We start from the raw sequence: 54,891 nt of genomic DNA on the forward strand, positions 1-54,891 counted from the left end.
GCGGATACGGTGATCCACTACGATCCCTGGTGGAATCCCGCTGCGGAGAACCAGGCGACCGACCGCGCCTATCGCATCGGCCAGGACAAGCCGGTCTTCGTCTATCGTCTTATTAGCCGCGGCACCGTCGAGGAGCGCATCCGCGAGTTGCAGGCGCGCAAGGCCGAACTCGCGGCCGGTGTACTCGAAGGTGCAGTCGACGGCAGCTTGCAGCTTGGCGAACGCGACATCGACGCCCTGCTCGCACCGCTACCCTGACGCTATAGCGGCATGCAAACTTGTGACACCGGCGAGTGCAGCAGTTTGCGCTTTGCCAGATCATCGCCACCTCGCTTACGTTTCCGTCCCGAGGCGCCCCGCCGCCTCCACGATCACTGGCATCGGTTACAAAAGGAACCGCACCATGAGTCTCTACGAGATCGCCTTTTCCGGCCAACTGCTCCCGGGCGCCAAGCTCGAGCAGGTCGAGGCCAACCTGACCAAGCTGTTCCAGGCCGACGCCCAGCGTATCGCGCTGCTGTTCTCCGGCCGGCGCATCGTGATCAAGCAGAATCTGGACTTCGCCGCGGCCGAAAAATATCGCCAGGCGATGGAGCGTGCCGGCGCGCAGGTAGAACTCAAACCGCTGCCCGTCGATGTGGAGGAAATCGAACTGGCGCCGCCTCCGGCATCGACGGCGACCAGCGCGGCCAGCACCGAGAGCAGCGCAGGAAAAACGAGCGACGCCCCGGCCACACTCAAGGTGACGCCGCGTGACGAATACATGGCAGCCTTCGCCGACGTCGAGGCACCGGACTTCGGCATTGCGCCGATCGGCGTCGACCTGCAGGACGCCCGGCCCGAGCCAGAGGCGCCGCGCGTGGACCTTTCTCAGTTCAGCCTTGCCCCGGTGGGCAGCGACATGGGCGAAAAGCCTCGCGACACCACCGCCGTGGTGCCGGATATCTCGCATCTGAAGCTGCAGGACTGACGGGCACACGTTCGGCAGTGAGCGCCGCAGAGACTCCTCAGGCGCTCAGCTTCAGACCAACCAGCCCAGCCAGCAACAGCAGCACGCTCACCAGCCGCGCGGGCGAGGCGCTTTCGCCGAAGATGAGAATGCCCAGCAGCACGGTACCCAATGCGCCGATACCGACCCAGATGCCGTAGGCGGTACCCACCGGCAGAACCTGCATGGCACGCGCGAGCAGGAAAAAGCTGCCAGCCATGGCCGCTATGGTGAGCACGCTGGGTAGCGGGCGGGTGAAGCCTTCGGAAGCCTTGAGGCCAATGGCCCAACCCACTTCCAGAAGGCCGGCTACGATCAGCATGATCCAGGCCGAATGCATGACGATGACTCCATCAACTGCAGGGCCGTCCCCGCACGATTCGACATGCCAGCGGGTCGTCCCGCGGCGGACGCGACCCTAGCACAGCAGCGCACTGTTTTGGACCACGCACAGCAGCAGCTGATCGCCGCCGCGAAAGCGCGGGCACGATCAAGCGTGGAACGTTGGTGTGTCGAATGGGAAGTGCCTAGCGTGGTCCCATCGCGAATGCCAAGCGGTGGATGGGTGAAGCGTCATCCACCCTACAAACCTCGCGTAGGGTGGAAAACTGCGAAGCATCTTCCACATTGGATGGCGGACAGATGAGCCCCTGCCTACGCCACCTCATGCCCGCGGGCCGCTTCGCTCAGGTAGAACCAGGCGGGACGGTCCAGCTCTAATTCAGCGCCCAGCATTGCCTCCTCGATCCGTACCCAGCGCAGGCTGCCGAGGATCGGCAACGGGCGGCCGGGCAATTCCCGAAGCCAGGCCAGCGCCACCTGATTGGCCGTTGCGCCCAGATCGGCGGCGACCTCACTGAGTGCGCTGCACAAGCGCTCACCAAAGCGTCCTCCGCCCATGGGCGACCAGGCCAGCACTTGCAGACCCGCGGCCTGCAAGGCATGCAAACCGCCGTCCCATACCCCTTGCTGGGCCTGCAGCGAAAGTTCGATCTGGTTGCAGCGCAGCGGCACGCGCTGCGCCAATGCCTGGCAATGCAACACCCCGGCGTTGGAGAGCCCGACCCAGCCGACCTTGCCGCTGGCGATCAGCTCGTTCAGCGTGTCGGCCACCTCGTCGACCTGCAGCAGCGGGTCCGGACGATGCAGCAGAAAGCCGTCGAGCCGCTCGACACCCAGCCGCGTCAGGCTGCCGTCCACCGCCTTGCGCAGATAGCGAGCACTGGTGTCGTAGTGCTTGACCCGCCAGCGCGAACAATCCTGCCCGGCCGGTACGATGTCGGCCTTGCCGATGATCTGCAGGCGCTGGCGCAGCCCCGGTGCCTGACGCAGGGCCGCGCCGAAGTGCGCCTCGCAGCGCCCGCCAGCATAGATATCGGCATGGTCGAAACCGTTCAGCCCGCGCTCGACGCAGCGTTCGATGAACGCCAGCAGTGCCTGGGGTTCACCCAGCTCGGGGTATTCCAGCAGGCGCATCATGCCCAGCAACAGCGGCTGGGCGAGCACGGGCGAGGCCATGGCAAGGCTCCGTCAGAAGATGTAATCGGTGGTCAGGAAGCCCGAGCGACGCTCCCGGATGATGCTGTCAACCAGCTGCTTGTTGGCCTCGTTGAAACGGGTCGCCACCAGGGTGCGGATGGAGAACACCCGCAGCGCATCGTGTACCGACAGCGTTCCCTCGGCCGAATTCTTGCGGCCGTTGAACGGATAGCTATCCGGCCCGCGCTGGCACTGGGCATTGATGTTGATGCGACCGACCTGGTTGACGAAGGCATCGACCAGCTCGCCGACCTGCGCCGGATCGTTGCCGAAGATCGACAGCTGCTGGCCGTAGTCGGAGGCGGTCACATAGTCGATCACTTCCTGCAGATCGCGGTACGGCACTACCGGCACCAGCGGGCCGAACTGCTCTTCGTGATAGACACGCATGGACGAATCAACCGGGCTCAGCACCGCCGGATGAAAGAAGGTCTGGTGCGACTCGCCGCCGCCGGCATTGACCACTCGCGCGCCCTTGGCCACGGCGTCTTCGAGCACGGCATGCAGATAATCGGTCTTGCCCGGCTCGGGCAGCGGCGTCAGCGCCACGCCCGGCTCCCAGGGCATGCCCGGCTTGAGCGCGTTGACGCGAGCGGCGAAGCGTTCGAGAAAGCCATCGAGCACCGCCTCATGCACGAAGAGGATCTTCAATGCCGTGCAACGCTGGCCGTTGAACGACAGCGCGCCGGTCACGGCCTCTTCCACCGCGTTGTCCAGATCGACCTCCGGCAGGACGATGCCCGGATTCTTCGCGTCCAGCCCCAGCGCGGCGCGCAGGCGGTGCGGGCGCGGGTGCAGTTTCTTCAGATCGGCGGCGCCCTTGTGCGTGCCGATAAAGGCGAACACGTCGATCTTGCCGCTGGCCATCAGTGCACTGACGGTCTCACGACCACGGCCGTAGATGACGTTGATGACGCCGGCCGGGAAGCTGTCGCGGAAGGCTTCGAGCAGCGGATGTACCAGCAGCACACCGAACTTGGCCGGTTTGAACACCACCGTGTTACCCATGATCAGCGCCGGGATCAGCGTGGTGAAGGTTTCGTTCAGCGGGTAGTTGTACGGCCCCATGCACAGCGCCACACCCATCGGCACGCGGCGGATCTGGCCGAGCGTGCCCTGCTCCAGCTCGAAGCGGCTGGAGCTGCGGTCCAGCTCCTTCAGCGCATGAATGGTGTCGACGATGTAGTCGCAGGTGCGGTCGAATTCCTTTTCGGAATCCTTGAGGTTCTTGCCGATCTCCCACATCAGCAGCTTGACCACAGCCTCGCGCTGTTCCCGCATGCGCGCCAGAAAGCTCTCGACGTGGGCGATGCGCTCAGCCACACGCATGGTTGGCCAGGCGCCGCGGCCGTTATCGTAAGCGGCGACGGCGGCGTCCAATGCGCGTAGCGCGGCGTCGGCATCCAGCAGCGGCGTACTGCCAAGGACTACCTGGCGCTCGCAGCCGTCCGCCTCGCGCAGGAACACCGGGCTGCGTACCTCGGCCATAGGACCGTCCCAGTGCATCAGCTCGCCATCGACCAGATAATCGCGCTGCGTAACCGGTGCATCCGGACGATAGGCCTCGGGAATCTCATCCAGACGGGGGAAAAGCTCGGAAAGCGGGCGCGCGTTGCTCATGCAACCTCCAGGTAGCGATAAGATGGGGAAGATGCGGCGGACCTTCGCCCGCCGCGAGGGGATGGGACGATTACAGCTCGCGCTGTTCGGCACGCTCGGCGCGCAGGTCGAAGTCGCGCGGCAGTTCGGCCGCCGGCGCGCTGTCCAGCGCCTGCAGGGCCTGGCGCGTGGCGCTTTCGATGGCGGCCCAATCGCCGGCACGCACGGCCTTGGCGTCGACCATCCAGGTACCGCCGACACACATCACATTGGCCAGACTCAGGTAATCCCGCGCATTGCGCGCATTGACGCCACCGGTCGGGCAGAAGCGGATGTCACCGAACGGCCCGCCCAGCGCCTTGAGTGCTGCCACGCCGCCGCAGATCTCGGCGGGGAACAGCTTGAAGCGGCGATAGCCCATGGCGTAGCCGAGCATGATTTCCGAGGCGCTGGCGACGCCCGGCAGCAGCGGCAGCGGCCCTTGCAACGCGGCCTCGAGCAGCGCCGGCGTGCTGCCGGGCGAGACGATGAACTGTGCACCGGCGGCCTCGGCCTGCTCCAGCATGTTGGCGTCGAGCACGGTGCCGGCGCCGACGATCAGCTCCGGGCGCTGCTCGCGCAGCAGGCGAATGGCGCCCAGGCCCAGCGCCGAACGCAGGGTGATCTCGAGCACGCGCAGGCCACCGGCGGCCAGAGCATCGGCCAGCGGCAGGATGTCCGCCTCACGCTCGATGGTGATCACCGGCAGGATGCGCGCAGCGCTGCACCACTTGTCGATCAGGGCGATCTTGTCGTTCATGGCGTCAACGCTGGTTTGGATAGATGTCATGGAAGATTCCTTGCGGCCTCAGGGGCACCAGTAGATTTCGAGGGGACGGGCGAGGAAGGCGCGAATCGGCATCGCTTCGTAGGGCTCGCCAGCCAGCGCCTGATTGAGCGTGGCCAGCTTGCCGCGACCATGCAGTGCGAGCAGCGTCAGCCGCGCGCTGGCCAGCAACGCCAGGGTCATGCTCAGGCGCTGGCGCGGCACGGTCGGCGCCTGCATCGGCAGGCAACGCCGCGTGCCACGCGGGTCGAGCGCCTGCTGCAGATTCGGGCTGTCGGGGAACAGCGAGGCGGTGTGGCCGTCTTCACCCATGCCCAGCACCAGCACGTCGATTGGCGGCAGTTCAGCCAATACGGCATCGGCACGATCAGCGGCCTGCTCGAGGCTTGTCGCGCTCTGGTAGAGGCCGACCAGGCGCGCCGCGGCGGCCGGCCCCTGCAGCAGGTGGCGACGCAGCAGGCCTTCATTGCTGTCGGGATGGCTGACCGGCACCCAGCGCTCGTCGGCGAGGCTGACGGTGACCTTGGCCCAATCCAGTTCCTGCTGCGCGAGGCGCTCGAAGAAGGCGATCGGGCTGCGGCCGCCGGAAACCACCAGCGTCGCCGCGCCACGCTCGGCAATCGCGCCGCGCAGAGCGTTGCTCACGGTCAGCGCCAGTTCGCCGGCCAGCTGCTCGGCGTCACCAAGGCTGAAACCCAGGGTCTGCACCGGCAGATCGAGATTAGAGATCGTCATACCAACTCCTGCCATCACGGCTGATCAGGGCAATCGAAGCAGCCGGTCCCCAGCTGCCTGCTGCGTAAGGTTTGGGTGGGGCGCCGACGCGCTGCCAGCCGTCGATCAGCTGGTCGCACCACTTCCAGGCGTATTCGATTTCGTCCTTGCGCACGAAGAGGTTCTGGTTGCCCTTCATCACTTCGAGCAACAGTCGCTCGTAGGCATCGGGGATGCGCGGGCTCTTGTAGGTTTCCGAGAAATTCAGCTGCAACGGGCCGCTGCGCAGCTGCATGCCCTTGTCCAGGCCCTGGTCCTTGGTCATCACCAGCAGCGAGATGCCCTCCTGCGGCTGCAGGCGGATGATCAGCTTGTTGCCGATAAGCTGGCGCTGTTCCGGGGCAAAGATGTAGTGCGGCGGCGCCTTGAAGTGGATAACGATCTGCGACAGCTTCTGCGGCATGCGCTTACCGGTACGCAGGTAGAACGGCACGCCGGCCCAGCGCCAATTGCAGATTTCCGCCCGCAGCGCGACGAAGGTTTCGGTGTCGCTCTGGGTGTTGGAGTTTTCTTCCTCCAGATAGCCCGGCACGTGGCGGCCAAGGATGCTGCCGGCGACGTACTGGCCGCGCACCAGCTGCTGGCCAAGATGTTCTGGCGCAATCGGCGCCAGCGCCTTGAGCACCTTGACCTTCTCGTCGCGGATGCTGTCGGCCGAGAGGTCGCTGGGCGGGTCCATGGCGATCAGGCAGAGCAGCTGCAGCAGGTGGTTCTGGATCATGTCGCGCAGCTGGCCGGCCTGGTCGAAGTAGCCCCAGCGGCCTTCGATGCCGACGGTTTCGGCAACGGTGATCTCCACGTGGGAGATGTGATTCTGGTTCCACTGGGTTTCGAACAGGCTGTTGGCGAAACGCAGGGCGATCAGGTTCTGCACCGTGTCCTTGCCCAGGTAATGGTCGATGCGGTAGGTGCGGTCTTCCGGGAAGAAGCGCGCCACCGCGTCGTTCACTTCGCGGGAGGATTCCAGGTCATGACCGATGGGCTTTTCCAGCACCACGCGGGTGCGCTCGGCCAGGCCCGCCTCGGCCAGCCCGGCGCAGATCGCGCCGTAGACGGAAGCCGGGGTGGCGAAGAAGGCGACGATGCTTTCCGCGTTGCCGGCCTTGTCCGCCAGCGCAGCGAAATCCTCGGCGCGGCGGAAATCCATGCTCAGGTAGTCCAGGCGCGCCATGAAGCGCTGCAGCACGGCTTCATCGAGGTCGCGTTCGCCGACGTGGCGGCGCAGATGCTCTTCGATCATCGCCAGATGGCTTGCCGGCTCGCCGCTCTCACGCGCCAGCGCGAGCAGGCGCGTTTCGGTTGGCAGCAGACCGGCGCGATCGAGCTGATAGAGCGCGGGAAACAGCTTGCGCAGGGCCAGATCACCGAGGGCGCCGAACAGCGCCAGGGTGCAGGGTTCGACAGATAGTGGCGTCATGATGTTTGTTCTTCTACTAAAACTGCACTATGAATACACGGCGATGCCCTGTTATTCAAGCTCAATGTAGTAATAAAAACAACATTTACTGCAAAACAAGATTCCTATGGTCGCTCCGCATCTCGCTCAGTAGCATAGGCCACCCCTTTGGCAAGCCGCATCAGGACCGACATGGACCGCGTACACAACCTGCTTGAGCAGATCCAGCGCCGCATCGACGACCTCAACAAGGCCGAGCGCAAGGTCGCCGAGGTGATCCTGCGCAACCCGCAGCAGGCCACCCGCTTCAGCATCGCCACCCTGGCGCAGACCGCGCAGGTCAGCGAGCCGACAGTGAATCGCTTCTGTCGCTCGTTCGGCGTCAGCGGCTACCCGGAACTGAAGATGCAACTGGCGCAGAGCCTGGCTAGCGGCGCCGCCTATGTCAGCCAGGCGGTGGAGCCCGACGACGGCCCGGCGGAATACACGCGCAAGATTTTCGGCTCGGCCATCGCCTCGCTGGATAGCGCCTGCCAGAGCCTCGATCCGCAGCTGGTCAGCCGAGCCGTGGACTTGATGATCCAGGCCCGGCAGATCCACTTTTTCGGCCTCGGCGCCTCGGCCTCGGTGGCGCTGGATGCGCAGCACAAGTTCTTCCGCTTCAACCTGGCAGTAACCGCGCATTCGGACGTGCTGATGCAGCGCATGCTGGCCTCGGTGGCGCATACCGGCGAGCTGTTCGTGATCATTTCCTACACCGGGCGCACCCGCGAACTGGTGGAGGTGGCACGTATCGCGCGGCAGAACGGCGCCTCGGTACTCGGCCTGACCGCCGCCGGCTCGCCACTGGCGCAGGCCAGCACGCTGAGCCTGAACATTCCGCTGCCCGAGGACACCGACATCTACATGCCGATGACCTCACGCATCATCCAGCTCACCGTACTCGACGTGCTCGCCACCGGCATGACCCTGCGCCGCGGCGTGGATTTCCAGCCGCACCTGCGCAAGGTAAAGGAAAGCCTCAATGCCAGCCGCTACCCGGCGGATGAAGAGCCGAGCTAAGGCAACCGCGCCGGCGCGAGACGCCGGATGTTGCTATAACAACATCCGGCCGCCACATATCCGAAAAATCGCCCAATCATCATGCCAGCGCCTGCTCCAACGCTACCCCAGCGCCCTCCAGCCCCGGATAGTCAGCGGTGACCAGCCACACCGGCACATCGCCGAGATAGCCGCTCATGGAACCCTTGCTGGCGAAGCCGCGGGCGAAACCACTAGCCGCGAAGAAATCGGCGAAACGCGGCACCACACCACCGACGATATACACCCCACCGCGCGCACCGAGCGTGAGCACGTTGTTGCCGGCGACCCGCCCGAGCCACACGCAGAACTGCTCCAGGGTCGCCACCGCGACATGATCACCAGCGAGCGCAGCCGCCGTGACCTCAGCCGGCGACGCCAGTCGCGGCATCAAACCGGCCAGGGCACAGACCGCACGATAGAGCAGCAACAGGCCACCGCCACTGAGCACGTCTTCCGCGCGCACATGGCCAAGCTGGGCGAACAGCATCTGCCACAGCGCCGCCTCGTGCGCATCCGCCACGGGCAGATCGACGTGTCCGCCCTCCCCCGGCAGCGCGCGCCAGCTGCCACCACCCAAGGGCAGCAACGCGGCGACGCCAAGCCCGGTGCCCGGCCCGATAACCAACGCCGGCGCATCCAGCTCGGCCTCGCCAGCACAGATCATGCGCCGCCCCGTCTCGCTTACCCGCGTCATGCCCAGCGCCATCGCGGCGAAGTCATTGATCAGCAGCAGCTCGTCCAGCTGCAGGGCACCGCAGAAGTCGCGCCGCGTCAGCCGCCAGTGATTGTTGGTGAACGTGAACTGCTCACCCTTGACCGGCCCGGCACAGGCCAGGCACATGGCGCGAATGCTGCCCGGCGCCAGGCCGAGCGTTGACAGGTAATGTTCGACTGCCTGCTCCGGGGTTTCGAAGTCCGCCGCAGCCAGCACTTGCACCGCCTCCAACTGCGAGTCGCGCCACAGCGCGAAACGCGCATTGGTGCCGCCTATATCTCCGACCAGCGCCAGCCTCATCGCAGCGTCTCCAGCCCCGCAGTGAACACGCTGGCGCCCTGCTCGGCGGAGCTGAACGCCGAGCGCATAAAGCCGAACAGCTCGCGCCCGCAGCCCTGCACACCCACAGGCGGCGCAGCAGCCGGCGATCGATCAGCCAGCTCGGCAGCATCTACCAGCACCTCGAGCACGCCGGTCTGCCCATCCACGCGCAGCAGATCGCCGTCACGCACGCGCGCCAGCGGGCCGCCATCGATTGCCTCGGGACATACATGGATCGCGGCCGGCACCTTGCCCGACGCACCGGACATGCGCCCGTCGGTGACCAGCGCGACCTTGAAGCCGCGGTCCTGCAGCAGACCGAGATAGGGCGTCAGTTTGTGCAACTCGGGCATACCGTTGGCACGCGGCCCCTGGAAGCGCACTACTGCAACGACGTCGCGCTCCAGCTCGCCCGCCTTGAACGCCTCGACCAGCTCCAGCTGATCGGCAAAGACCCGCGCCGGCGCTTCCACGACACGATGCTCGGGCGCCACGGCGGACACCTTCATCACGCCACGACCGAGATTGCCGCTCATCACCCGCAGCCCACCTTCAGCCGAGAACGGCCGCGCGACCGGCCGCAGGATGCTTTCGTCCAGGCTCGCCGCAGCGCCTTCACGCCAAGTCAGCCGACCGTCTTCGAGGAAGGGCTCCTGGGTGTAGCGATTGAGGCCGCGACCCATCACGGTATGCACATCCTCGTGCAGCAGGCCGGCCGCGAGCAGCTCGCGCACCAGCAGCGCGACGCCGCCCGCGGCATGGAAGTGATTGATGTCGGCTGAACCATTGGGATAGACCCGCGCCAGCGTCGGCACCACTGCGGAAAGGTCAGCCATGTCCTGCCAGGTCAGCTGGATGCCCGCCGCCTGGGCGATGGCCGGCATGTGCAGGGTGTGATTGGTCGAGCCGCCGGTGGCATGCAGCGCGACGACGGCGTTGACCAATACGCGCTCGTCGACGAGCTCACCGAGCGGCGTGAAGCTGCCGCCCTGTGGCGTCAGTCGAGTGACCTGCCGCGCGGCCTCGGCGGTCAGCGCATCGCGCAATGGCGTGCCTGGGTTGACGAAGGAAGAGCCCGGCAAGTGCAGGCCCATGACCTCCATCAGCATCTGGTTGGTGTTGGCGGTGCCGTAGAAGGTACAGGTACCGGGACTGTGATAGGCCTGCATTTCCGCCGCCAGCAGCTCGTCGCGACCTGCCTTGCCTTCGGCGTAGCGCTGGCGCACCGCGGCCTTGTCCTTGTTGGCCAGGCCGGACGGCATCGGACCGGCCGGCACGAACACAGCGGGCAGATGCCCGAAGCGCAGCGAACCGATCAGCAATCCGGGAACGATCTTGTCGCAGATGCCGAGCAGCAGCGCCCCATCGAACAGGTTGTGCGACAGCGCCACCGCGGTGCTCATGGCGATCACCTCGCGACTGGCGATGGCCAGCTCCATGCCCGGCTCGCCCTGGGTGACACCGTCACACATCGCCGGCACACCGCCCGCCACCTGCCCCACCGAGCCGATATCGCGCAGCGCGTGGCGCAGGCGCTCGGGGTAGTCCTCATAGGGCTGATGCGCCGAGAGCATGTCGTTGTAGGCCGTGACGATGGCGATGTTGGCCGCATCCGGCAGCCGCAGGCGCTGCTTGTCCTGCGCGCCGCAACCGGCAACGCCATGGGCGAAGTTCGCGCATTGCGCGCCGTTGCGGGCAGGCCCAGCACTGGCAGCGCCGCGAACCATGGCGAGATAGGCTTCGCGCGTAGGCCGGCTACGCTCGATCAGGCGCTGGGTGACTTCGACCACTACGGGATGCATGAAAACCTCCTGATTTGTAGTTTTTATAAAAAATCAGGCGGCATCATAACGACGAGCGGGACGATTTCGAAGAAATATGTTTGTTTAAAAAACAAAATCACCACCCTCAACGACGTAGCAGTTCTAGCTGACGACGTAGCTGGGCGGCTTGCGCCTTTTCCGCCCGCAGCCCGGAAGTCAACTCAGCCTTGTCCTGCTCCAGGCGCACGATCACCTGACCAAGGCCATCCAGCAGTTCGCGCAGCACTTCCAGTTCTCGGCATTGGCTCTGCCGGCCCATCCATAGCAGCCAGAGCAGTACCAGTAGCACCATCACGCCGCACAGCGAGGTGCCGATCAGCAGCCAGGCGAGGCTCATTGCACTCATCGTTTCGCTCCTTTGCTTGCGGCGCAATGCCGCTTCCAGAGGCTCAACGATATGTAGCCTATGACGACAGGTCGATAATGTTTACTTGAACAGGTAAACAATTGCAGCGGGTCTTTGCGCTGAGCCGATGGCCATAGCCGCCACATCCCGCTGAGCTCGTTGGGCGCTGCGCCAGCCCGACGCAGCGCTCAAGCAACCACATGTCGTGAAACATTACAGATAGGCGTCGGCACTATTCGCCGACATCCACCGGTCGCCGCACATCGTCGTCATGGCCAGGGTCGCGATGTTCCAGCTGCAGGAACAATGCGGCAGCGAGCATCGCCATACCGCCGACGCAGAGAAACGTCAGCTGAAATGCCCGAAGCACCTCACTGCCCTGCGCGCCGTCCACGGTGAAGCCTCCCAGCAGCGCACCGGCGGTGGCGACGCCAAGGCTCATTGATAGCTGCACCACCACCGACAGCAGGCTGTTGCCGCTACTGGCGTCGGCATGGCTAAGGCCGACCAGGGTGACGGTGTTCATCGCGGTGAACTGCATCGAGTTGACCATGCCGATCAGGCCCAGATGCACCAGCAGCAGCCACGTCGGCGTTTGTCCATCGATGGTCGCCAGGATGGCGATCAGGCAGCCGAGCAGCAGCGTGTTGCCGATCAGCAGACGGCGATAACCGAGACGATCGATGATCGGCTTGGCCAGGGATTTGACCGCCATCGCACCCAAGGCCAGCGGAATCATGCTCATCCCGGCCTGCGCCGGCGAATAGCCAAGCGCCACCTGCAGCAGCAATGGCAACAGGAATGGCAGCGCGCCACCACCCAGCCGGGCAAACAGGTTGCCGAAGATGCCCACCGCAAAGCTGCGCGTATGGAACAGCTTGGGGCTGAACAGCGGCGCATCGATGCGCCCGGCGCGCAGCCAGTAGGCCGCCATGCACGCTGCGCCGCCGAACAGCAGCAGCATCACGCGGGCATGCGACATGTGCATCTGGCCGAGCCCCTCCAGCGCGATGGTGACCAGCACCATCGCTGCGCCGAACAGCAGGAAGCCGAGCGTATCGAAGCGCACCCGCTTGGGCCCTTTGAGATCGGGCATGAAGCGCAGCGCGGCGATGCAGCCAATCACGCCCACCGGCAGATTGATCAGGAAGATCCAGTGCCAGGAGGCGTACTCCACCAGCCAGCCACCCAGGGTTGGCCCGAGCAACGGGCCGACCAGTCCTGGCAGTGCGATAAAGGCCATGATCCGCACGAAGTCGCTGCGCGGAAATGCCCGCAGCACCACCAGCCGCCCCACCGGCAGCATCAGCGCTCCGCCCAGCGCCTGCAGCACGCGGGAAGCCACCAGCTGGTTGAAGCTGGTCGACAACGCGCACAACAGCGAGCCCACGGAAAACAGCACGATGGCGGTCACGAAGATGCGCCGGCTACCGAAGCGGTCAGCAATCCAGCCGGATGCCGGAATCAGCAGCGCCACCGTGAGCATGTAGGCGATCACCACACCCTGCATGCGCAGGGGGTTTTCCGCCAGATCACGCGCCATGGCCGGCAGCGCGGTATTGAGAATGGTGCCGTCCAGCGTCTGCATGAAGAAGGCGATGGCCACCAGCCACGGAAGAATCCGTGCGGTGCGGGCGTCGAGTGAGACGGGCGGTTGCATGAAGTCCCCGGATACGAAAGGTGCACCATCTTAGAGGATTCGTTCGGCGCCGGTTCGGGTCGCTGCACCCTGCACACCCACACCAAGTGCCACTGTGACGACCTGTCGCAGTTAGCCTGCAGCGCCCGCAAACAGCCGTCTGCAGCGGCATACAGCTTTGCATTCAGACACCGGTAACAAAATATTTCTTGGGAAATTGACGCGAATCATTATCATTCGGAAGCGCAAGTGCAATCTTCGCTCCGTCCTTTTCTGTTTCCGGAGAATTCCCAATGCGCATCCCCGTCACACTGGCCATCACAACCCTGCTGCTCACCCCGCTCGCCCAGGCGAAGGAATACCCCATCGGCGAACCACAGCAGTGCGGCGGCATGGAGGTCGGCGCGGTGTATCTGCAGCCGGTCGAAATGGACCCACCGGGCATGATGCGTGCCGCGGCCGAGTCCGACGTGCATCTCGAGGCCGATATCAGCGCCACCGAAGACAACCGCAACGGCTGGCAGGAAGGCAGCTTCGTCCCTTACCTGAGCATCCACTACACGCTGCGCAAGAAGGGTTCCGACGAAGTCGTTGAAGGCGATTTCCATCCGATGGTGGCAAACGACGGCCCGCACTACGGTGACAACGTCAAGCTGCTCGGCCCAGGCAAGTACCAGTTGACCTACAAGATCCTGCCGCCGGGCTCGGGGCACAACATGTTCGGTCGCCACACCGACAAGGAAACCGGCGTCGCCCCCTGGTTCGAAGGCTGCGAGCTGACGTACGAGTTCACCTACGCCGGCATCGGCAAGAAAGGGGGCTACTGATGCGTCGCGCCGGGCAATCGCTGCTCGGCGTGCTGCCGCTACTGGTCGGGCTCGCGAGCCCGGCGCAGGCCGCGCTGCCGACGTACGAGCTGACCATACGTGACGGCCACTTCGAGCCAGCGACCATCGAAGTCCCTGCCCGCCAGCGCTTCAAGATCATCGTGCACAACGCCGGCAGCGGGCCGACCGAGTTCGAGAGCACCCCGCTACGCGTCGAGAAGGTGCTGTCACCCGGGGTGACCTCCTTCGTCGTGATCCACCCGCTGAAGCCGGGCCGCTATCCATTCTTCGACGAATTCCATATGGATCTTCCCGAAGGCGAGATCGTCGCCAAGTAGTTGCTTTTCTGAGGAGAGTCCCATGGGCCAATCCATGTTCATCGTCTGGCGCGAAAGCGTCGAGGCCCTGCTGGTCATCGGCATCCTGCATGCCTGGCTGCGCCAGCAACCAGGCGCGGCCAATGCGCTGCGCATGCTCTGGGCCGGTGTCGCCGCCGGTCTCGGTCTGGCCGCTGCGCTGGGCTGGGGCGTATTGCAGGCCGGCGACTGGCTGGCGGGCAGCGGTGGCGAATGGTTCCAGTGCGCGATGCTGCTGGTAGCCAGCCTGCTGATCCTGCACATGGTCGGCTGGATGCATCAGCATGGCCGCACGCTGAAGACCAGCCTGCAGAACAGCGCCGCGGAAAAGCTCAGCCAGGGCAGCGGCATCGGCCTGTTGCTGCTGGCCATGCTCGCTGTGGGCCGTGAAGGCAGCGAGACAGTGGTGTTCCTCTACGGCATCGGTAACCAGCAGGCGGGCATGGACCTCACCCGCTTCGTCATCGGCGGTGTACTCGGTTTCGTCCTCGCAGTGCTCAGTTATGCAGCCCTGCAGGCCGGCAGCCGCTACTTCAGCTGGCGGCGTTTCTTCCAGGTCAGCGAAGTGATGTTGCTGCTGCTCGGCGGCGCATTGCTGATGGCGGCGCTGGATCGCTTCAGCGGCCAGCTGATGGGTATGGACGTACCGGAAGTGCTGTACACGGTGTTCGGCGATCCGCTCTGGGATACCTCGGCCCTGCTGGATGATGGCGGCGCGCTCGGCGGCACCCTGGCCGGCCTCACCGGCTATCGCGCCATGCCTTCGCTGGCCGCCGCGGTAGTTCTGGGCCTTTACTGGCTCCCCCCCCGGGGGGGGCGCCGCGTGGGCATGGCTCAAACCGCGGGCACAGGTGCAGCTCGCTGCGAGGCCAGCATGATCACCCAGGCGCCGTGGCTGGCGCGACTCGGTGACCTGCTGCGCCAGCATGCGAAAGCCATTCGCGCGCTGCAGTGGCTGGTGGTGGGGTTCTACCTGACGCTGCTGGTGATCCCCGCCTTTCTTGATCTGCCGCCGGCCCAGGCCGGCATGCTCGATAACCTGACGGTACTGGCGCAGTTCATCTTCTGGGGCCTGTGGTGGCCCTTCGTGCTGCTGTCGATGATCTTCTTCGGTCGCCTGTGGTGCGGCGTGCTCTGCCCCGAAGGCTCGCTCAGCGAATGGATCAGCTGGCGCGGGCTGAACAAACGCACCCCGCGCTGGGTGCGCTGGAGCGGCTGGCCGACCATCGCCTTCATCCTCACAACCGTCTACGGCCAGCTGATCAGCGTCTATGACTATGCCCAGGCGGCACTGCTGATCCTCGGCGGCTCCACCGTCGCGGCGATGCTGGTGGGCTTTCTCTACGGCCGCGGCAAGCGGGTCTGGTGCCGCCATCTGTGCCCGGTCAGCGGCGTGTTCGCCCTGCTCGCCCGCTTGGCGCCGGTGCACTACAAGGTCGACGAACAGCGCTGGCTGGAAAATCGCGAACCGCACCTGCCGACACCCAACTGCGCCCCGCTGATCGACATCCGTCGCATGCAGGGCAATGCCGATTGCCATGCCTGCGGCCGCTGCAGCAGCCAGCGCGGTGCAGTGCAGCTGAGCGCCCGTTCGCCCAATTCTGAAATCCTCATCGTCGGCGGTCAGCAGCAAAGCGATCACTGGGACAGCACCCTGTTGCTGTTCGGCATGATCGGCCTGGCTATGGGCGCCTTCCAGTGGACGGTCAGTCCCTGGTTCATCACCCTCAAGCAGGCCGCGGCGGAATGGCTGGTGGATCGCGACATCTTCTGGCCGCTGGAAGCCAACGCGCCCTGGTGGCTGCTGACCCATTATCCGCAGGCCAACGATGCCTTCACCTGGCTCGATGGCGCCGTGATCCTCACCTACATCTTCGGTGCCTCGTTGCTCGTTGGCGGCGCGCTGTGGCTGCTGCTGCGTGCGGCCGTGCGGGTGATGCGCCGTGGCGATAATGTGTTCCAGCACCTCGCATTGGCACTGGTGCCGCTGGGTGGCGCCGGGCTGTTTCTCGGCCTGTCCGCCACCACGGTCAAGCTGCTGCGCTACGAGGGCTTCCTGCTGGCCTGGGCGCAACCGGCTCGCGCCGCGCTGCTGATCGGCGCCGTGGTGTGGAGTCTGTACCTGGCCTGGAACGTGATCAGCCGTCACGGCGGCAACGGCATGCGCCGGCTGCTGGCGTTCGCCTGCGTCAATGCCGGTTGCGCGCTGGTGGGCTATGGCTGGTGGCTGCAGTTCTGGGGCTGGAGCTGAGGTCGATGAGGCATTGAGTGGGCCGCCCGCTGCGGCCCACATACACCTAACCTCGCAAAACGAACGAAGGGAACAGCTGGTCCAGCCGTTCCCACAGGCGCTGCTGATCGTAGGGTGCGCGGCTATCGGCGAGGCTGTCGTCGAGCATCCGCGCGGTGCGCACGCACTGCACGGCGAAGCGTTCGACACCCAGTCGGCGCAGGCGCTGGGCCATGTCCCACAGCGCATCGGCGTCGAACAGCTGCCAGTGCACGGTGGTCCGGCATTCGTGCTCGACGCCACTTTGCAGCAGGTGTTCGAGACTCTTCCAGTTGGCCTTGCCGCTGCCATCCACGCCGGTGATTGCCGTGCTGTGCTCGGGCAGTGCCTTGATGTCGAAACCGACCCAATCCACCAGCGGCAGGATGTTGGCGAACAGCTTCGGCTTGATGCCGGCGCTGTGCAGGCCGACCTTGTAGCCCAGCGCCCGCACCTGGGCGATGGCCTCGGGCAGCGCGGTCTGCAGGGTCGGCTCGCCACCGCTGAACACCACCGCCTCGAGCAGGCCGACGCGCTGTTCGAGAAAGGCGAGAATCTCCGGCCAGGGCTTTTCCTCACTGCCGCAGGCGGGGATCAGCTGCGGGTTGTGGCAGTAGCGGCAGCGCCAGCCGCAACCCTGGCAGAACAGCACGCAGGCCAGATGGTCTGGGAAGTCCAGCGTGGTCAGGGGGACCAACCCCCCGACGCGAAGTGCTGCGGTCACCGCGCCGCTGCTTCAGTGAAATGCAGGCGCTCGCGATGCTCGGACTGCTTGCCCGGATTGAATGCGGTAACCGGGCGGTGATAGCCCATCACGCGGGTCCAGACTTCGCAACGTTGGCGCTGGTCCTGGGGCAGTTGGCTGGCTGAGTTCATGGTGACGCTCCTTTTGCTTAGGGTTGATTATGCGGCGCCGCACCTATTGGAGCGGCGTGACACGGGATCGCAGATCAGACCGCCAGGGCCGTTTCGGCTTGCTGCTTGTGCAGCAGCGCCTCATCGCACTTCGGGCAGAACTCGTGCTCGCCAGCGAGATAACCGTGCACCGGGCAGATCGAGAAGGTCGGCGTTACCGTCAGGTACGGCAGGCGGTAGCGCGACAGCGCATTGCGTACCAGCTTCTTGCAGGCCTCGGCCGAGGAAATCTGCTCGGCCATGTACAGGTGCAGCACGGTGCCGCCGGTGTACTTGCACTGCAGCTCGTCCTGCAGCTCCAGGGCCTCGAAGGGGTCGTCGGTGAAGCCGACCGGCAGTTGCGAGGAGTTGGTGTAGTACGGCGCCTCGGCCGAACCCGCCTGGAGGATGTCGGGGAAGCGCTTGCGGTCTTCCTTGGCGAAACGATAGGTGGTGCCTTCGGCCGGCGTCGCCTCAAGGTTGTAGAGGTGCCCGGTGTCTTCCTGGAACTGCACCAGCCGCGCACGCACGTGGTCGAGCACCTCGATCGCCAGCGCGCGACCGGCAGCGGTCTGCAGCCCCTCGGTATCGTCGGTGAAATTGCGCACCATCTCGTGCAGACCGTTCACCCCGATGGTGGAGAAGTGATTGCGCAGTGTGCCCAGATAACGCTTGGTGTAGGGGTAGAGCCCGGCATCCATATGGTGCTGGATGACCTTGCGCTTGACCTCCAGACTCTGCCGCGCCATGTCCAGCAGCGTATCCAGCTGCTCGAGCAGCGCCGCCTTGTCACCGCGCAAGAGATAGCCCAGGCGTGCACAGTTCACCGTCACCACGCCCAGCGAACCGGTCTGCTCGGCAGAACCGAACAGCCCGCCACCGCGCTTGAGCAGCTCGCGCACGTCCAGCTGCAGGCGGCAGCACATCGAACGCACCTGGTTCGGCTGCATGTCCGAATTGAGGAAGTTCTGGAAGTACGGCAGCCCGTAGCGGGCGGTCATTTCGAACAGGCGCTCGGCGTTCTCGCTGTCCCAGGGAAAATCGTGGGTGATGTTGTAGGTCGGGATCGGGAAGGTGAAAACCCGGCCGAGGCCGTCACCGGCCTGCATCACTTCTATATAGGCACGGTTGATCAGCTCCATCTCGGCCTGCAGCTCGCCGTAGGCGAAGGGCATCTCCTCGCCGCCGATGTAGGGGATCTGTTCGCGCAGGTCTTCCGGGCAAACCCAGTCGAAGGTCAGGTTGGTGAACGGGGTCTGCGTGCCCCAGCGCGACGGCACGTTGAGGTTGTAGATGAACTCCTGAATGGCCTGGCGGATTTCGGCGAAGCCAAGGTTGTCCTTGCGCACGAACGGTGCGAGGTAGGTATCGAAGGAGCTGAACGCCTGCGCGCCGGCCCACTCGTTCTGCAGCGTGCCGAGAAAATTGACCATCTGCCCCAACGCGCTGGACAGATGCTTGGGCGGGCCGGCCTCAACCCGCCCCGGAATCCCGTTGAAGCCCTCATTGAGCAGGGTCCGCAGTGACCAGCCAGCGCAATAGCCGGCGAGCATGTCCAGGTCGTGGATATGCAGATCGCCTTCGCGATGCGCCGTGCCGATCTCCGGGCTGTAGACCTCGTCCAGCCAGTAGTTGGCGGTGACCTTGCCGGACACATTGAGGATCAGCCCACCGAGTGAGTAGCCCTGGTTGGCGTTGGCGCGCACCCGCCAGTCTTCGCGGGAGAGGTATTCGTTCATCGAGGCGGCGACGTCGACCACCACCTTGCGATCTCGGCGCAGACGCGCATGGCGTTCGCGGTAGACGATGTAGGCCCGGGCGGTATCGAAGTAGCCGGCTGCCATCAGGGCACGCTCGACGCCGTCCTGCACCTGCTCTACCTCCACCGCCGTGCGATGGGCCAGTTGCTGACGAACGGCCTCGGCCAATGCCTGCGCCATTGTCAACTCGAACTCGCCGGTCGCCGCGCCTGCCGCCGCGATGGCGCGCTCGATCTTGTCCACTTCGAACGCCGCCAGTCGGCCATCGCGCTTGCGCAGTGAAACCGGTTTCGCCACCTCTGCCTGCCTGGGCATCAACGCCTCCATAACCATATGTAGTGAATTTATTCGCCGAAAACACAATATGGTGTGACTTTAGAGGTGGAACCTCATTACCGAATTGACCATCGTCAAGCACAGGCAAGTGATCGCCGGACGGCGCCGACGGCTCATGGCCGACACTCTTGTCCGTGATCAAGGAAGCGGCGGACACCGGGCTCCTAGGATGCAGGCTGATAAACCCGGTTCAATCCGGGGGAGGACACATGCTCACTGAAAAAACCCTGGTCGCGGAATTGCGCCGCCACCATCTGTTCAGCCGACTGCCCGAGGCGGCGTTACAGGAGGTGTGCACCTCTGCCAACCTGAAGCGCCTGCCTGCGGGGGCCTCGCTGTTTCATCAGGGCGATAAGGCCGACCGCTTCTATTTCCTCTTCAGCGGCCAGATCAAGCTGCACCGCGTAGTCTGCGACGGGCAAGAGAAGCTGGTGGAAGTGATGCGTGCCGGTGAATCGTTCGCCGAAGCGCTGTTGTTCAAGGGCACGCCGAGCTATCCGGTCAGCGCCACCGCGCTAAAGGCCAGCCTGGTGGCGAGCCTGAACGGGCCGCATTACCGGCGCATTCTCGAGCAGCACCCGGATATCTGCCTGGACATCCTCGCCACCCTGAGCATTCGGCTGCACCAGCGTATGACCGAGATCGACACCCTCACCCTGGCCAACGCCAGCCATCGAGTGGTGCGCTTTCTCGCGCAATCGCAGCAGGACGACAGCGGCGTGGTGGTGCTCGATGTGCCGAAACGCTTGATCGCGTCGAAACTGGGCATTCAGCCGGAAACCTTCTCGCGCATCCTGCATCGGCTGATCGACGCCGGGACCATATCGGTCCAGCGGCGACGCATCGAGATTCTCGACAACCGCAAGCTCGCCGCCTATGACGAGTGACCTGCGGCAGAACGCCCCAGTGATCTTGATTGCTGTCAAAGCCAGTCAACGGCGCGCCTTGGAAAATGACCCGCGTCACGCCACCGTCAGGAAAACGCGATGATCACCACAACGCCTGCGCCCCTGGTCTATTCATGCTCCGGTTGTTCGAATGTCGCGCAGCTGGCCAACACCCTGGCGGTGCGCCTCGATCGCGCCGGGCTGGCGGAAATGTCCTGCATCGCCGGCGTCGGCGGGCGCGTTGCAGCGCTGGTGAAGAAAGCCAACTCCGGCCGCCCCATTCTCGCCATCGACGGCTGCCCGATGCATTGCGCCCGAGCCTGCCTCGCGCAGCACGGCGTGACACCCGACGTGCACATCACCCTCAGCAGCTACGGCTTGCGCAAGCGCTATCGGGAAGACTGCAGCGAGGAGGAGATCAGCGCGCTGTTCGATGACATGAAAGACATTATCGCCAGTGACCGGATGCAGCTGCGCACAGCCTGAAACCCACGGACTGAGCGTGTCGCTGGAATCGCAGAACAGTTCGTTCCAGCGGGTAGCGCGCCCTGCCGTCCCCCGCACTGTTGCGCCGCGCCGGGGATCGGGCCGATACCTCGGTCCGCCTCCAGACGCATCCAAAGCAGGCTCGCTGCTACAGCGAATCGTCGGGGCGGTCCGCCAGCCTGAACCTTGCGGGCGCAGGCAGTTTGCGACGGCTGCGGGCGGAACAATCGGTCAGGCTCTGGCCGCCTGTGCCCGGCCGGCCGCCGCTACCTCCTCGCCGGCACCCTGCAGCAGTTTCCACAGCCAGCTCGGCAGCGTGTCGGGGTCGAGACTGTCGATCAGATTCTTGATTGCCAGGCCCAGCTCGGTATCACCCTCGATAACCAGCCGGCGGCGGAAGAACAGCGTATCCGGGTCTTCCTGACGGCTGGCCAACAGCAGGAACTCGCGCCAGTTGCCGCGAATGGTCACCTCCACCGGTGCCTGCGCCGCAATGCGCAACTGCTCGCGCTCGCAGGTCAGGCACCAGGCAAGGCCGAGGTCGGCGACTTCGAGCTTCATCCAGTGGCCGTCAAGCACGTTGAAGGCGCCGTCGCTCAGTGCTTCGGCGAATACCTGATTGAGGCTGCGCTCCAGCGCCAGGCGCTGGAGCAGGAATGGCGTCTTGGCCGCAAGCGGCAACAGCCGCCCGCCGAGATTCACCAGATGGGCACGTGGATTCAGCATAATCCGGCCTCCTCGGCGCGCAGCATGCCCGGCTGGCCATGCCAATACCCATTGCAACCATCCACCGCCAGCGGCGGCAGCGCGCCCTTGCGCACTGCATCGAAGGCAGCGATCACCTCGTCCATACCGGCAGCGCGCGGGCTCAGGCGCAGCAGATCGGCACCGCTGTCGACCAGACCCGCGTAGTCGGCGAGCAGGTTGCTGACCGCTGCGGACATGGTCTGGATACCGTTGATGGTGAACAGCGCCTCACCCTCCTGGCTCAGCAGCGGAATGCCCTCGGGATAGTTCTGGCAGCAGAACTGGCAGTCGTCCTTCGGCCGGTTCTCGGCACGGGCGGTGAAGCAGCGCGCCGAATAGGCCAGCGGCAAATGGCCGTAGGCGAATATCTCGATTTCCGGCAGCGCCACGCCCAGTTCCTGCAGTTGCGCGCGGGCACTCTTGATCAGCTTGCCGGAGGCTTCCACCGGCGGCACCCAGCGGGTCATGCCGCTGGCCACCAGTTCGGCCAGCGCATGGCCGTTGTAGAGATTCAGCGCCGGGCCGCCGACGAAGGGCAACTTGCGCTCGGACATCAACTGCACCGCGCCCATGTCATTGGCTTCCACCAGCAGCTCGCCGTTGTCACACAGGCGGCGCAGGCTGGATAGCTCGGAAGCGGCTTCGACCAGGGTCAGGCCGGACAAGACCAGTTGCGCCGAGGAGGCTTCAGCCAGATCACGGGCCAGACCAAGCCAGTCATCGAGCATCAGCGCGCGGCGCTTGGAGCAAACGGTTTCGCCGAGGTAGATAACATCCAGCGGCTGGCTGGCCATGTTGGCGTAGAAGTCCAGCGTCTGCTGGCGATCCCAGTAGAACAGCACCGGGCCCAGAGAAAGTTTCATGGGTGACTCCTCGTTCATTGCCAGGCCCGGTGATAGGCACCCAGGGTGGTTTGCGAGCCTTCGGACAGGCCATCCAGCACCTGCCGCCAGCCGGGTTCGACCGCGTAGCGCTGCGGCGCCTTGAGATAGCTGTCCAGCGCCGCGCGCCAGACCCGGGTGACCTGCTCGACATAGGCCGGGCTGCGCTGGCGGCCCTCGATCTTCATCGCGGTGACGCCGATGGCGGACAGCTCGGGGATCAGATCCAGGGTGTTCAGGCTGGTGGGTTCTTCCAGCGCGTGGAAGCGCTGACCATTGACCATGAAGCGACCTTTGCACAGCGTCGGGTAACCAGCCGATTCGCCTTCGGCGTAGCGGTCGATCAGCACGTTGTTGAGGCGCGAGGTCAGCCCTTCCGGCTCCTCGCTCCAGCGCACCGCCTTGGCCGGCGAACAGACGCCACAGAGATTGGGTGATTCACCGGTAAGGTAGGAAGAGAGGTGGCAACGGCCCTCGGCCATGATGCACAGGCTGCCAAAGGCGAACACTTCGATCGGCACCGGGCTGCTCGCCGCGACCTGCTTGACCTGCTTGAGCGAAAGCACCCGCGGCAGCACAGCGCGGCTGATGCCGTAGCGCTGCTGGTAGAAGCCCAGCGCGGCGGCATTGGTAGCCGACCCCTGCACCGACAGATGCAGATTGAGTTTGGGATGGCGCTTGCTGGCATAGCCGAGCACGCCGGGGTCGGCCGCGATCAGCGCATCCACGCCCATGTCGGCGGCCTGATCCACGGCGCGCTGCCAGCGATTCCAGCCGTCCGGCTGGGCATATGTGTTGACGGCGATATATAGCTGCCGGCCCTTCTCGCGGATCAGCTGCAAACCCTTGTCGAGCTGCTTTTCATCGAGATTGAGGCCGGCGAAATGGCGGGCGTTGGTGTCGTCGCGAAATCCGACATAGATGGCATCGGCGCCCTGCTGGACGGCGGCCTTGAGCGCGGGCAGGCTTCCTGCCGGGCAGACCAGGTGCATGACAACTCCTAGACATTCGGGTACATGCGCGCCACGCACCGATGGCGTGGCGGTCGTTCGGCTGAACGGAAAACAGCCGGCAGTCTAGGCAGCTGACCATTGGCCAGCATTGATAGGGGTCAAGTTTGCTCGGACGTCGCGACTGCGACGAAATGCAGCGGAAGGTGCGCGCCAGCCGTGCCATGGCTGGCGAGCAATTGCCTCAAATGCCCTCGTCGCCCTCGAATTCCTCGGTGGCACGGGCGACCATCTGCCGCCACGCGCCGGACTCCTCACCAAGCAGGCGTATGGCCTTCAGGCTCGCAGCGAAGGCGTCGCGATAGTGCAGCGGATTGTTTTCGCTGGCGGCGCGTTCGGCGAAGGCCTGCGCCTCGCTCAACAGTGCTTCGAATTCGTTCTGGTCCAGTGCCATGGAGCTCTCCTCGCGTGGTGATGTGAGGTTAGACCATGGCTGGTCGTCTGCGACTCTCGCTGGCCGACGGGCGCTACTTGAGCTTTAGCCGTCGCGCCAGTTTGTGCAGGTTGCTCGGGTCGACATCCAGCAGGCGGGCGGCCTGCGCCCAGTTCTCGCCGCTGGCCTCCAACGCCCGGACGATGGCCTGGCGCTGGGCAGCATCGACGGTGTAGCGCAGCGGCAGCACCTCGTCGGCGACTACCGGCTCATCGGCCACCTGCGCCGCGACCACACCGACGGCATGGCTGTCCAGGTCCAGCAGATCGGGCTCCAGCGTCAGGATCTCGCTGCGCGACGCGCCACGGCTGAGCAGGCGCAGCGCCGCGCGGCTGACCACATGCTCCAGCTCGCGCACATTGCCCGGCCAGGAATAGGCCAGCAGAGCGCGCTCGGCGGCCGGCGACAGGCGCATGCTGCGCAGCCCCAGCCGTGCGCGATTGAGTTCGAGGAAGTGCCCGGCGAGGATCAGCACGTCGTTGCCACGCTCGCGCAAGGGTGGAATCGGCGCCGGATAGACCGACAGCCGGTGATAGAGATCGGCGCGAAAATGCCCGTCACGCACGCTTTCGCGCAGGTTGCGGTTGGTCGCGGCGATGATGCGCACATCGACCTGGCGCGGCTTGTCCGCACCGAGGCGCTGGATCTCGCCATTCTGCAAGGTGCGCAGCAGCTTGGCCTGCACCGTCAGCGGCAGCTCGCCGACCTCGTCGAGCAGCAGCGTGCCTCCATTGGCAGCGTCGAAACGACCGGGCCGATCGGTGGTGGCACCGGAGAACGCGCCTTTGACGTGGCCGAACAGTTCGCTCTCGGCCAGGGATTCCGGCAGTGCCGCGCAGTTGACGTGCACCAGTGGCTTGTTGCGCCGCCGCGAATGCCGATGCAGCCAGCGCGCGAACAGCTCCTTGCCGACACCGGTCTCGCCCAGCAGCAGCACTGGCAATTCGGAATCGGCCACCACCTGCAATTCGCGCAGCAGTTCGCGGATCACATCGCTCTGACCGAGAATTTCGCCATCGCCATGATCGAGTGCGGCTTCCATCACGTCGCTACGCGCCAGGCGCAGACCGCGATTCTCATGCTCCAGCCGGGTAACCCGCACCGCGGCCTCGATCACCAGGGTGTAGCGCTGCAGGTCGCAGCGGGCGTCATCGCCAAAGGTGCCGGCATGCAGCGCATCCAGCGTCAGCGCACCCCACAGCTTGCCTTCGACGTAGAGGCTGACGCCCATGCAGTCATGCACCGGCAACGGCTCGCCGATGTGCTCGTCGAGCAAACCGTCATAGGGGTCCGGCAGGCGGCTGTCGGGCTCGAACCAGGTCGGCTCGCGCTGGGAGAGGATCGCCGCCAGACGCGGATGCTGCGCCACGACGAAGCGCCGGCCCAGCGCCTCCTGCACCAGCCCTACCGCCGCCAGTGGCCGCAGGCTGTCCTCGTCGAGGCGCAACAGCACGACGGCACCGCAGCGAAAGTGCTGGTGCAGGGTGTGCACCAGACGTTGCAGGCGCACCGCGTTGGGCAGTTCGGTGGTCAGGTCGGCAAGCAGTGCGTCAGCCATCATGGTGCTGGATACCCTCATGGTTTTTCGAACCATAACCGCTTCGGGTAATTTCCACCAGCAGCGTGTCGCAGTCGCCAGTTTCCGCGGTGTCGGCGCCTGGCACGGCTGTTGCGATGGACTGGCCATATCCATCAGGACCACTGCCATGACTACCGACCTAATCGACCAGACCCTCGGCAATCTCGCATGTTCGGTGCCGGGTGCCACCCGGGTATTCCGCCAGTTCCGCCTGGACTTCTGCTGCGGTGGTGACCTGCCGCTGCGCGAGGCCGCGGCGCGAATCGATGTCGATCCGCACATCATCGCCGGCGCCCTGCTCGCGCTCGAGCCGGAAGAATCCGAGAAAGACTGGCGCGCCGAGCCCGCTGGCCAGCTGATCGAATACATCCTGGCGCGCTTCCATGAGCGGCATCGCGACCAGTTCCCGGAGCTGATTCGCCTGGCCAGCCGGGTCGAGCAGGTCCATGGCAGCCGCCCCGAATGCCCCAACGGTCTCGCCGAACACCTGTGGCACATGCAGCAGGAGCTGGAAAGCCACATGCTGAAGGAGGAACAGATTCTCTTCCCGATGCTGCAGCGCGGCATGCGCTTCCCGCAGGCACAGGGGCCGATCTCGGTAATGCGCTACGAGCATCAGGAGCACGGCAATGCCCTGGAACAGCTGGCAGCGCTGACCAACGACATCACCCCGCCGGCCAACGCATGCAATACCTGGCGCGCGTTGTATCGCGGGCTGGAGGAGATGCGCAGCGACCTGATGCAGCACATCCACCTGGAGAACAACGTGCTGTTCCGTAACGCGGAAATGACCGCGCCGACAACGAGCGACGAAGGCGTACAACGTATCGAGGTGGCTCAGTCATGAAACAGTATCTGCAACCTATCGCCTGGGGCGTGGCAATGGCCTCGGTCGTCGCCCTGGCCAGCAGCTTCGCCCTGAGCATGGCCGTCGGCACGGCGCAGGCGGCCACTGCACACGATCACAGCCACCCAACGCCCGTCGCCGCCCAAGCTACGCCAGGCGAGCGCTGGGCCACCGACGCCGCTCTGCGCGAAGGCATGACCCATATCCACGAAGCCGTGCAACGCAGCATGCCAAGTGCTCCCGGCCAGCCGGTCAGTGACGAGTCGGCGGCCGCGCTGCAACGCGACATCGAAGCGGCGACCAGCTATCTCATCGCCAACTGCAAGTTGCCGGAAGCCGCTGACAATGCGCTGCATGGCCTGTTGATCGACCTGCTCAAGGGCGCCGAGGCGCTGTCCGATGCCGAGCAGCGTGAACAGGGCCTGCAGAGCATTTTCGACGCACTGGAACGTTATCCGCAGCTGTTTGCCGAGCCGGTATGGCGTGACGGATTCGTCGCTCATCTGCACTGATCGCCGACGCGGTACCGAGCCGCGTATGGCCAGATCATGAGCGTCATCAACTTCTAACCTGCGTCATCGCCCACCACATGCGCTAGGCTGAAGGCCGACGTTTGTTGTTGTTCAATTGAAACAGGACGCCTTGCATGGTGCTTCACCGCGTACACCACCAGATTCTCCGCAGCCATCACCTGTTCGAACCGCTGAACGAAGAGCAGATGGAAGAACTGCTCAATGCCAGCCAACTGCTCAACCTCGACAAGGGTGACAACCTGTTCCACCAGGGCGAGCCGGCACACAACTTCTACTTCGTCATCTCCGGTGCGGTTAAGGTCTACCGCCTGACGCCCGACGGCCAGGAGAAGGTCTTCGAGGTCATCGGCAACCGCCAGACCTTTGCCGAAGCCATGATGCTGATGGACACGCCCAACTACGTGGCCTCGGCCCAGGCGGTCTGCCCGTCGCAGGTCTACCGGTTCTCCAACGCGGCCTACATGCGCCTGCTGGAAGCCAACCAGCGCCTCACCTTCGCCCTGCTCGGCAAGCTCTGCGTGCGCCTGCACCAGCGCATCAACGAAATCGAAACGCTGTCGCTGAAGAACGCCACCCACCGCGTGGTGCGCTATCTGCTGACGCAACTGGCGCGAGTGAAGGACGGCAGCAACAGCTTCGAGCTACCGATGGCCAAGCAGCTGGTGGCCGGGCACCTGTCGATCCAGCCAGAGACGTTTTCGCGGATCATTCGGCGACTGATCGACGAGAGCATCATCACCCAGGAAGGCCGGCAGATCGCGATCCTCGATCGCCAGCGGCTCGAGCAGTTCGAGTGAGTTGATCGTCGTCAAAGCCTGCGATTTTTCCGCCGTGTCAGGCTTTACCGACCGAGAGGAGCGCCGCCATGCCCAGATGCCTGTACTGCCAACAGGACAACCCGCCGAAGCAAGCCGAATGCAGCAACTGCGGCATGCCGCTGCCGGAACACGCCGACAGCGCCCCGGAGCGCCGGCAGCGGCGCTTCCTGTGGTTCTGCATCGGTCTCAGCGTCTTCTGCGCGGTGATGATCGTCTGGCTGCCACGCCATCTGTTCTGATGGCGCCCCACCCAATGATGTCTACAGCGGATAGTCGCTTCGCAGTGAAACGCCGCCCCGTTCTGAAGCGGATGTGCCGCGAAACAGCTCAGCGACCAGCCTTCCCACAGCAATCCTTCAGCGTGGCCCCATGATCTGCGCCAGCGCATCCGGCTGCGGTGCACCCTGGTGCTGCTGCAGACGGTCGTTGTCGTCGAGATAGAAGATCGCCGGAGTCGCCTGGGCACCCAGTTCGCTCATCAGCATCAGGTTGTTGGTGAGCTGTTCTTCCAGTTCTGCCGGGATCTTATCCAGCGCCTTGAGCTTGCTCGCCTTGCCGGCCGCCTCGTGCTCGTTGAGCGCTGCCTGAGGATCCTTGGCGCTGAGCAGCGCGGCGGATTTGCCGGCGCTGTCGGCGCGCAGCATGCCGACCATGATGTGCCGCAACTGCACCTTGCCGGACTCGACCCAGGGCCGGGCCTGCTTCCAGAACATGTTGCAGTACGGACAGTTAGGGTCGCTGAACATGTAGATGATGCGCGGTGCGTCGGCCTTGCCGTCGGCGATCCAGGTGCTGTTCTCCATGCGCGTCCACATTTCCTTGCCCAGCGGTTCGTAGACCAGCTTCTCCAGGTGCGCGCGGGTCAGGTCCTCGCCTTTTGCATCGAGCAGGCTACCGATCAGCACGTGCTCGCCATCCGGGGTGAGATACAGCGCCATGCCCTGCCCGTTGTAACGCGCGGCATAGCCCTTGAGCCCGCCGGGTGCCTCGAAACGGCCGACGACCTCGGCGCCACGCGCCTCGACGGCCTTGATCGCCTCCGGCAATTCCTCGGCCTGCGCCATGGGCAGGGCCAGCAGGCTGACGCCCGCCAGCAGGTAGGGTAACGGCTTGAATCGAATCACTGCGCAGCATCCTCTTTCAGTTTTTCCAGCGCGCGCGCCAGGCTGGCGTGCGAGAGTTCGCCAAGATGGCTGCTGACCTGGCGGCCATCGGCGTTGTAGAACAGCGTGGTCGGCAGCGCCGTGGAGCCCACGTGCTGGCCGAGACGCCCGCCACTGTCGAGCAGGACGTTATCGAGACTCAGCCCTTCGGTTTCCAGGAAGCGGTTGATCTCCCCCTCCCCCTCGCCCTGATTGACGAAGAGAAACAGGGTGTCGCTTTCCCTCGCCTGCGCGTCGGCCAGCACCGGCATTTCGCGGCGGCACGGCGGGCACCAGGTCGCCCACAGATTGATCACCAGCGGCTGACCGGAATAATCCTCCAGCGCCACCGGGCGACCCTGGTTGTCGCGCAGGGCCATTTCCGGCAGCCGCGTGCCCTGCTCGAAGGAGTGCCAGGCCAGATTACTGAAGCCCCAGCTGAGGATTCCCACCGTCAGCGCGATGCCCAGCGGCTTGCGCAGCTCGCGGTCACGCCAGCCCCACCAGATGCCCAACGCCAGCGCAACGATCAGACCGGGCCAGGCGATAAAGCCACCGTCACGGATATCGATGACGCTCAGCCAGTCGTCTCGGTAATACGCCCAGTACAGCGCGACAAAGGCCAGGCGAGCCACGAACAGCGCCACCAACAGCAGGCGAAACAGCTGCCGCTCCGGGTTGCGCTCGCTGCGACGGCCGACCCACCAGCCGGTCAGGGTCGCCAGCAGCAGGCTGCCCAGCAGCAATACATGGGGCACCGCCAGGGCCAGCGGCCCGATATTCACAGTCAGCATCAACCTCGCTCCCGGGTCTGATTCCAGTTCTGCAGAAATTCCCCGGCACCGGCCTCGCCCGTGATACGGCGTTCGCGGCGCTCGACGCCATCCGGGCCGATCCACAGCAGCGTCGGCGGGCCGAGCACCTGGTAACGGTCCAGCAATTCGCGGCTGGCGGCGTCGCTGCGGGTCACGTCGGGGCGCAGCACGCGCACGCCGTCCAGGCTCGCCTGCACCTCGGCATTGCCGAAGACCTCCTTCTCCATGACCTTACAGGAGACGCACCAGTCGGCGTAGTAATCGATCAGCACCCACTGGCCCTGCGCTTTGGCCGCTGCCAGCTCACGATCCAGCACGGACGGATCGCTGAAACCGAGCGCGTGAGCTTCGGCGGAGATGGCACCCGCCACGCCTCCGGCATAGATCGCCAGCGGCCGACGCGGATCATCAGCTCCGCCGGCGGCACCGAGCAGCATCGCTGCGCCCCACAGGCCCAGCAGAATGCCGCTGGCGTGACAGAGCACGCGCTGACGTTGCACTACCTGCGCCACATTCAGCAATGCGGTGGCGAGCACCACCAGCAGCGCCCCCCACAGGCCCAGCCATAGCCAGTCGGCCAGCAACGGACGCACAACGAACAGCGCTGCCGCGAGGAAGAGAAAGCCGAACACCACCTTGACCCGGTCCATCCAGGCGCCCGGCTTGGGCAGAAAGCGCTGGCCAACCGTCACCAGCAACAGCAGCGGCGTGCCGATGCCCAGGCCCAGCGCGAACAGCACCAGGCCACCCTGCAGCGCACTGCCGCTCTGTGCGATGAACAGCAGCGCGGCGGCCAGTGGAGCGGTCATGCAGGGGCCGACCAGCAGGCCGGAGAGCACGCCCAGCGCGCCAGCCCCGGCGAGGCTGCCCCCGCGCTGGCGATCACCGACACGCTGCAGACGATCACGCAGCGCCACCGGCAATTGCAGCTCGAACAAACCGAACATCGGCAGCGCCAGCAACACGAACAGCACGGCGAAACTGGTCAGCAGCCAGGGCTGCTGCAGCGCCGCCTGCAGGTTGGCGCCGAGCAGCGCCGCCAGTACACCGAGCCCGGCGTAGACCAGCGCCATGCTGACCACGTACGCCGACGCCAGGGCAAAACCACGGCGCGAGGTGGCGCCGCTGCCGACCACGATGCCCGCCAGGATCGGCAGCATCGGCAGCGAACAGGGGGTGAAGGCCAGCAGCAAGCCGAGGCCGAAGAAGACCAGCAGGCTCCAGGCCAGTGCCTGACTTTCGAGGCCGCTGACCAGCGCCTGATCCTCAGCCAGCTCAGGCGCTGCCTCCGTGCCGTTGCCAGTCAACGACACCTCGCGGGTCTGCGGCGGATAGCAGAGCCCGGCATCGGCGCAGCCCTGCCAGCCGAGACGCACACTGTTCTCCGCGCCCGCCGGGATGGTCAGTTCGAGACTGTCGCGGTAGATCTGCGAATCGCCGAAGAACTCGTCGCTGTAGGGCTCCCCCTCGGGCAGCGGCGGCTGACGCTCCGGCGGCAGGCCGTCGAACTTCAGGCGCTGCTGATAGAGGTAATAGCCCGGTGCGATCCGCCAGTGCAGCAGCGTCGCGCCGTTCTCCTGCGGGCTGACCGTCAGCGCGAACGCCTCGTCCACCGGCAGAAAATCATCCTGCGAGTTGCCGCCAAACAGCCCACCGGCCGGCAGCGCCAATCCGGGCGCCAACAGAAACAGCAGAAGAACCAATATGCGCATGAGAGTCCTGGCCGAGAAATGACTGCCGCGCAGCATGCCGCGACGGGATTAACGCGCCATTAACACCGTGGTACGGGCTGCATAACGCTGCCTTAATCGCTAAGGTCCACCCTTGAGCTTTTTCTGCGGACCCTACCCATGCACGTGCTGCTTGCCGAAGACGATGTACTGATCGCCAGCGGCATCGTCGCCGGGCTCAATGCCCAGGGCTTGATCGTCGACCATGCTGCGACCGCGGCGGATGCCGAAGCCCTGCTGCGTGCGGCGCACTTCGATGTGCTGATCCTCGACCTCGGCCTGCCCGACGAAGACGGCATCACCCTGCTGCGACGCCTGCGCCAACAGGGCCTGGAACTACCGGTGCTGGTGCTCACCGCGCGCGATGCGGTCAGCGACCGGGTCACCGGCCTGCAGGCGGGTGCCGACGACTACCTGCTCAAGCCGTTCGACCTGCGCGAGCTGGCCGCGCGCCTGCACACGCTGATGCGGCGCATGTCCGGGCGCAGCGTCAACCTCATCGAACATGGCCGGTTGAGCTACGACCCGAGCCGCTGCGAAGCACGCCTGGACGGCCGCCTCGTCGACCTGTCGCGCCGCGAACAGGCACTGCTGCAGGCGCTGCTCAACAACCAGGGCCGGGTGCTCAGCAGCGAGCAGCTCAAGGACGCGGTCTACGGTTTTGCCGACGACGTCGAGAGCAACGCGCTGAACGTGCATATCCACCATCTGCGCCGCAAGCTCGGCAGCGGCATCGTCGAAACCGTCCGAGGCCTCGGCTACCGCCTCGGCCTCGCAGGCGACGAGGACGCGCCATGAGCCTGCGCCTGCGCCTGACCCTGATGCTCGGCTCGGCCTTCGTGCTGCTCTGGGCATTGGCTGCGACCTGGATGCTGGTCGATCTGCGCAGCCAGATGATGCTCTCGCTCGACCAGCGCCTGGCGGCCTCGGCGCGCATGGTCGCCGGCCTGCTGGTGCAGTTGCCGCAGCCGGTGCCCGGCGACGGCCCGCCGCAGCGTCTGAGTGCCGAGCAACTGGGCATCCCCAACGGCCTGGCCTGCCAGGTCAGCTCGCTGCGTGGCGAGGTGCTGGCGCGTAGCCACAGTGCGCCCGACCAGCAGCTGGACGCCGAGCAGAACGGCTTTCGCGACCAGTTGATCGACGGCGTGCCCTGGCGCAGCTTCACCCTGGTGCAAGGCGAGCTGCGCATCACCACGGCCGACCGTCTGGATGAGCGTGCTGCGCTGAAACGCTCGGTGTTGCTGGCGGCGGCGCTGCCGGTGGCAGTCGCCCTGCTCGGCAGCCTGGGTCTGCTCTGGCTTGGCCTGGGCCGTGGGCTGGCGCCCCTGCGCAGGATTCGCGAGGCCCTGTCCCGACGCAGCGCCGATTCCCTCGAACCCCTGCCGGTCGAAGGTCTGCCGGCGGAGCTGCTGCCGCTGGTGCAGACGCAGAACCAGCTGTTCCAGCGCATCGCCCAGGCCATCGAACGCGAACGCCGACTGACCGGTGACGCCGCCCACGAACTGCGCAGCCCGCTGACGGCGATCAAGACCCACCTGCAGGTGGCACGCATGACCGAAGGCGCCGCCGCCGAACAGGCACTGGCCAACGCCGAGGCCGGCGCCGACCGCCTGCAGCGCACGCTCGAGCAGCTGCTGTTGCTGGCCCGGGTGGAAGGCAGTCTGGATTTCGACGATGGCCTGCAGTGCACCGCTGCCGAGGTCGCGCGGCTGGCGATTCAGGACGCCAGTGGCGGTGACGGCGCGCCAATCCTGTTGCAGGTCCCGGCGGACCTGCCCGACACGCCGCTGGCCATGCCGCCGGTGCTGGCCATCGCCGCGCTGCGCAACCTGCTGGAGAATGCCCAGCGCCACACCGCGCCGGGCAGCGCCGTCACGCTGACCCTGCAGCCTGAAGCCGAGCGAGTACGCTTCGAAGTACGCGACCATGGCCCGGGCATCGCCGCCGAGCATCTCGAGCACCTGACCCGCCGCTTCTGGCGACACGCCGCCAGCAGTGGCAGCGGCCTGGGCCTGGCCATTGTCCAGGCGATCGCGCAACGCTGCGACTGCACCCTCACATTCGACAGCCAGGCCGGCGGCCTGCGCGTATCGCTGACGGTGCCGCTGCAGCGCTGAGCACGCGCTTAGCCAGGGAATTCCAGGCGGAAGGTCGTCCAGCCCTTCTGCGACGTACAACCGATCGCACCCTGATGGGCCTGAACGATCGAACGGGTGATTGCCAGGCCCAGCCCGGCATTGCTCGGGCTGCCTTCGCGGCGCGCCGGGTCGACCCGGTAGAAGCGGTCGAACAGTCGCTCCAGATGCTCGGGCGCTATGGTCGCCCCGGGATTGCTCACCTCAAGCGTCACGTGACCTGCGCCTCGCTCGATGGTCACCCGGATCCGCTCGCCGTCGGGCGTGTAACGCAGCGCATTGGACAGCAGGTTCGACAGCGCCCGGCGCAGCATCAACAGATCGCCCTGAATGGTGCCGGCACCGGACAGCTCGAAGCGCACCCCGCGCTCGTCCGCCGAGAGCTGGTAATAATCCAGCAGCTGCGCGCACAACGCCTCCAGCGCGACAGGCTTGGCGTCCGGCACGATCAGCCCGTTGTCGGCCTTGGCCAGGAACAGCATGTCGTCGATCATCCGCGACATGCGCTGCAGTTCCTCAAGGTTGGAATGCAGGTTTTCCTGGTACTGATCCACCGTACGCGCCCGGGTCAGCGCCACCTCGGTGTGGGTCATCAGGTTGCTCAGCGGCGTGCGCAACTCGTGGGCGATATCGGCGGAGAAGTTCGACAGCCGCACGAAGGCATCCTCCAGTCGCGCCAGCATGGCGTTGAACGCCTGCACCAGCTGCTGCAGTTCTGCCGGCGTCGAGTCGTCAGGGATGCGCTCGCGCAGCGACTTGGCCGAGACGGACGCGGCCACCTGGGTCACCTCGCGCAACGGTCGCAAGCCGCTGCGCACCAGCAGCCAGCCGAGCAGCCCGCTGAGCAAGGCACAGAGCACCAGCGCCGACCATAGCCAGCCGCTGAACGTATGGAAGAAGGCCTTGTGCGCGGTGACATCGAGCAGGATCAGCAAGGTCAGCCGCTGCGCGCCGATCGCGACATGCCCGGCCTCGCCACGCCAGACGTGGCCGTCCAGTGTCAGCTCTCCCGCCTCCCGGCCGATCAGCTCGAGTAACGGCGGTTCCGCTTCATCAACGCCCGGCTGAGGAAACAGCTGTGCACCGCGTTCATCGAAAATGAAACCGCGCATCTCGCTGTGCCCGCCGAGCAGCGCCTGCAGCTGTGGGCGAACGCGCTCGAAGTTCTGCAGCTCGTCCAGTTCCCCCAGCAGGCGTCGGCTTGCCTCGAGCTTTTCGTGCAGCGTATGGCGGTCCAGTTCGTCGAAGTGATGCTCGCTGAGCTGGCTGAAGAAGTAACCGGCGGCGGCCAACACGCCGGTCACCGCCAGCATGAACATCAGGCTCAGCCGCGCGGTCAGCGACAGCCGCTTCATGGCGCGTCCGGCTCGTCGAGCATGTAACCCATGCCCCGTGCGGTGTGGATCAGCTTGGGCTCGAAGCCGTCGTCGATCTTCACCCGCAAGCGGCGGATCGCCACCTCGATGACGTTGGTGTCACTGTCGAAATTCATGTCCCACACCTGGGAAGCGATCAGCGACTTGGGCAGCACCTCGCCGCGTCGACGCAGCAGCAGTTCCAGCAGGGCGAATTCCTTGGCAGTCAGGTCGATACGCTGGCCAGCCCGCACCGCGCGGCGCTTGAGCAGATCGACCTCCAGATCGGCGATCTTCAACTGGGTCTGCAAGGCCGCCGCGTTGCCTCGTCGCAGCAGGGTGCGCACGCGCGCCAGCAGTTCGGAGAAAGCGAACGGCTTGACCAGATAATCGTCGGCGCCCAGCTCCAGCCCCTTGACTCGATCCTCGACGCGATCGCGCGCGGTCAGAAACAGCACCGGCACCTCGTTGCCCGACGCCCGCACCAGGCGCAACACTTCCCAGCCATCCAGGCCCGGCATCATCACGTCGAGAATCAGCAGGTCATAGGGCGTACTCAGCACATGCTGCAGCGCGTCGGTGCCGCTGGTAACACGGTCGACGGTGAAGCCGGCCTCGCTCAGCCCCTGCTGCAGGTACATGCCGGTTTTCGGTTCGTCTTCAGCGACCAGCAATTTCATGGCGGCAAGTTCCTTCGGTGGCGACGCCGCAAGTGTGGCAGTGCCCGCAGCTGGGACGCCACGAAGCTGACAAAAAAGTAATCTTCCGATCAGCCTCTTGTCAGGCCGCCGGGGTTAGCGTGGTACTCAGAAAAATGATGCTTGACCTTGCCATAGCGTCAAGGTTGAGCATCAAGCCAGTGCTACCAGACTGGCTAACCGAGGACCATCCCATGACCAGCATTCAACTCAAGGTATCCGGCATGACCTGCGGCGCGTGCGTCCGGCATGTAACCGCGGCGCTACAGCCCTTGGCGGGTGTCGAGCGCGTCGAGGTCGATCTGGCCGCCGGGCTCACCCGGATAGACGGCACGGCCGATAGCGCGGAGCTGATCGCCGCACTCGACGAAGCCGGTTACCCTGCCGAGGTCACCACCGACTCGCCTGCCCCGACGCCCCGCAAAACCGGATGCGGTTGCGGCTGCAACTGAACATCGCTCTGGAGAAGCCCATGAAACTCTACCTCACCGCACTCGCCGCTCTGCTGATGTCCGGCATGGCCCACGCCGCGGATGTCATCGATGTACACCGCGATGCCAACTGCGGCTGCTGCAAGGACTGGATCAAGTACCTCGAGGCCAACGGTTTCGAGGTGCGCGATCACGTCGAAAGCAACATGTCGGCGGTCAAGCAGAAGCTGGGTGTCGCGCCGCGCCTGGGCTCATGCCACACCGGTGTGATTGACGGCAAGTTCGTCGAAGGCCACGTTCCGGTTGCGGCGATTCATGAGCTGCAGAAGCGCGACGATCTCGCCGGTGTTGCCGTACCGGGCATGCCGGCGGGCTCGCCGGGCATGGATTATGGCCAGCCGCACCAGCAGTATCAGGTGATCGGCCTGACCACCAAGGGCCGCGATTTGGTGCTCGGCGACTACCTCGGCGCGCAGCCGGTTCGCTAAGCCGCGCTGCCATCAGGACAGGCGATGCCGTTCGGCATCTCCGGCAGGGCCAGCCCGATTGGGGCTGGCCACGCTGCCAGCTGACAAAATCGTAATTTTCGCTTCAGGTCGCTGACAGATGCACCGCGCTATGGTGCTTGTCATAAGCGTTGCAACGTCGCGCCTGCGCGGCGGCAAACCAACAATTCGATCGACCGAACAGGACCCGCATGCAATTGACCAGTTCTCGGCGCACCTTCGTCAAAAGCCTGGCTGCCGGCGGCGCCGTCGCGGGCCTCGGGCTGTGGCAACAGCCCGTCTGGGCGCTGACCAGCCCAGGTCAGCCGACGGTGCTCAGCGGCACCGAGTTCGACCTCACCATCGACTCCATGAGCGTGGACTTCACCGGCAAGCGCCGCACTGCCATGGCCATCAACGGCAGCATCCCCGGCCCAGTGTTGCGCTGGCGCGAGGGCGACACCGTGACCCTGCGCGTGCGCAACCGGCTGCCCCACGACACCTCCATCCATTGGCACGGCATCCTGCTGCCGGCCAACATGGACGGCGTACCCGGCTTCAGCTTCGCCGGCATCGCGCCGGATGGCATGTACGAATACCGCTTCAAGGTCGTCCAGAGCGGCACGTACTGGTACCACAGCCACTCCGGTTTTCAGGAACAGCTGGGCGTCTATGGCGCGCTGATTATCGATCCCAAGGAACCCGACCCATTCAGCTACGACCGCGACTACGTGGTGTTCCTCTCCGACTGGACCGACGAAAGCCCGGCGCGGGTGCTGGCCAAGCTGAAGAAGCGCTCGGACTACTACAACCAGGGCCGCCGCACGCTTGGCGATTTCATCGACGATGTCGCCGACAACGGCTGGAGTGACACCGTCAGCGAGCGCTGGGCCTGGGCGAAGATGAACATGTCGCCGACCGATCTCGCCGACATCAGCGGTGCCACCTACACCTACCTGCTCAACGGCCAGGCGCCGGACGGCAACTGGACCGGCCTGTTCCAGCCAGGCGAGCGAATCCGCCTGCGCCTGATCAACGGTTCGGCGATGAGCTATTTCGACTTCCGCATTCCCGGCCTCAAGCTCACCGTGGTCGCCGCAGATGGGCAGAACGTCGAACCGGTGCAGGTGGACGAAGTGCGCCTGGCCGTGGCGGAAACCCTCGATGTGATCGTCGAGCCGGACGGCAGCCAGAACGCCTACACCCTGTTCGCCCAGGCCATGGACCGCAGCGGCTATGCCCGCGGCACCCTGGCCGTGCGCGATGGCCTGCAGGCGCCGGTGCCCAAGCCGGACCCGCGCCCAGAACTGAGCATGGAGGATATGGGCCACGGTGATCATGCCGCCCACGGCCAGGCTGCTGCGCCTGCGCCGAGCGACGATCCTCACGCCGGGCATGGCGACATGAATCACGGCGCGATGAATCAGAATGAGATGAATGGCCAGATGGACCACGCGACCATGGGCCACGGCTCGTCCGGCGGCGGCATGCAGACGCATCCGGCAGGCAAAACCGACAACCCGCTGGTGGACATGCAGACCATGATGCCGGTGCCCAAGCTGGACGATCCCGGCATAGGCCTGCGCGACAACGGCCGGCGCGTGCTGACCTATGCCGACCTGCACAGCACCTTCGCCGATCCGGACGGCCGTGAGCCGACGCGCACCATCGAACTGCACCTGACCGGCCATATGGAACGCTTCGCCTGGTCATTCGACGGCATTCCCTTCGCCGACGCCGAGCCAATCCGCCTCAAGTACGGCGAGCGGGTGCGCTTCGTGCTGGTCAACGACACCATGATGCACCACCCCATCCACCTGCACGGGCTGTGGAGCGATCTGGAGGACGAACACGGCAATTTCCAGGTGCGCAAGCACACCATCGACATGCCACCGGGTTCGAAACGCAGCTATCGCGTCACCGCCGACGCCCTCGGTCGCTGGGCCTATCACTGCCACATGCTGATGCACATGGACCTCGGGATGTTCCGCGAAGTCCGCGTAGAAGAATGACGGAGAGAACCATGAAAACAATCAAGCGCACCGCCCTGCTCGCCTTCGGCCTGGCCGCAACGTTCGGCCTCAACACAGCCTACTCGCAGAGTGAGCACGACGGTCATCATCCCGCCAACGCGCCAGCCGAACAGGCCGCGCCGCAGGCCAGCCAGCCCAAGCCCGGACAAAAGCAGGGCGACATGATGCAGGGCATGGACCACGACAAGATGCAGGACATGCACGACCAGCACATGGGTTCCGACCACATGGACCACGGCAGCATGGGCAACGGAAAGATGCAGAAGGACCTGCCAAAGGGCGCCGAACAAGGCAAGCCGCATGATCATTAAGACACTGCCGATCGCCATCGCCCTCGCACTGGCTGCGACGGCGAGCCAGGCGCAGCAGGCCATGGATCATTCCGGACACGCCGGGCACGCTGCGCCAGCGGACCACAGCCAGATGGATCCTGGGCAGATGGATCACAGCCAGATGAACCATGAGCCCATGAACCAAGGCGGCATGGATCATCGCGATCACAGCAGCATGGATCACAGTTCAATGGCTCACCCACCGGTCACCGGCGTTGGCACCGGACAGGAGCCGCGCACGCCAATTCCTACGATCAGCGATGCTGACCGCGCCGCGGCATTTCCCGACCTGCCGCCTCATTCTATGCACCAGGGCGGCAGCAATTTTCTGTTCCTCGCCGATCAGCTGGAATGGCAGGACGCCGATGAAGGCAGCACTCTGGCCTGGGACATTTCCGGCTGGTATGGCGGCGATATCGACCGCCTCGCCTTCCGCTCCGAGGGTGAGCGCACCGATGGCCACACCGAGGAGGCCGAACTGCAGCTGCTCTGGAGCCACGCCATCGGCCCCTGGTGGGAAACCGTCGCAGGCGTGCGCCAGGACTTCAAGCCTGGCTCGCCACAGACCTGGGCCGCCTTTGGCGTGCAGGGCATGCCGCTGTTCGGTCTGGAAACCGAAGCCACGGCTTTCCTTGGCGAGGGCGGCCAGAGCGCGCTGCGCCTGGAGGCTGAATACGACATCCTGCTGACCCAGCGCTGGGTGCTGCAACCCACCGCGGAGCTGAACCTGCACGGGCGCAACGACCAGGCGCGCGGCGTCGGCTCCGGTCTCAGCGACGCCAGTGTCGGTCTGCGCCTGCGTTACGAGATAAGTCGTCAGTTCGCGCCTTATGTCGGCGTCAGCTGGGGCCGTGCCTACGGCAATACCGCTGACCTGCTGCGTGCCGATGACGAAGACGTCAGCGAGGCGAAGCTGGTAGCCGGTATTCGCTTCTGGTTCTGAGGCCCCACGTATGAAGACTGTCCTGGCGACACTGGCACTGAGCACCCTGCTGGTCGCAATCGGCGGCGCGCTGGTGGTGTATTCCGGCATCATCGATGTCGGCGCGGACGCCCCGCACAGCGCGCCACTGCACGCCGTGCTGGAGACCACCCGTGAACGCGCCGTGGCCGTGCGCGCCCGCAACCTCGAAGTGCCGACGCTGGGGGCTGCGGAGCAGATTCGTTCCGGGGCGGGCAACTACGCGGCCATGTGCGTCGGTTGCCACCTGGCGCCCGGCGTCGAGCCGACCGAACTGAGCCAGGGCCTCTACCCCGCGCCCCCAACGCTTGCCGAGGACTCCCGAGACAACGACCCGGCCGCGACTTTCTGGGTCATCAAGCATGGACTCAAGTCCACTGGCATGCCGGCGTGGGGCAAGTTCATGGAGGACCGCTACATCTGGTCTCTGGTCGCCTTCGTCGAACAACTGCCCTCACTCACCCCGCTGGAATACCAGACGCTGGTGGACTCTAGTGACGGCCACCAGCACGGTGGCGGTGAATCGGACATGCACGATCACAGCGGCCAGCATCCCGCTCCTGCCGCCGAACAGCAGCCGGCAGACGCAGACCATCATCAGGGCGCACACGACGGCCATGCGCCGGCACAATCGGAAGCAGCACCGCAAGCCGATGTACACCACCACCCGGACGGCAGCCGCCACGTGCATTGATGCGCTGCGCCATGAACGGCGCAATCGTCCTTCAAGCCGTTCGCTTCAGCGCTTCGCCTCGATCTGTCCGACTCGCTCCAGCCAACCCGACTCCAGGCGCGGCTGGTCGGTATCCATGTTCCGCGCCTCCATCGCCTCGCGGTGACGATCAATCTCGGCAACCGAATCGCTGAGGCCGCTGGAGTTGCCATCGAGCCGATGCATCTGCGTCAGCCCCAGGTGATAGAAGCGCAGCAGCTTCATCGCATCCGGATCGCCCGCACTTACGCCTGCCTTGACCTGGTGCATCATGTTGGTCACACGCATCAGGCTGCGCTTGAGCTGCCAGCCGTACACCGCTGCGGCCATCCACGGCTGCTGCCAGTACAGCCACCTGACGATTCCGATCGTCAGCGCCAGTCCGGCCACGACACCAATGATGTTCAGCCGCAGGTTGTCGCCACCGGGCTCACCGAACAGCGCCACGGCAAGGGTCGACAAGCCCATGGCGAGGACGGCAAAGGTCGCGGCGACGATCAGCGTGCTGCGCCGGGTCTGCTGGCGATAGGTTTCGGGGCTGAGCGGAACGATCTCGAATAGCACCACGGGGCGATGTCCTTGGCTGAGGCAGAAGATGAGCGGTGGCCATTATCACCTCAATCGGCGAGCGATGACTGACGCAGCGCAGTTTCTTCCGGGACCCGGCTATGCTGGAGCCGTCCCAACAGGAGAACCCCATGCGCCGCCTCGCCACGCCCGCCGATGAGCAGCGGGTCTACGACATCTACATGCACCCGGACGTGGTGCCCTACCTGGGCTTCGATCCCATGCCGCGCGAGCACTTCGGCAAGGTTTTCGAGCCGCTGTTCGAAAGCGCCAGCTTCTATGTCTTCGAAGACGACGGCATGGTGCAGGGCTTCTACAAGGTGCAGCGCCATCTGGGCCGTGCCGCCCATGTGGCCTACCTCGGCACCCTGGCCGTCGCGCCCGAGGTCAGGGGCAGCGGCCTGGCGCAGCGGATGATGCAGGAAGCCCTCGACAAGCTGGCCGCCAGCGGCATTCGTCGTGTGGAATTGACGGTGGAGGCGGACAACCCGAGGGCGATTGCTTTCTACGAGCGCTTCGGTTTCGGCTACGAAGGCACGCAGCGCGCCGCGTACAAGCGCAGCAGCGACGACGGCTTCGTCGACGAACTGATGTATGGCCTGTTGCTGGGACCCGGGCGGGTCCCAGCGTAGGTACTGCGTCGTTCGTCAGCCCTTGAGCTTGCTGGTGATCTTCGCCACGTGCTCGCCCTGGTAGCGCGCGATGGCCAGTTCCTTCTCCGAAGGCTGACGCGAGCCGTCGCCACCGGCGATGGTCGTGGCGCCATAGGGCGTGCCACCGTTGGTTTCGGAGATGTCGAAGAACTCGCTGATGCCATAACCGGTCGGCACGATGACCATGCCGTGGTGCGCCAGGGTGGTCCAGGTCGAGGTAATGGTCATCTCCTGCCCACCGCCGGTGCCGGTCGAGGCGAACACGCTGGCGACCTTGCCGTGCAGCGCGCCCTTGGCCCACAGGCCGCCGGTGCGGTCGAGGAAGTTGCGCATCTGCCCGGACATGTTGCCGAAGCGGGTCGGGGTGCCAAAGATGATTCCGTCGTAGTCCGGCAGCTCGTTCGGATCGGCGATATCGGCTGGCTGATCGACCTTGCCGCCGGCGTTGCGGAAGGCGTCTTCCGGCATGGTTTCCGGCACGCGCTTGATCGTGACCTCGACGCCCGGCACACGGCGCGCGCCTTCGGCGACGGCATTGGCCATCGTTTCGATATGGCCGTACATGGAGTGATAGAGCACGAGAATCTTCGCCATCTTGCTTTCCTCTTTCGGTGGGTGAGTCTGAATTAAGTGGTGGATGGGATAACGCGCCAGACGGGTCGTTCCGACAGCAGGCGTCAGAGCGACTCGACCAGGACAACTTCGCTGTCTGCCACGGCCCTGATGCTCAGTCGTGTCTCATCACGCACGGCCACGCCATCGCCGGCGGCGACCGCAAGTCCGTTGATTTCGATCTGGCCGCTGGCCGGCACCAGATACACCCGGTGTCCGGCGCCAACTTCGTAGTCAGCGCTCTGCCCTGCTGCAAGCGTAGCCGCTGCCAGCCTGCCTTCAGCACGAATCGGCAGCGCCTCGTCATCGCCGGACAGGCCACTGGCGAGCGTGACGAAGGCGCCGGCGCGCTCGCCAGTGGGGAACTGGCGAGTGCCCCAGGCCGGCGGCAGTCCGGTCTGCTGCGGGTGAATCCATATCTGGAAAATGCGCGTTTCCACATCCTCCAGGTTGTACTCGCTGTGCACGATCCCGGTGCCGGCGCTCATCACCTGCACATCGCCAGCGACGGTACGGCCGCGGTTGCCGAGGCTGTCTTCATGGGTGATGGCGCCCTGGCGGACGTAGGTGATGATTTCCATGTCCCGGTGCGAGTGCGGTTCGAAGCCCGATTGCGGCGCGATGCTGTCGTCGTTCCATACGCGCAGACGGCCCCAGCGCATACGCTCGGCGTCGTGATATTCGGCGAAGGAAAAGTGGTGGCGCGCGTTCAGCCAGCCGTGCTGCGCATGACCAAGCTGGGCATATGGACGTAGTTCGATCATCTCGTTCTCCGCAGATCGGGGCACCGGGTCGAACCCGGCCAATGAGGGAGATGATCCATTCAATCAGATCAATATTGTTTGCAATTTTCAGCCAATAACCATCGATGAAATCGATACATATGCAGACGAGCTGGCTCGGCGCTCTGGCGTAGCGACCGGTCTCTTGCCCGTAGCGCATTTACCTGCCACAAAGCGCTCCCCTCTTTCAGCTTTCAGGAAGCGCATGAATGAATGATGAATTGCTGGTCGAAGACATTCAGCTCGGCGATGGCAAAGCGGTGGTCAAGGGTGCGCTGATCACCACCCAATACCGCGGCACGCTGAGCGACGGCACGGTATTCGACAGCTCCTACGAGCGCGGCAAACCCTTCCAGTGCGTGATCGGCACCGGTCGGGTGATCAAGGGTTGGGACATCGGGCTGATGGGCATGCGGGTCGGCGGCAAGCGCCGGCTGTTCGTGCCGGCGCAGCTGGGCTATGGCGAGCGCCAGGTCGGCGCGCATATTCCGCCCAATTCGGATCTGCACTTCGAGATCGAGCTGCTCGAAGTACTGACGCGAGACGACTGACCAGCCTCTCTGACGACCCCTGCGGGCCGCCAGAAAGTCGCGCGTATCAGACCTCGCTGGCGAGGTCCGGGCCCGCCACACCGTGGGGATACTGCTCCCGATAGCGCGCCAACCAGACGGCCCCGGCCGGATCTTCCCAGGCGTGACGGTGCAACAGCGCCATGCCATCCGGATCGTTCAGCAGGCGCCAGCGCGCCGCCTCGGCATCCGCGCCGTCCGGGCCGACCGCCAGCACCTGACCGAGGCGCTGCTCGCGCAAACGCTCGGCGCCGGTGACCACCCTGGCATGCCGGGCGCGCGCCATGGCACAGACCAGCGCGTTGTACAGCGGATCGACCACCGCCACGAGGAAGCCATGGCGCAAGGCAACCGCCTGGTTCTGCTGCTGGTACAGGTCGGTATTGGCCAGCTCGGTGGGCGGTGCGTATTCCTCCGGGATCAGGAACAGCTTGCTGCGCCGCGCGGCCAGGCCGAGACCGGTACGGCTGGTGATCACCGATACCGGCGCCGACAGGATCAGCGACACCACGATCGGCGCCAGCCACCAGAGAAATGCTGCATCCAACCAGGCGACCAGTGCCGTCCAGAGCACACCGATGACGATCTGCGAGCCATGCCGGCGCAGGGCCTCACCCCAAGGGGTTGCGTTATCGCCGCGCTGCGGAGAGTTCCACTGCACCGACCAGCCGAGGAAGGCCGCAGTGACGAACACGCTGTGGAAGAGCATGCGCACCGGCGCCAGCAGCACCGAGAACAGCGTTTCGATCAGCATCGACAGCAGCACCCGCAGCCGCCCGCCATAGGCTTCAGCCCCCTGGATGCAGACCAGCAGCACGCTGAGCAGCTTGGGCAGAAACAGCAGTGTCATGGTCGCCGAGAACAGCGCGATGGCTTCCTGCGGGTGCCAGCGCGGCCACAGCGGGTAAAGCTGGTTCGGCTGCAGGAAGTACTCCGGCTCCATCAGCGTATGGATCGCCAGCAGGCCGGTGGACAGCAGCAGGAAGAGAAACCACAGCGGCGCCGACAGGTAGGACATCACCCCGGTGAGGAACACCATGCGATGCACCGTGTGTACTCCGCGCACCATGAACAGGCGGAAGTTCATCAGGTTGCCGTGGCACCAGCGACGATCACGCTTGAGTTCGTCGAGCAGGTTCGGCGGCAGCTCCTCGTAACTGCCCGGCAGGTCGTAGGCGATCCACACGCCCCAGCCGGCGCGGCGCATCAGCGCGGCTTCGACGAAGTCGTGGGAGAGGATCGCCCCGGCGAACGAGCCGGTGCCGGGCAACGGCGCCAACGCGCAGTGCTCGATGAACGGCTTCACGCGAATGATCGCGTTGTGGCCCCAGTAGTGCGATTCACCCAGCTGCCAGAAGTTGAGCCCGGCGGTAAACAGCGGACCGTAGACGCGCGTGGCGAACTGCTGCAACCGCGCATAGAGCGTGTCCATGCCCGACGCCTTGGGCGCAGTCTGGATGATGCCGGCGTTGGGGTTGGCCTCCATCAGTCGCACCAGGCTGGTCAGGCATTCGCCGCTCATCACGCTGTCGGCGTCCAGCACCACCATGTAGCGGTAGCTGCTGCCCCAGCGACGGCAGAAGTCGTCGATGTTGCCGCTCTTGCGCTTCACGCGGCGCCGGCGGCGACGGTAGAAGATGTGACCGAAGCCATCCACCGCACGGCACAACTCGACCCAGGCCTTCTGCTCGGCAACACAGGTGTCGGGGTCGTTGCTGTCGCTGAGCACGAAGATGTCGAAATGCTCGAGTTCACCGGTTGCCTTGAGCGACTCGTAAGTCGCGCGCAGGCCGGCGAACACACGCGGCACGTCCTCGTTGGCAATCGGCATCACCAGCGCCGTACGCGCCTCGGCCGGTATCGGTTCGGTGCCGGGGCTGCTGGCCGAGATGCTGTAACGGTCCTTGCCGCGCAGCAGCTGGAAGAAGCCCATCAGCGCGGTCCAGAAGCCCACCGAGACCCAGCAGAACAGCAGTGCGAAGAGCAGCAGGATGCTCGTCTGCACCACATAGGGAAGGATCTGCCGGGCCGATTCGGACAGCGGCTGGACGAACACTTCCTGCATGTCGACCAGGAACCAGCCCTGGTAAGGCAGCACCGCCTTCATCTGCCAGGTGGCAAAGGCGGTCTGGCCGAGCATCAGCACCAGCAGTGCCGCACGGCGCAGCGCCGCGACCCGGCGCCAGCGCGCCTCGTCGAGCGGCTGCGGACTGGGCTCGAAGTGACGCCGCGGCGGCGTGCGGCCCAGCATCCGGCGCCAACCGCGGCGCAGAATATTGGTATGCCAGGGCTCCGGCACCATGCGTGTGCGCACGATCGGCGGGGTCGACTGCACATAGGCGCGCCCCTGGTGGTCCTCGGCGATTACGCCGGCGCGGTCGAACAGATCGCCCCAGCCCAGCCGCAGTCGCGCGACCACCGAGTCGAGCAGACGCCGCGACGGGCTGCGCTGCGCGCTGGTCTCGGCAGACAGTTCATCATGCAGCGCGAACAGGCCGCCCCGCTCGGCCGCCTGCCGGTATCTGGCCGGGTCCTCGGTTTCGTTCAACGCCAGGCCGTCGCAATAGCTTTGCGTCAGGCCATTCACTGCATGCTGCTCATTCATGGGGAGGAATCTGGTAGGTCCAGGTTTCGGAAAGGGTCTTGTCGCCATCGACCAGCGCCGCACGCATCTCGACCGGGCGCGCCGGGTCGCGAACCTTCACGCGCAGCGTCAGGCGCCAGCCCTTGGTGACGGTGTTGTAGCGCAGGTTGTTTTCCACCAGCTCGGCATTGTCATCGACGCTGACGCGCGTGCTGACCGGCGCATCCTCGGCGAGCTTCTCCAGCACCGGCCCGACGAAGTCCACGACCAGCGCCGTGCTGCCGTCAGGCTGGCGGATCAGGTTGGCCTGCTTGACGTCGCCGGTGGAGATACGGGTCTGCTGCACCCACGCCAGCTCAGGATCGTGCAGGCTCGGTTCGTCCATGGAAAAGTGCAGGCGGTATTCCAGATCCAGCGACTGGCCGGGCTCCGGCTGCTTTTCCGGGGACCAGAAGGCGACGATGTTGTCATTGGTCTCGTCAGGCGTCGGGATCTCGATCAGCTCAACGTGGCCCTTGCCCCAGTCGCCGCGGGTTTCCACCCAGCCGCTCGGGCGCAGCTCGTAGCGGTCGTCCAGGTCTTCGTAACGGCCGAAATCGCGAGTGCGCTGCATCAGCCCGAAGCCGCGCGGGTTCTCCACGCTGAACGCACTCACGGCCAGCCGCTTCGGATTGTTCAGCGGACGCCAGATCCATTCGCCACTGCCGGCATGAATCGCCAGACCCTCGGAGTCATGCAGTTGCGGACGGAAGTTGGTGACATTGCTCGGCTGGTTGGCGCCGAACAGGAACATGCTGGTCAGCGGCGCAATCCCAAGCTTGCCGACCTGCTCGCGGAGAAACACCTTGGCCTGCACGTCCAGCGTGCTGTCCTTGCCCGGCGTCAGCACCATGCGATAGGCGCCGGTGGCGCGCGGCGAATCGAGCAGCGCGTAGATCACCAGGTTGCGCCGATCAGCCTGCGGCCGCTCGACCCAGAATTCGCGGAACCGCGGGAACTCCTCGCCCACTGGTAGTGCCGTGTCGACCGCCAGCCCGCGCGCGGAGAGCCCGTACCACTGGCCCTTGCCGATGATGCGGAAGTAGCTGGCGCCGAGCAGGGTCATCACCTCGTCCTGCTTGTCCTTCTTGTTCAGCGGATAGAGCACCTTGAAGCCGGCGAAGCCCAGCCCCTCCAGCGAGGCCGGGTCGATGTCGACACCGCCGAACTCGAACATCGACGGGTCGTAGCGAATCTCGCGCACTTTCGTCGCGGTGATTTCATTGATGCGCACCGGCGTGTCGAAGTGCATGCCCTGGTGATAGAACTGCAGATGGAACGGGGTTTCGACGTCCTTCCAGTAGGCATGCTCCGGGTTGAAGCGCACGCGCTGGTAGTCGGCGAATGCCATCTTGCGGAATTCGTCGGGCAGGTTGCTCACCGGCTCCTCGTAACCGCTGGCAGCCAGTTCCTGAGCCCGCTTGGCCACATCGTCGAGGCTGAACGCCAGCGCACTGCCAGCCATAAGCATGCACAGGCCACCCGCCAGACCGGCCAGCATGCGTGCCGGCTGATTCCCCGTGTTCCATTGAAAAATGCGTAACACACCGCCTCCGAATTACACGTTTGTGCAGAGTTCGCTCTGCTTCGCTGTTTCTGATCGCCTACAACCCACGTATTCCGCCGCTTTGCTCTACAGCGCGGCAGCGGTCGTGGGCTGGATGCAGATCGCCATACAGAAAAAAGTCTTACAACAACTCGAATCGCACGCTTTGCACCGACCGCGAGTCGAGGCCCAACTGGACTTCAAACTCGCCGGGCTCGGCCACGTAGTCGAGTCGCGCGTCAGGAAACTTCAGATCGTCCTCGCCCAGTTCAAAGCGCACTACCCGCGACTCGCCTGGCTCTAACATGAGCTTTTCGAAGCGCTTGAGTTCCTTGATCGGACGTACGCTGGAGCCGACCAGATCCTGCAGATACAGCTGCACTACCGTCGCGCCGGCGCGTGCGCCAGTGTTCTTTACCGTTACGCTGACCTCCAGAATCTGGCCGCGTTTCAGCTGATGCCGTGAAAGCTGCGGCTTCGCCAGCTCGAACTCGGTGTAGCTCAGGCCATAACCGAACGGGTACAGCGCACCGTTGGGTTCTTCGAAATACTGCGAGGTGTAGTTGCCAGGGCGACCCTCGACGTAGGGTCGGCCGAGTCGCGGGTGGTTGTAGTAGGTCGGAATCTGGCCAACCGAGCGCGGAAAGGAGATCGGCAGTTTGCCGGACGGGTTGTGCGCACCGAGCAGCACCTCGGCAATCGCGTGCCCGCCCTCGGTTCCGGCGAACCAGGTTTCCAGCACCGCGTCGGCGTGCTCCCTGGCCCAGCCCAGCTGCAACGGCCGGCCGTTCATCAGCACCACCACCAGCGGTTTGCCGGTGGCAGCCAGCGCTTCGAGCAGCGCCTGCTGGCTGGCCGGCAGCGTAAGGCTGGTACGGCTGGAGGATTCGTGGGACATGCCGCGTGACTCGCCCACCGCAGCAACGATCACGTCAGCCTCGCGCGCGGCACGCACGGCCTCGTCGATCATCGCCTGCGGCGGGCGCGGGTCCTGCGTCACTTCTGGGCGATCCCAGTTGAGAAAGTTCAGGTACTCGATCAGTCGCGGATCGTCGGTGACGTTCGCGCCACGGGCATGAACGACCCGGCCGGAATCGCCCACTGCAGCCTCGAGTCCCTGGCGCAGCGTCACCGTCTGTGCCGCCACACCGGCCGCCGACCAGCTGCCGAGCATGTCAACGTGGGAATCGGCCAGCGGGCCGACCAGCGCGATGGTCGCGTCCTTGCGCAGTGGCAGCGTCTGCTGACGGTTCTCCAGCAGGACCAGCGAGTCGCGCGCCACTTGCCTTGCCGCCTGGCGATGCAGGCGGCTTTCGGCATTGACCTCGACGGGGTCGTCCGCCGCCTTGCCGATACGCCGATGAGGATCATGGAACAGGCCGAGGTCGTACTTGGCACCGAGCACACGCCCCACGGCCTGGTCGATCAGCTCGATCGGCACCTCACCGCGCTCGACCAGCCCCGGCAGTTCCTGCAGATAAAGCGAGTCATGCATGCTCAGATCGATACCCGCCTCGATCGCCAGGCGCGCAGCCTCGCGCCCGTCGCGGGCCACGCCGTGGCGCAGCAGTTCGTCGATGGCGCCGTGGTCGCTGATGTTCAGCCCACGGAAGCCCCAGTCGTCGCGCAGCAGGTCGCGCAACAGCCAGCGGTTGGCGCTGGCCGGCATGCCGTTGACGGTGTTCAGCGCGATCATCACGCCGCCTGCGCCGGCGTCCACCGCGGCACGGTATGGCGGTAGATAATCCTGATGCATACGCTGCGGACTCATGTCGACCACGTTGTAGTCGCGGCCCCCTTCCACCGCGCCGTACAGGGCGAAGTGCTTGACGCTGGCCATCACGCTGTCCGCGGCGCTCAGGCGCTCACCCTGATAGGCGCGCACCAGCGTGCCGGCGATCTGCGATACCAGGTAGGGATCTTCGCCGAAGCCTTCGGAGGTCCGGCCCCAGCGCGGATCACGGGTGATGTCGACCATCGGTGCAAATGTCAGGTCCAGGCCGTCGGCGCTGGCCTCGATGGCCGACACGCGACCGCTAAGGGCGATGGCCTCGAGATCCCAGCTCGACGCCAGCGCCAGGCTGATCGGGAAGATGGTGCGGTGGCCGTGAATGACGTCGTAGGCGAAAAAGATCGGAACGCCCAGGCGACTGCGCAGCGCCGCATCCTGCATGGGGCGGTTGTCGGCGCGGGTGACCGAATTGAAGGTGGCGCCAATGCGTCCGGCAGCGATCTCCTCGACGATCCGCTCGCGCGGCATGTCACCACCGATGCTGATCAGCCGCAGCTGGCCGATCTTCTCCACCAGGGTCATGCGCTCGAGCAGGGTTTCGATCAGCGCCTGCCGGTCATCCAGCGGCAACGCGGGCTGTGCCGCACTGGCGAACGAGCCCATCGCGCTGGCAAGCAGGACAAACGGCAACAGCCTTTTCATCATCACGTTCCGCAACCCCATTCGTTAGAACCGATCAGCCACACACAGGCACACCCATCGCGCCGCCTGTGAAAGCCGATCGCAATGGGTTGAAGACAATTTTTAAAGTTCGATGGTGCCGTCGAGATAAAGCACGGCCTGCCCGGCCACCATCACACGATCCGCTTCGACCCGGCAGTGCAGGATGCCGCTACGTTTCGACGCCTGCAGCGCCACCAGCTCGTTACGCCCCAGCCGCTCGGCCCAGTACGGCGCAAGCCCGGCATGGATGGAGCCGGTGACCGGGTCCTCGTCGCCGCCGTTGGCTGGCCAGAAATAACGGGAGGCGAAATCCTGCTCGCGTCCCGGCGCGGTCACTACCACATCCAGTGGCGCCAGCGTGCGCAGCGCCTGCAGATCGGGCGCCAGCGCCCTGACCTCGCGCTCGTCACGGTAGACGGCGAACCATGCCTGCGGACTGCACAGCACCGCTTCCGGCTCGCACCCAAGCCCCTGCAACAATGCCGCCGGCGGTTCGGCAACCGGTTCCGGCGCGCGGTTGGGGAAGCTCATTTCCAGCATGCCATCAGCCCGTCGCTGCACCGCCAAGTCACCCACAGCGGCGGCGCGGAAGGTCAGCGGTGCCTGAGCCAGGCCCGCTTCCAGCAGCACAAAGGCGCTGGCCAGCGTGGCATGGCCGCAGAAGTCGATTTCAGTCAGTGGCGAAAACCAGCGGATGTGAAACGCCCCGTCCGCTTCGCGTACGAAAAAGGCCGTTTCAGAAAGATTGTTTTCGGCGGCGATGGCTTGCATCAGCGCGTCCGGCAGCCAGGTTTGCAGGGGTATCACTGCCGCGGGATTGCCCCTGAAGCGCTCGGCAGTGAAGGCATCGACCTGGAACATCCGCAATTTCATGTTTGCACCCTGTGCACGGTCAAGCGACCGCTGCCTACTCTAACCGGGCGGACGGAGTGCTAGCCAGTGGTGCGTGAAGGCTGAAGGGCCCGGAATCCGTCCGGTTCACCTACTTTCGGCAGCGCCGCGCATCAGCCCAGGGCAAAGGGCAGCAGCAGCGCGATCAGGATGCCCAGCAGACTCATGCCCAGCGCGGCGAAAGCGCCGCATTCGTCACCCTCTTCCAACGCCCTCGCCGTACCGATGGCATGCGCGTTGATGCCATAGCTGAGGCCCCGCGCGGCGGGATGCTCGACACCTGCCCAGCGCAGCAACAGCGGCCCCAACGCGGTGCCGATAACGCCGGTGAGCATGACGAACACCGCCGCCAGCGAGGCCAGTCCACCGAGCTGCTCGGCCACCAGCATGGCGATGGGCATGGTCGCCGACTTCGGCGCCAGGCTCATCAGCACCGGCAGCTGCGCGCCCAGCGCCCAGGCGATCACCAGCGTCAGCACCACGCTGAGCACGCCGCCCACAGCCAGGGTAATGACGATCGGCCAGAACAATTGCTGAATCCGCTTGAGGTGACGATGCAGCGGCACCGCCAGCGCCACGGTTGCAGGCCCCAGCAACATGGCGATCAACGAGGCACCCTCGCGGTAGCGCGCGTACTCCAAATCCACCAGGGTGAGCGTGCCGACTACCAGCAGCATGCCGATCATCACCGGCTGCAGAACCAACCAGCCGCTACGCCGATAGAGCATCAGCGCGAGTTTGAAAGCGATCAGCGTCAGCGCCACGGCGAACAGCGGATGCACCACGACGGCCGCCCAGGCCGTGCGCCAGTCGAGAACCGTCATGCCTGATCCTCCCGCTTGAGATCGAGCCGGCGAATCAGTCGCTGCATCAGCCAGCCGCAGAACGGCACGGTGATCAGCAACGACAGCACCAGCCCGGCGGCGATGGCAGGCAGGTCATCCAGCAGCGCGGCGCCGCTGGTCATGATTCCGGCGGCGGGCACGATGAGCAGCAGCGGCAGGTACTGCAGCAGCAGCGCCGCGGTCTTCTCCAGCGACTCGGGAATGCTGCGGCGCAGCAACAGGAGGCCAAACAGCAACAGCATGCCGATGATTGGCCCAGGCAATGCCGGCAGCAGCACCAGATTGATCAGGTTGCCGAACAGTTGCAGCAGCACCAGCCAGGTCAGGCCCTTGAGAATCATCGGCGGCGCTCCATTGACGGCAGGTCAGAAATCATGACGACAGCTCCTCAGTGCGTGGCAAAAGGTTTCGACTATGGCTTTGTTGGCAGCGGCGCAACAGATGCAGATTGGCACTAAAAAAGCAGATCAGCCGATCCCGAAACGTTCCACTGATGCAGGTCAACCCATTGTCCGAAGACGTTGCAGGGCAGGCAACCGATGCTCATCTGATCTGTATTTTGGCTGTTCATCTGAGTCTGTTATGCAGCACCACTGGCAGGGATCATCCGCTTCGCCTGAAATGCCTATGGGGCGAAGCCTAATGACCGACCGCATACCCGCGCAGATCATCGAAACCGTTGATCCCAGCCAACCGATCCGCCTGACGCCCGCGCAGGGCGGCGGGCCCATTCATACGCGCAGTTTCAGCGGCCGGTTCCGCAACCTGCGCCTGTTGGGCGGCGCGCTGCTGATGCTGCTCTACTTCGGCACCGTCTGGCTGAACTGGAACGGGCGCCAGGCGGTGCTGTGGGATCTGGACCGGCAGCAGTTTCACATCTTCGGCGCCACCTTCTGGCCGCAGGATTTCATCCTGCTCTCGGCGATTCTGATCATCGCCGCGTTCGGCCTGTTCTTCATCACCGTGCTGGCCGGACGCATCTGGTGCGGCTACGCCTGCCCGCAGAGCACCTGGACCTGGATGTTCATGTGGGTGGAAAAGATCACCGAGGGTGATCGCCTGCAGCGCATCAAGCTCGACGCCGCGCCCTGGTCGGCCGCCAAGCTGCTGCGCCGTGCCGCCAAGCACACGCTATGGCTGGCCATCAGCCTGGCCACGGCGATGGCGTTCGTCGGCTATTTCACCCCGGTGCGCGAACTGGTGGCCGACCTCGCCCGCTTCGAGGTCGGTGCCACCACCGCCTTCTGGCTGCTGTTCTTCACTGCCGCGACTTATATCAACGCCGGCTGGCTGCGCGAGCAGGTGTGCCTGCACATGTGCCCCTACTCGCGCTTCCAGAGCGTGATGTTCGACGCCGATACCCTGCTCGTCTCCTACGACACAGCCCGTGGCGAGAACCGCGGCGCGCGACGCAAGGGCAGCGACCCGCGCGCGCAAGGCCTCGGTGACTGCGTCGACTGCACGCTGTGCGTGCAGGTCTGCCCCACCGGCATCGACATCCGCGACGGCCTACAGCTGGACTGCATCAGCTGCGGTGCCTGCATCGACGTCTGCGACAGCGTCATGGACCGGATGGGTTACGCTCGCGGCCTGCTGCGCTACACCTCCGAACGCGCGCTCAAAGGCGGCGCCACCCGCCTCTTGCGGCCGCGCCTGATCGGATATGCCGTGGCGATGACGGCGATGATCGCCGCCTTCGTCTGGGCACTGGACGCGCGGCCGCAGCTGCAGCTGGACGTCACCCGCGACCGCACGCTGTACCGCGAGAACATGCAGGGGCAGATCGAAAACATGTACCGCCTCAAGCTGATCAACAAGACCCAGCAAGCGCGCCGCTACGCGCTCGGGCTGGAAGGCGGGCCGTTCGCACTGCAGGGACCGCGCGAGATCGCCCTGGCCCCGGGCGAGATCGCCGACCTGCCGGTCAGCGTTGCGCTGCTCGACAACGCCCGCGACTTCAGCCGCGAGCTGCGTTTCGAGGTCAGCGACCTGGCCGAGCCGAGCAGCCGGGTGAGTACACCGAGCACCTTCGTCGCCCCCATCGCGGCGCTACGCCAGTAGACTGGCCATGCCCAACCGCCACGGCCCGGACACGATGAAGCGCTACGAGAAATTCGCCGACGAGATTGCCGAACTGATCCGCAGTGGCGTGCTCGCGCCGGGAGAAAAGGTGCCCTCGGTGCGCCACGCCAGCCGCACCTACGGCGTCAGCCCGTCCACCGTGTTCCAGGCCTACTACCTGCTGGAAGACCGCGGGCTGATCCAGGCGCGGGCGCGTTCGGGCTATTTCGTCCGCGAACATGCCAAGCGCCCGTTGCACGAACCGGACATCAGCCTGCGTCCGGCGGAAACCACCGATGTCGGCGTCAGCGAGCTGGTGTTCTCGGTGCTCGCCTCGCTGCGCGACCCGGCCACGGTGCCCTTCGGTTCGGCCTTTCCCAGTCCCGAGCTGTTTCCCCTGCAGCGCCTGGCGCGCTCGATGGCACAGAGCGTGCGCGACATGCCGGCACGCGAGGTGATTGCCGAGATGACCGCCGGCAACCCGGACCTGCGCCGGCAGATCGCCCTGCGCTACATGGTCAGCGGTGTGATGCTGCCGATGGACGAACTGGTGATCACCACCGGTGCGATGGAGGCTCTGAACCTCTGCCTGCAGGTGGTAACCGAACCGGGTGATCTGGTGGCCATCGAGGCGCCAGCGTTCTACGCCACGCTGCAGGTACTGGAACGGCTCAAGCTCAAGGCGGTGGAGATTCCGGTGCACCCACGCGAAGGCATCGACCTCGACATCCTCGCCGATCGCCTCG

56 protein-coding genes and 1 pseudogene (2 of these 57 running past the window's edge) are annotated in these 54,891 nt (G+C 65.3%); 25 read left to right on the top strand and 32 right to left on the bottom strand.

The genetic code is table 11. The annotated features are described in order from the left end of the window. Both F753_RS45330 and F753_RS45335 read left to right on the top strand, forming a co-directional pair. Window positions 1-258, top strand: partial view of a DEAD/DEAH box helicase gene (locus F753_RS45330; RefSeq protein WP_023446742.1) — the 3' portion only. Its footprint begins 2,073 nt before the window's first position; only the last 258 of its 2,331 coding nucleotides appear in the window; its start codon lies beyond the left edge, outside the window; the stop codon is at window positions 256-258. A gap of 145 nt (window positions 259-403) precedes the next feature. Further along, window positions 404-970 (top strand): hypothetical protein, encoded by a 567-nt coding sequence (locus tag F753_RS45335; RefSeq protein ID WP_023446743.1) that lies wholly within the window; start codon window positions 404-406, stop codon window positions 968-970. Between the two features lie 37 nt (window positions 971-1,007). On the opposite strand, the gene sugE is transcribed toward F753_RS45335, so the two are convergent. From sugE to zwf, 6 genes are all read right to left on the bottom strand, one after another. Next, window positions 1,008-1,328, bottom strand: coding sequence for a quaternary ammonium compound efflux SMR transporter SugE (gene sugE / locus F753_RS45340; protein WP_014820923.1), 321 nt, complete (start codon window positions 1,326-1,328; stop codon window positions 1,008-1,010). A gap of 314 nt (window positions 1,329-1,642) precedes the next feature. After that, a complete protein-coding gene (locus F753_RS45345; RefSeq protein WP_023446744.1) occupies window positions 1,643-2,506 on the bottom strand; it encodes an aldo/keto reductase in 864 nt (287 codons plus the stop codon). Between the two features lie 12 nt (window positions 2,507-2,518). After that, window positions 2,519-4,147 (bottom strand): NADP-dependent glyceraldehyde-3-phosphate dehydrogenase, encoded by a 1,629-nt coding sequence (locus tag F753_RS45350; protein WP_023446745.1) that lies wholly within the window; start codon window positions 4,145-4,147, stop codon window positions 2,519-2,521. Window positions 4,148-4,217: 70 nt separating this feature from the next. Then, on the bottom strand, window positions 4,218-4,955 hold the full coding sequence (locus tag F753_RS45355; RefSeq protein WP_014820926.1) for a bifunctional 4-hydroxy-2-oxoglutarate aldolase/2-dehydro-3-deoxy-phosphogluconate aldolase: 738 nt from the start codon (window positions 4,953-4,955) through the stop codon (window positions 4,218-4,220). An 18-nt stretch (window positions 4,956-4,973) separates the two neighbouring features. Next, window positions 4,974-5,687: a 6-phosphogluconolactonase gene (gene pgl, locus F753_RS45360; protein ID WP_023446746.1), complete on the bottom strand. Its 714-nt coding sequence runs from the start codon at window positions 5,685-5,687 to the stop codon at window positions 4,974-4,976. Next, window positions 5,674-7,143, bottom strand: a complete 1,470-nt coding sequence (gene zwf, locus F753_RS45365) for a glucose-6-phosphate dehydrogenase (RefSeq protein ID WP_023446747.1) — start codon at window positions 7,141-7,143, stop codon at window positions 5,674-5,676. Before zwf ends, pgl begins: the two co-directional genes overlap by 14 nt. A gap of 171 nt (window positions 7,144-7,314) precedes the next feature. Here zwf and F753_RS45370 point away from each other — a divergent pair, with 171 nt between their 5' ends. Then, window positions 7,315-8,184: a MurR/RpiR family transcriptional regulator gene (locus tag F753_RS45370; protein ID WP_023446748.1), complete on the top strand. Its 870-nt coding sequence runs from the start codon at window positions 7,315-7,317 to the stop codon at window positions 8,182-8,184. Window positions 8,185-8,263: 79 nt separating this feature from the next. Here the strand turns inward: F753_RS45370 and F753_RS45375 are convergent, their stop codons facing one another. The 4 genes from F753_RS45375 to mdtD all read right to left on the bottom strand — a co-directional run bounded on the left by F753_RS45375 (window position 8,264) and on the right by mdtD (window position 13,070). After that, entirely contained in the window at window positions 8,264-9,220 is a 957-nt protein-coding gene (locus F753_RS45375) for a glucokinase (protein ID WP_023446749.1), read from the bottom strand. Further along, window positions 9,217-11,043 carry a phosphogluconate dehydratase gene (edd, locus tag F753_RS45380; RefSeq protein ID WP_023446750.1) on the bottom strand — a complete coding sequence of 609 codons (1,827 nt, stop codon included), beginning with the start codon at window positions 11,041-11,043 and terminating at the stop codon, window positions 9,217-9,219. Before edd ends, F753_RS45375 begins: the two co-directional genes overlap by 4 nt. Window positions 11,044-11,149: 106 nt before the next feature. Continuing rightward, complete coding sequence (locus F753_RS45385; RefSeq protein ID WP_003299674.1) at window positions 11,150-11,410, bottom strand: hypothetical protein; 261 nt, start codon at window positions 11,408-11,410, stop codon at window positions 11,150-11,152. 232 nt (window positions 11,411-11,642) lie between these two features. Beyond that, window positions 11,643-13,070 (bottom strand): multidrug transporter subunit MdtD, encoded by a 1,428-nt coding sequence (gene mdtD, locus F753_RS45390; RefSeq protein ID WP_023446751.1) that lies wholly within the window; start codon window positions 13,068-13,070, stop codon window positions 11,643-11,645. Between the two features lie 272 nt (window positions 13,071-13,342). On the opposite strand from mdtD, the gene F753_RS45395 reads away from it, so the two are divergent. The 4 genes and pseudogenes from F753_RS45395 to F753_RS0125270 all read left to right on the top strand — a co-directional run bounded on the left by F753_RS45395 (window position 13,343) and on the right by F753_RS0125270 (window position 16,483). Further along, entirely contained in the window at window positions 13,343-13,876 is a 534-nt protein-coding gene (locus F753_RS45395) for an iron transporter (protein WP_023446752.1), read from the top strand. After that, a complete protein-coding gene (locus F753_RS45400) occupies window positions 13,876-14,214 on the top strand; it encodes a cupredoxin domain-containing protein (RefSeq protein ID WP_003299677.1) in 339 nt (112 codons plus the stop codon). The genes F753_RS45395 and F753_RS45400 overlap by 1 nt, the downstream gene beginning before the upstream one ends. Window positions 14,215-14,236: 22 nt before the next feature. After that, window positions 14,237-15,110: pseudogene (locus F753_RS49340) on the top strand (FTR1 family iron permease). Further along, on the top strand, window positions 15,107-16,483 hold the full coding sequence (locus F753_RS0125270) for a 4Fe-4S binding protein (protein ID WP_031298337.1): 1,377 nt from the start codon (window positions 15,107-15,109) through the stop codon (window positions 16,481-16,483). The pseudogene F753_RS49340 and the gene F753_RS0125270 overlap by 4 nt, the downstream one beginning before the upstream one ends. Before the next feature lie 46 nt (window positions 16,484-16,529). Here F753_RS0125270 and F753_RS45405 read toward each other — a convergent pair whose 3' ends face one another. The 3 genes from F753_RS45405 to F753_RS45415 all read right to left on the bottom strand — a co-directional run bounded on the left by F753_RS45405 (window position 16,530) and on the right by F753_RS45415 (window position 19,470). Next, window positions 16,530-17,225 (bottom strand): anaerobic ribonucleoside-triphosphate reductase activating protein, encoded by a 696-nt coding sequence (locus tag F753_RS45405; RefSeq protein ID WP_023446754.1) that lies wholly within the window; start codon window positions 17,223-17,225, stop codon window positions 16,530-16,532. Beyond that, window positions 17,222-17,377, bottom strand: coding sequence for an anaerobic ribonucleoside-triphosphate reductase (nrdD, locus tag F753_RS45410; RefSeq protein ID WP_023446755.1), 156 nt, complete (start codon window positions 17,375-17,377; stop codon window positions 17,222-17,224). The genes F753_RS45405 and nrdD overlap by 4 nt, the downstream gene beginning before the upstream one ends. 74 nt (window positions 17,378-17,451) lie before the next feature. After that, window positions 17,452-19,470, bottom strand: coding sequence for a ribonucleoside triphosphate reductase (locus F753_RS45415; protein ID WP_023446756.1), 2,019 nt, complete (start codon window positions 19,468-19,470; stop codon window positions 17,452-17,454). 230 nt (window positions 19,471-19,700) lie between these two features. Here F753_RS45415 and F753_RS45420 point away from each other — a divergent pair, with 230 nt between their 5' ends. Beyond that, window positions 19,701-20,378, top strand: coding sequence for a Crp/Fnr family transcriptional regulator (locus F753_RS45420; protein ID WP_003299686.1), 678 nt, complete (start codon window positions 19,701-19,703; stop codon window positions 20,376-20,378). A 99-nt stretch (window positions 20,379-20,477) separates the two neighbouring features. Next, window positions 20,478-20,864, top strand: coding sequence for a putative zinc-binding protein (locus tag F753_RS45425; RefSeq protein WP_003299688.1), 387 nt, complete (start codon window positions 20,478-20,480; stop codon window positions 20,862-20,864). A 231-nt stretch (window positions 20,865-21,095) separates the two neighbouring features. On the opposite strand, the gene ubiT is transcribed toward F753_RS45425, so the two are convergent. The 5 genes from ubiT to norR form a co-directional block, all read right to left on the bottom strand. Further along, window positions 21,096-21,590 (bottom strand): ubiquinone anaerobic biosynthesis accessory factor UbiT, encoded by a 495-nt coding sequence (gene ubiT / locus F753_RS45430; RefSeq protein WP_023446757.1) that lies wholly within the window; start codon window positions 21,588-21,590, stop codon window positions 21,096-21,098. After that, on the bottom strand, window positions 21,584-22,474 hold the full coding sequence (locus F753_RS45435; RefSeq protein ID WP_003299692.1) for a U32 family peptidase: 891 nt from the start codon (window positions 22,472-22,474) through the stop codon (window positions 21,584-21,586). The genes ubiT and F753_RS45435 overlap by 7 nt, the downstream gene beginning before the upstream one ends. A gap of 14 nt (window positions 22,475-22,488) precedes the next feature. Continuing rightward, entirely contained in the window at window positions 22,489-23,484 is a 996-nt protein-coding gene (gene ubiU, locus F753_RS45440; RefSeq protein ID WP_003299693.1) for a ubiquinone anaerobic biosynthesis protein UbiU, read from the bottom strand. 202 nt (window positions 23,485-23,686) lie between these two features. Further along, a complete protein-coding gene (locus F753_RS45445) occupies window positions 23,687-23,896 on the bottom strand; it encodes a hypothetical protein (RefSeq protein WP_003299695.1) in 210 nt (69 codons plus the stop codon). A gap of 73 nt (window positions 23,897-23,969) precedes the next feature. Beyond that, entirely contained in the window at window positions 23,970-25,496 is a 1,527-nt protein-coding gene (norR, locus tag F753_RS45450) for a nitric oxide reductase transcriptional regulator NorR (protein ID WP_023446758.1), read from the bottom strand. A 145-nt stretch (window positions 25,497-25,641) separates the two neighbouring features. On the opposite strand from norR, the gene ytfE reads away from it, so the two are divergent. The 4 genes from ytfE to F753_RS45470 all read left to right on the top strand — a co-directional run bounded on the left by ytfE (window position 25,642) and on the right by F753_RS45470 (window position 27,951). Further along, complete coding sequence (gene ytfE / locus F753_RS45455) at window positions 25,642-26,361, top strand: iron-sulfur cluster repair protein YtfE (RefSeq protein ID WP_031298339.1); 720 nt, start codon at window positions 25,642-25,644, stop codon at window positions 26,359-26,361. Beyond that, window positions 26,358-26,873: a hypothetical protein gene (locus F753_RS45460; protein WP_023446760.1), complete on the top strand. Its 516-nt coding sequence runs from the start codon at window positions 26,358-26,360 to the stop codon at window positions 26,871-26,873. Before ytfE ends, F753_RS45460 begins: the two co-directional genes overlap by 4 nt. 134 nt (window positions 26,874-27,007) lie before the next feature. Further along, on the top strand, window positions 27,008-27,691 hold the full coding sequence (locus F753_RS45465) for a Crp/Fnr family transcriptional regulator (protein ID WP_003299699.1): 684 nt from the start codon (window positions 27,008-27,010) through the stop codon (window positions 27,689-27,691). 68 nt (window positions 27,692-27,759) lie between these two features. Beyond that, entirely contained in the window at window positions 27,760-27,951 is a 192-nt protein-coding gene (locus tag F753_RS45470; protein ID WP_023446761.1) for a hypothetical protein, read from the top strand. Window positions 27,952-28,068: 117 nt separating this feature from the next. Here the strand turns inward: F753_RS45470 and dsbG are convergent, their stop codons facing one another. The 3 genes from dsbG to dsbD are packed head-to-tail and all read right to left on the bottom strand — an operon-like array spanning window position 28,069 to window position 31,381. Beyond that, window positions 28,069-28,836, bottom strand: coding sequence for a thiol:disulfide interchange protein DsbG (dsbG, locus tag F753_RS45475; protein ID WP_023446762.1), 768 nt, complete (start codon window positions 28,834-28,836; stop codon window positions 28,069-28,071). Then, on the bottom strand, window positions 28,833-29,648 hold the full coding sequence (locus F753_RS45480) for a TlpA family protein disulfide reductase (protein WP_023446763.1): 816 nt from the start codon (window positions 29,646-29,648) through the stop codon (window positions 28,833-28,835). The genes dsbG and F753_RS45480 overlap by 4 nt, the downstream gene beginning before the upstream one ends. Continuing rightward, complete coding sequence (dsbD, locus tag F753_RS45485) at window positions 29,648-31,381, bottom strand: protein-disulfide reductase DsbD (protein ID WP_023446764.1); 1,734 nt, start codon at window positions 31,379-31,381, stop codon at window positions 29,648-29,650. The genes F753_RS45480 and dsbD overlap by 1 nt, the downstream gene beginning before the upstream one ends. Window positions 31,382-31,519: 138 nt before the next feature. Between dsbD and F753_RS45490 the strand changes: the two genes are divergently transcribed. Beyond that, entirely contained in the window at window positions 31,520-32,197 is a 678-nt protein-coding gene (locus tag F753_RS45490) for a response regulator (RefSeq protein ID WP_023446765.1), read from the top strand. Then, window positions 32,194-33,516, top strand: a complete 1,323-nt coding sequence (locus F753_RS45495) for a sensor histidine kinase (protein ID WP_023446766.1) — start codon at window positions 32,194-32,196, stop codon at window positions 33,514-33,516. Before F753_RS45490 ends, F753_RS45495 begins: the two co-directional genes overlap by 4 nt. Before the next feature lie 8 nt (window positions 33,517-33,524). Here F753_RS45495 and F753_RS45500 read toward each other — a convergent pair whose 3' ends face one another. Together F753_RS45500 and F753_RS45505 are read right to left on the bottom strand one after the other, a co-directional pair. Beyond that, window positions 33,525-34,889, bottom strand: a complete 1,365-nt coding sequence (locus tag F753_RS45500; RefSeq protein WP_023446767.1) for a heavy metal sensor histidine kinase — start codon at window positions 34,887-34,889, stop codon at window positions 33,525-33,527. Continuing rightward, complete coding sequence (locus F753_RS45505) at window positions 34,886-35,569, bottom strand: heavy metal response regulator transcription factor (protein WP_014820951.1); 684 nt, start codon at window positions 35,567-35,569, stop codon at window positions 34,886-34,888. Before F753_RS45505 ends, F753_RS45500 begins: the two co-directional genes overlap by 4 nt. A gap of 212 nt (window positions 35,570-35,781) precedes the next feature. Between F753_RS45505 and F753_RS45510 the strand changes: the two genes are divergently transcribed. From F753_RS45510 to F753_RS45535, 6 genes are all read left to right on the top strand, one after another. Then, window positions 35,782-36,039 (top strand): heavy-metal-associated domain-containing protein, encoded by a 258-nt coding sequence (locus F753_RS45510; RefSeq protein WP_023446768.1) that lies wholly within the window; start codon window positions 35,782-35,784, stop codon window positions 36,037-36,039. Between the two features lie 20 nt (window positions 36,040-36,059). After that, window positions 36,060-36,506 carry a DUF411 domain-containing protein gene (locus F753_RS45515; RefSeq protein WP_003293403.1) on the top strand — a complete coding sequence of 149 codons (447 nt, stop codon included), beginning with the start codon at window positions 36,060-36,062 and terminating at the stop codon, window positions 36,504-36,506. Between the two features lie 209 nt (window positions 36,507-36,715). Further along, window positions 36,716-38,515: a copper resistance system multicopper oxidase gene (locus tag F753_RS45520; RefSeq protein WP_023446769.1), complete on the top strand. Its 1,800-nt coding sequence runs from the start codon at window positions 36,716-36,718 to the stop codon at window positions 38,513-38,515. Between the two features lie 11 nt (window positions 38,516-38,526). Continuing rightward, a complete protein-coding gene (locus tag F753_RS45525; RefSeq protein WP_023446770.1) occupies window positions 38,527-38,847 on the top strand; it encodes a hypothetical protein in 321 nt (106 codons plus the stop codon). Further along, window positions 38,837-39,811, top strand: a complete 975-nt coding sequence (locus F753_RS45530) for a copper resistance protein B (protein ID WP_023446771.1) — start codon at window positions 38,837-38,839, stop codon at window positions 39,809-39,811. The genes F753_RS45525 and F753_RS45530 overlap by 11 nt, the downstream gene beginning before the upstream one ends. A 10-nt stretch (window positions 39,812-39,821) precedes the next feature. Further along, the gene (locus F753_RS45535; protein ID WP_023446772.1) at window positions 39,822-40,523 is read left to right on the top strand and encodes a c-type cytochrome; all 702 of its coding nucleotides are present in this window, start codon (window positions 39,822-39,824) and stop codon (window positions 40,521-40,523) included. 45 nt (window positions 40,524-40,568) lie between these two features. Here the strand turns inward: F753_RS45535 and F753_RS45540 are convergent, their stop codons facing one another. Further along, window positions 40,569-41,108 (bottom strand): DUF3087 domain-containing protein, encoded by a 540-nt coding sequence (locus tag F753_RS45540; RefSeq protein ID WP_023446773.1) that lies wholly within the window; start codon window positions 41,106-41,108, stop codon window positions 40,569-40,571. 131 nt (window positions 41,109-41,239) lie between these two features. Between F753_RS45540 and F753_RS45545 the strand changes: the two genes are divergently transcribed. Then, the gene (locus F753_RS45545) at window positions 41,240-41,740 is read left to right on the top strand and encodes a GNAT family N-acetyltransferase (protein WP_023446774.1); all 501 of its coding nucleotides are present in this window, start codon (window positions 41,240-41,242) and stop codon (window positions 41,738-41,740) included. A gap of 15 nt (window positions 41,741-41,755) precedes the next feature. Here the strand turns inward: F753_RS45545 and wrbA are convergent, their stop codons facing one another. Both wrbA and F753_RS45555 read right to left on the bottom strand, forming a co-directional pair. Further along, window positions 41,756-42,355: an NAD(P)H:quinone oxidoreductase gene (wrbA, locus tag F753_RS45550; protein ID WP_014820960.1), complete on the bottom strand. Its 600-nt coding sequence runs from the start codon at window positions 42,353-42,355 to the stop codon at window positions 41,756-41,758. An 83-nt stretch (window positions 42,356-42,438) separates the two neighbouring features. After that, complete coding sequence (locus tag F753_RS45555) at window positions 42,439-43,137, bottom strand: pirin family protein (protein ID WP_023446775.1); 699 nt, start codon at window positions 43,135-43,137, stop codon at window positions 42,439-42,441. Window positions 43,138-43,364: 227 nt separating this feature from the next. On the opposite strand from F753_RS45555, the gene F753_RS45560 reads away from it, so the two are divergent. Then, window positions 43,365-43,706 carry an FKBP-type peptidyl-prolyl cis-trans isomerase gene (locus tag F753_RS45560; protein ID WP_023446776.1) on the top strand — a complete coding sequence of 114 codons (342 nt, stop codon included), beginning with the start codon at window positions 43,365-43,367 and terminating at the stop codon, window positions 43,704-43,706. A 46-nt stretch (window positions 43,707-43,752) separates the two neighbouring features. Here F753_RS45560 and mdoH read toward each other — a convergent pair whose 3' ends face one another. The 6 genes from mdoH to F753_RS45590 form a co-directional block, all read right to left on the bottom strand. Then, complete coding sequence (gene mdoH, locus F753_RS45565; RefSeq protein ID WP_023446777.1) at window positions 43,753-46,329, bottom strand: glucans biosynthesis glucosyltransferase MdoH; 2,577 nt, start codon at window positions 46,327-46,329, stop codon at window positions 43,753-43,755. Further along, window positions 46,322-47,848: a glucan biosynthesis protein G gene (locus tag F753_RS45570; protein ID WP_023446778.1), complete on the bottom strand. Its 1,527-nt coding sequence runs from the start codon at window positions 47,846-47,848 to the stop codon at window positions 46,322-46,324. The genes mdoH and F753_RS45570 overlap by 8 nt, the downstream gene beginning before the upstream one ends. Before the next feature lie 187 nt (window positions 47,849-48,035). Continuing rightward, the gene (gene bglX, locus F753_RS45575) at window positions 48,036-50,327 is read right to left on the bottom strand and encodes a beta-glucosidase BglX (protein ID WP_023446779.1); all 2,292 of its coding nucleotides are present in this window, start codon (window positions 50,325-50,327) and stop codon (window positions 48,036-48,038) included. Between the two features lie 102 nt (window positions 50,328-50,429). After that, window positions 50,430-51,209 carry a PhzF family phenazine biosynthesis protein gene (locus F753_RS45580; protein WP_023446780.1) on the bottom strand — a complete coding sequence of 260 codons (780 nt, stop codon included), beginning with the start codon at window positions 51,207-51,209 and terminating at the stop codon, window positions 50,430-50,432. A 143-nt stretch (window positions 51,210-51,352) separates the two neighbouring features. Next, window positions 51,353-52,063 carry an LrgB family protein gene (locus tag F753_RS45585; protein ID WP_023446781.1) on the bottom strand — a complete coding sequence of 237 codons (711 nt, stop codon included), beginning with the start codon at window positions 52,061-52,063 and terminating at the stop codon, window positions 51,353-51,355. Next, window positions 52,060-52,425, bottom strand: a complete 366-nt coding sequence (locus F753_RS45590; protein ID WP_023446782.1) for a CidA/LrgA family protein — start codon at window positions 52,423-52,425, stop codon at window positions 52,060-52,062. Before F753_RS45590 ends, F753_RS45585 begins: the two co-directional genes overlap by 4 nt. Window positions 52,426-52,726: 301 nt before the next feature. On the opposite strand from F753_RS45590, the gene ccoG reads away from it, so the two are divergent. Both ccoG and mapR read left to right on the top strand, forming a co-directional pair. Next, window positions 52,727-54,145: a cytochrome c oxidase accessory protein CcoG gene (gene ccoG / locus F753_RS45595; RefSeq protein ID WP_023446783.1), complete on the top strand. Its 1,419-nt coding sequence runs from the start codon at window positions 52,727-52,729 to the stop codon at window positions 54,143-54,145. A gap of 34 nt (window positions 54,146-54,179) precedes the next feature. Continuing rightward, window positions 54,180-54,891, top strand: partial view of a GntR family transcriptional regulator MpaR gene (mapR, locus tag F753_RS45600; RefSeq protein WP_003300787.1) — the 5' portion only. The gene runs 698 nt beyond the window's last position; the window shows 712 of its 1,410 coding nt (coding positions 1-712); its start codon is at window positions 54,180-54,182; its stop codon lies beyond the right edge, outside the window.

The organism is Stutzerimonas chloritidismutans AW-1, from assembly GCF_000495915.1.
Classification (GTDB): Bacteria; Pseudomonadota; Gammaproteobacteria; order Pseudomonadales; family Pseudomonadaceae; genus Stutzerimonas; species Stutzerimonas chloritidismutans.

What these genes read in the sequence shown, in the direction of transcription:
- sugE (WP_014820923.1), bottom strand. Translation starts at nt 1,328, where the DNA reads ATGCATTCGGCCTGGATCATGCTGATCGTAGCCGGCCTTCTGGAAGTG.
- F753_RS45425 (WP_003299688.1), top strand. Translation starts at nt 20,478, where the DNA reads ATGATCACCACAACGCCTGCGCCCCTGGTCTATTCATGCTCCGGTTGT.
- nrdD (WP_023446755.1), bottom strand. Translation starts at nt 17,377, where the DNA reads ATGAACTCAGCCAGCCAACTGCCCCAGGACCAGCGCCAACGTTGCGAA.
- F753_RS45510 (WP_023446768.1), top strand. Translation starts at nt 35,782, where the DNA reads ATGACCAGCATTCAACTCAAGGTATCCGGCATGACCTGCGGCGCGTGC.
- mdtD (WP_023446751.1), bottom strand. Translation starts at nt 13,070, where the DNA reads ATGCAACCGCCCGTCTCACTCGACGCCCGCACCGCACGGATTCTTCCG.
- F753_RS45445 (WP_003299695.1), bottom strand. Translation starts at nt 23,896, where the DNA reads ATGGCACTGGACCAGAACGAATTCGAAGCACTGTTGAGCGAGGCGCAG.
- F753_RS45530 (WP_023446771.1), top strand. Translation starts at nt 38,837, where the DNA reads ATGATCATTAAGACACTGCCGATCGCCATCGCCCTCGCACTGGCTGCG.
- F753_RS45535 (WP_023446772.1), top strand. Translation starts at nt 39,822, where the DNA reads ATGAAGACTGTCCTGGCGACACTGGCACTGAGCACCCTGCTGGTCGCA.
- dsbD (WP_023446764.1), bottom strand. Translation starts at nt 31,381, where the DNA reads ATGCGCATATTGGTTCTTCTGCTGTTTCTGTTGGCGCCCGGATTGGCG.
- norR (WP_023446758.1), bottom strand. Translation starts at nt 25,496, where the DNA reads ATGATGGCTGACGCACTGCTTGCCGACCTGACCACCGAACTGCCCAAC.
- F753_RS45525 (WP_023446770.1), top strand. Translation starts at nt 38,527, where the DNA reads ATGAAAACAATCAAGCGCACCGCCCTGCTCGCCTTCGGCCTGGCCGCA.
- F753_RS45350 (WP_023446745.1), bottom strand. Translation starts at nt 4,147, where the DNA reads ATGAGCAACGCGCGCCCGCTTTCCGAGCTTTTCCCCCGTCTGGATGAG.
- wrbA (WP_014820960.1), bottom strand. Translation starts at nt 42,355, where the DNA reads ATGGCGAAGATTCTCGTGCTCTATCACTCCATGTACGGCCATATCGAA.
- F753_RS45370 (WP_023446748.1), top strand. Translation starts at nt 7,315, where the DNA reads ATGGACCGCGTACACAACCTGCTTGAGCAGATCCAGCGCCGCATCGAC.
- F753_RS45560 (WP_023446776.1), top strand. Translation starts at nt 43,365, where the DNA reads ATGAATGATGAATTGCTGGTCGAAGACATTCAGCTCGGCGATGGCAAA.
- F753_RS45385 (WP_003299674.1), bottom strand. Translation starts at nt 11,410, where the DNA reads ATGAGTGCAATGAGCCTCGCCTGGCTGCTGATCGGCACCTCGCTGTGC.
- F753_RS45555 (WP_023446775.1), bottom strand. Translation starts at nt 43,137, where the DNA reads ATGATCGAACTACGTCCATATGCCCAGCTTGGTCATGCGCAGCACGGC.
- F753_RS45585 (WP_023446781.1), bottom strand. Translation starts at nt 52,063, where the DNA reads ATGACGGTTCTCGACTGGCGCACGGCCTGGGCGGCCGTCGTGGTGCAT.
- F753_RS45590 (WP_023446782.1), bottom strand. Translation starts at nt 52,425, where the DNA reads ATGATTCTCAAGGGCCTGACCTGGCTGGTGCTGCTGCAACTGTTCGGC.
- F753_RS45490 (WP_023446765.1), top strand. Translation starts at nt 31,520, where the DNA reads ATGCACGTGCTGCTTGCCGAAGACGATGTACTGATCGCCAGCGGCATC.
- F753_RS45415 (WP_023446756.1), bottom strand. Translation starts at nt 19,470, where the DNA reads ATGCCCAGGCAGGCAGAGGTGGCGAAACCGGTTTCACTGCGCAAGCGC.
- pgl (WP_023446746.1), bottom strand. Translation starts at nt 5,687, where the DNA reads ATGACGATCTCTAATCTCGATCTGCCGGTGCAGACCCTGGGTTTCAGC.
- F753_RS45570 (WP_023446778.1), bottom strand. Translation starts at nt 47,848, where the DNA reads ATGCTGGCCGGTCTGGCGGGTGGCCTGTGCATGCTTATGGCTGGCAGT.
- mdoH (WP_023446777.1), bottom strand. Translation starts at nt 46,329, where the DNA reads ATGAATGAGCAGCATGCAGTGAATGGCCTGACGCAAAGCTATTGCGAC.
- F753_RS45515 (WP_003293403.1), top strand. Translation starts at nt 36,060, where the DNA reads ATGAAACTCTACCTCACCGCACTCGCCGCTCTGCTGATGTCCGGCATG.
- ytfE (WP_031298339.1), top strand. Translation starts at nt 25,642, where the DNA reads ATGACTACCGACCTAATCGACCAGACCCTCGGCAATCTCGCATGTTCG.
- F753_RS45345 (WP_023446744.1), bottom strand. Translation starts at nt 2,506, where the DNA reads ATGGCCTCGCCCGTGCTCGCCCAGCCGCTGTTGCTGGGCATGATGCGC.
- edd (WP_023446750.1), bottom strand. Translation starts at nt 11,043, where the DNA reads ATGCATCCCGTAGTGGTCGAAGTCACCCAGCGCCTGATCGAGCGTAGC.
- F753_RS45465 (WP_003299699.1), top strand. Translation starts at nt 27,008, where the DNA reads ATGGTGCTTCACCGCGTACACCACCAGATTCTCCGCAGCCATCACCTG.
- F753_RS45395 (WP_023446752.1), top strand. Translation starts at nt 13,343, where the DNA reads ATGCGCATCCCCGTCACACTGGCCATCACAACCCTGCTGCTCACCCCG.
- F753_RS0125270 (WP_031298337.1), top strand. Translation starts at nt 15,107, where the DNA reads ATGATCACCCAGGCGCCGTGGCTGGCGCGACTCGGTGACCTGCTGCGC.
- ubiU (WP_003299693.1), bottom strand. Translation starts at nt 23,484, where the DNA reads ATGCACCTGGTCTGCCCGGCAGGAAGCCTGCCCGCGCTCAAGGCCGCC.
- F753_RS45400 (WP_003299677.1), top strand. Translation starts at nt 13,876, where the DNA reads ATGCGTCGCGCCGGGCAATCGCTGCTCGGCGTGCTGCCGCTACTGGTC.
- F753_RS45495 (WP_023446766.1), top strand. Translation starts at nt 32,194, where the DNA reads ATGAGCCTGCGCCTGCGCCTGACCCTGATGCTCGGCTCGGCCTTCGTG.
- F753_RS45420 (WP_003299686.1), top strand. Translation starts at nt 19,701, where the DNA reads ATGCTCACTGAAAAAACCCTGGTCGCGGAATTGCGCCGCCACCATCTG.
- F753_RS45580 (WP_023446780.1), bottom strand. Translation starts at nt 51,209, where the DNA reads ATGTTCCAGGTCGATGCCTTCACTGCCGAGCGCTTCAGGGGCAATCCC.
- F753_RS45435 (WP_003299692.1), bottom strand. Translation starts at nt 22,474, where the DNA reads ATGAAACTTTCTCTGGGCCCGGTGCTGTTCTACTGGGATCGCCAGCAG.
- F753_RS45355 (WP_014820926.1), bottom strand. Translation starts at nt 4,955, where the DNA reads ATGACATCTATCCAAACCAGCGTTGACGCCATGAACGACAAGATCGCC.
- zwf (WP_023446747.1), bottom strand. Translation starts at nt 7,143, where the DNA reads ATGACGCCACTATCTGTCGAACCCTGCACCCTGGCGCTGTTCGGCGCC.
- F753_RS45505 (WP_014820951.1), bottom strand. Translation starts at nt 35,569, where the DNA reads ATGAAATTGCTGGTCGCTGAAGACGAACCGAAAACCGGCATGTACCTG.
- F753_RS45545 (WP_023446774.1), top strand. Translation starts at nt 41,240, where the DNA reads ATGCGCCGCCTCGCCACGCCCGCCGATGAGCAGCGGGTCTACGACATC.
- F753_RS45375 (WP_023446749.1), bottom strand. Translation starts at nt 9,220, where the DNA reads ATGAGGCTGGCGCTGGTCGGAGATATAGGCGGCACCAATGCGCGTTTC.
- F753_RS45335 (WP_023446743.1), top strand. Translation starts at nt 404, where the DNA reads ATGAGTCTCTACGAGATCGCCTTTTCCGGCCAACTGCTCCCGGGCGCC.
- F753_RS45500 (WP_023446767.1), bottom strand. Translation starts at nt 34,889, where the DNA reads ATGAAGCGGCTGTCGCTGACCGCGCGGCTGAGCCTGATGTTCATGCTG.
- F753_RS45460 (WP_023446760.1), top strand. Translation starts at nt 26,358, where the DNA reads ATGAAACAGTATCTGCAACCTATCGCCTGGGGCGTGGCAATGGCCTCG.
- ubiT (WP_023446757.1), bottom strand. Translation starts at nt 21,590, where the DNA reads ATGCTGAATCCACGTGCCCATCTGGTGAATCTCGGCGGGCGGCTGTTG.
- ccoG (WP_023446783.1), top strand. Translation starts at nt 52,727, where the DNA reads ATGACCGACCGCATACCCGCGCAGATCATCGAAACCGTTGATCCCAGC.
- F753_RS45520 (WP_023446769.1), top strand. Translation starts at nt 36,716, where the DNA reads ATGCAATTGACCAGTTCTCGGCGCACCTTCGTCAAAAGCCTGGCTGCC.
- F753_RS45480 (WP_023446763.1), bottom strand. Translation starts at nt 29,648, where the DNA reads ATGCTGACTGTGAATATCGGGCCGCTGGCCCTGGCGGTGCCCCATGTA.
- F753_RS45470 (WP_023446761.1), top strand. Translation starts at nt 27,760, where the DNA reads ATGCCCAGATGCCTGTACTGCCAACAGGACAACCCGCCGAAGCAAGCC.
- bglX (WP_023446779.1), bottom strand. Translation starts at nt 50,327, where the DNA reads ATGAAAAGGCTGTTGCCGTTTGTCCTGCTTGCCAGCGCGATGGGCTCG.